General features: G+C 32.7%; 54 protein-coding genes and 1 tRNA gene (1 of these 55 cut by a window edge). 15 read left to right on the top strand and 40 right to left on the bottom strand.

Annotated elements, in window-relative coordinates:
* From ACUXZJ_RS01615 to ACUXZJ_RS01665, 11 genes are all read right to left on the bottom strand, one after another.
* Positions 1 to 4,150: the 5' portion of a CusA/CzcA family heavy metal efflux RND transporter gene (locus ACUXZJ_RS01615; protein ID WP_060383794.1), read on the bottom strand. The gene continues 164 nt to the left of window position 1, outside the view; 4,150 of the gene's 4,314 nt are visible here — the first part of the coding sequence; it begins with the start codon at positions 4,148 to 4,150; its stop codon lies off the left edge, out of view.
* 93 nt (positions 4,151 to 4,243) lie between these two features.
* Positions 4,244 to 4,576: a DUF6660 family protein gene (locus ACUXZJ_RS01620; RefSeq protein ID WP_063743268.1), complete on the bottom strand. Its 333-nt coding sequence runs from the start codon at positions 4,574 to 4,576 to the stop codon at positions 4,244 to 4,246.
* A gap of 969 nt (positions 4,577 to 5,545) precedes the next feature.
* Positions 5,546 to 6,229 carry a porin family protein gene (locus tag ACUXZJ_RS01625; RefSeq protein ID WP_063743270.1) on the bottom strand — a complete coding sequence of 228 codons (684 nt, stop codon included), beginning with the start codon at positions 6,227 to 6,229 and terminating at the stop codon, positions 5,546 to 5,548.
* Between the two features lie 97 nt (positions 6,230 to 6,326).
* Positions 6,327 to 8,129 (bottom strand): cytochrome c oxidase subunit I, encoded by a 1,803-nt coding sequence (locus ACUXZJ_RS01630; protein ID WP_060381577.1) that lies wholly within the window; start codon positions 8,127 to 8,129, stop codon positions 6,327 to 6,329.
* A gap of 33 nt (positions 8,130 to 8,162) precedes the next feature.
* Complete coding sequence (locus ACUXZJ_RS01635) at positions 8,163 to 9,341, bottom strand: cytochrome c oxidase subunit II (protein WP_063743272.1); 1,179 nt, start codon at positions 9,339 to 9,341, stop codon at positions 8,163 to 8,165.
* A gap of 19 nt (positions 9,342 to 9,360) precedes the next feature.
* Positions 9,361 to 10,854, bottom strand: coding sequence for a hypothetical protein (locus tag ACUXZJ_RS01640; RefSeq protein ID WP_060381575.1), 1,494 nt, complete (start codon positions 10,852 to 10,854; stop codon positions 9,361 to 9,363).
* Between the two features lie 19 nt (positions 10,855 to 10,873).
* A complete protein-coding gene (locus ACUXZJ_RS01645; protein WP_060381574.1) occupies positions 10,874 to 11,422 on the bottom strand; it encodes a c-type cytochrome in 549 nt (182 codons plus the stop codon).
* Positions 11,423 to 11,428: 6 nt separating this feature from the next.
* Entirely contained in the window at positions 11,429 to 11,953 is a 525-nt protein-coding gene (locus tag ACUXZJ_RS01650; RefSeq protein WP_060381573.1) for a DUF3341 domain-containing protein, read from the bottom strand.
* A gap of 6 nt (positions 11,954 to 11,959) precedes the next feature.
* Complete coding sequence (gene nrfD, locus ACUXZJ_RS01655; protein WP_060381572.1) at positions 11,960 to 13,366, bottom strand: NrfD/PsrC family molybdoenzyme membrane anchor subunit; 1,407 nt, start codon at positions 13,364 to 13,366, stop codon at positions 11,960 to 11,962.
* A gap of 26 nt (positions 13,367 to 13,392) precedes the next feature.
* Positions 13,393 to 16,419 (bottom strand): TAT-variant-translocated molybdopterin oxidoreductase, encoded by a 3,027-nt coding sequence (locus tag ACUXZJ_RS01660; protein WP_060381571.1) that lies wholly within the window; start codon positions 16,417 to 16,419, stop codon positions 13,393 to 13,395.
* Positions 16,420 to 16,452: 33 nt separating this feature from the next.
* Positions 16,453 to 17,766, bottom strand: coding sequence for a c-type cytochrome (locus tag ACUXZJ_RS01665; protein ID WP_063743274.1), 1,314 nt, complete (start codon positions 17,764 to 17,766; stop codon positions 16,453 to 16,455).
* 216 nt (positions 17,767 to 17,982) lie between these two features.
* Here ACUXZJ_RS01665 and ACUXZJ_RS01670 point away from each other — a divergent pair, with 216 nt between their 5' ends.
* Positions 17,983 to 18,375 carry an SPOR domain-containing protein gene (locus ACUXZJ_RS01670; protein ID WP_060381569.1) on the top strand — a complete coding sequence of 131 codons (393 nt, stop codon included), beginning with the start codon at positions 17,983 to 17,985 and terminating at the stop codon, positions 18,373 to 18,375.
* 537 nt (positions 18,376 to 18,912) lie between these two features.
* On the opposite strand, the gene ACUXZJ_RS01675 is transcribed toward ACUXZJ_RS01670, so the two are convergent.
* The 17 genes from ACUXZJ_RS01675 to ACUXZJ_RS01755 form a co-directional block, all read right to left on the bottom strand.
* Positions 18,913 to 20,292, bottom strand: coding sequence for an NADH-quinone oxidoreductase subunit N (locus ACUXZJ_RS01675; RefSeq protein WP_063743278.1), 1,380 nt, complete (start codon positions 20,290 to 20,292; stop codon positions 18,913 to 18,915).
* A 60-nt stretch (positions 20,293 to 20,352) separates the two neighbouring features.
* Positions 20,353 to 21,795, bottom strand: coding sequence for a complex I subunit 4 family protein (locus ACUXZJ_RS01680; protein WP_060381567.1), 1,443 nt, complete (start codon positions 21,793 to 21,795; stop codon positions 20,353 to 20,355).
* 12 nt (positions 21,796 to 21,807) lie between these two features.
* Entirely contained in the window at positions 21,808 to 23,691 is a 1,884-nt protein-coding gene (gene nuoL, locus ACUXZJ_RS01685) for an NADH-quinone oxidoreductase subunit L (protein ID WP_063743279.1), read from the bottom strand.
* 6 nt (positions 23,692 to 23,697) lie between these two features.
* Entirely contained in the window at positions 23,698 to 24,018 is a 321-nt protein-coding gene (gene nuoK, locus ACUXZJ_RS01690) for an NADH-quinone oxidoreductase subunit NuoK (protein ID WP_060381565.1), read from the bottom strand.
* A 1-nt stretch (position 24,019) separates the two neighbouring features.
* Positions 24,020 to 24,529: an NADH-quinone oxidoreductase subunit J family protein gene (locus tag ACUXZJ_RS01695; protein ID WP_060381564.1), complete on the bottom strand. Its 510-nt coding sequence runs from the start codon at positions 24,527 to 24,529 to the stop codon at positions 24,020 to 24,022.
* A gap of 1 nt (position 24,530) precedes the next feature.
* Positions 24,531 to 25,067, bottom strand: a complete 537-nt coding sequence (gene nuoI / locus ACUXZJ_RS01700) for an NADH-quinone oxidoreductase subunit NuoI (protein WP_014164161.1) — start codon at positions 25,065 to 25,067, stop codon at positions 24,531 to 24,533.
* 4 nt (positions 25,068 to 25,071) lie between these two features.
* Positions 25,072 to 25,596 carry an ORF6N domain-containing protein gene (locus ACUXZJ_RS01705; protein ID WP_060381563.1) on the bottom strand — a complete coding sequence of 175 codons (525 nt, stop codon included), beginning with the start codon at positions 25,594 to 25,596 and terminating at the stop codon, positions 25,072 to 25,074.
* A gap of 67 nt (positions 25,597 to 25,663) precedes the next feature.
* Positions 25,664 to 26,701, bottom strand: a complete 1,038-nt coding sequence (nuoH, locus tag ACUXZJ_RS01710; RefSeq protein ID WP_060381562.1) for an NADH-quinone oxidoreductase subunit NuoH — start codon at positions 26,699 to 26,701, stop codon at positions 25,664 to 25,666.
* A gap of 3 nt (positions 26,702 to 26,704) precedes the next feature.
* On the bottom strand, positions 26,705 to 27,733 hold the full coding sequence (locus ACUXZJ_RS01715; RefSeq protein ID WP_060381561.1) for a 2Fe-2S iron-sulfur cluster-binding protein: 1,029 nt from the start codon (positions 27,731 to 27,733) through the stop codon (positions 26,705 to 26,707).
* Positions 27,734 to 27,832: 99 nt separating this feature from the next.
* Entirely contained in the window at positions 27,833 to 29,200 is a 1,368-nt protein-coding gene (nuoF, locus tag ACUXZJ_RS01720) for an NADH-quinone oxidoreductase subunit NuoF (protein ID WP_063743281.1), read from the bottom strand.
* A 4-nt stretch (positions 29,201 to 29,204) separates the two neighbouring features.
* Positions 29,205 to 29,744 carry an NADH-quinone oxidoreductase subunit NuoE family protein gene (locus ACUXZJ_RS01725; RefSeq protein ID WP_063743283.1) on the bottom strand — a complete coding sequence of 180 codons (540 nt, stop codon included), beginning with the start codon at positions 29,742 to 29,744 and terminating at the stop codon, positions 29,205 to 29,207.
* A gap of 4 nt (positions 29,745 to 29,748) precedes the next feature.
* Positions 29,749 to 30,984 (bottom strand): NADH-quinone oxidoreductase subunit D, encoded by a 1,236-nt coding sequence (locus ACUXZJ_RS01730; protein WP_014164156.1) that lies wholly within the window; start codon positions 30,982 to 30,984, stop codon positions 29,749 to 29,751.
* Between the two features lie 15 nt (positions 30,985 to 30,999).
* A complete protein-coding gene (locus ACUXZJ_RS01735; RefSeq protein ID WP_063743285.1) occupies positions 31,000 to 31,521 on the bottom strand; it encodes an NADH-quinone oxidoreductase subunit C in 522 nt (173 codons plus the stop codon).
* Between the two features lies 1 nt (position 31,522).
* Entirely contained in the window at positions 31,523 to 32,074 is a 552-nt protein-coding gene (locus tag ACUXZJ_RS01740) for an NADH-quinone oxidoreductase subunit B (protein WP_063743286.1), read from the bottom strand.
* An 87-nt stretch (positions 32,075 to 32,161) separates the two neighbouring features.
* Positions 32,162 to 32,527, bottom strand: coding sequence for an NADH-quinone oxidoreductase subunit A (locus ACUXZJ_RS01745; RefSeq protein ID WP_060381555.1), 366 nt, complete (start codon positions 32,525 to 32,527; stop codon positions 32,162 to 32,164).
* Positions 32,528 to 32,679: 152 nt separating this feature from the next.
* Positions 32,680 to 34,227, bottom strand: a complete 1,548-nt coding sequence (locus tag ACUXZJ_RS01750; protein ID WP_060381554.1) for an Rne/Rng family ribonuclease — start codon at positions 34,225 to 34,227, stop codon at positions 32,680 to 32,682.
* A 340-nt stretch (positions 34,228 to 34,567) separates the two neighbouring features.
* On the bottom strand, positions 34,568 to 34,876 hold the full coding sequence (locus ACUXZJ_RS01755; RefSeq protein WP_060381553.1) for an HU family DNA-binding protein: 309 nt from the start codon (positions 34,874 to 34,876) through the stop codon (positions 34,568 to 34,570).
* 131 nt (positions 34,877 to 35,007) lie between these two features.
* Between ACUXZJ_RS01755 and mutY the strand changes: the two genes are divergently transcribed.
* The 7 genes from mutY (at position 35,008) to ACUXZJ_RS01790 (ending at position 42,078) form a co-directional block, all read left to right on the top strand.
* Positions 35,008 to 36,039, top strand: a complete 1,032-nt coding sequence (gene mutY, locus ACUXZJ_RS01760; RefSeq protein ID WP_060381552.1) for an A/G-specific adenine glycosylase — start codon at positions 35,008 to 35,010, stop codon at positions 36,037 to 36,039.
* A 39-nt stretch (positions 36,040 to 36,078) separates the two neighbouring features.
* A complete protein-coding gene (locus ACUXZJ_RS01765) occupies positions 36,079 to 36,501 on the top strand; it encodes a single-stranded DNA-binding protein (protein ID WP_063743288.1) in 423 nt (140 codons plus the stop codon).
* A gap of 114 nt (positions 36,502 to 36,615) precedes the next feature.
* Positions 36,616 to 37,179, top strand: coding sequence for a gliding motility lipoprotein GldD (gene gldD, locus ACUXZJ_RS01770; RefSeq protein WP_060381550.1), 564 nt, complete (start codon positions 36,616 to 36,618; stop codon positions 37,177 to 37,179).
* A 664-nt stretch (positions 37,180 to 37,843) separates the two neighbouring features.
* Positions 37,844 to 39,253, top strand: coding sequence for a TolC family protein (locus tag ACUXZJ_RS01775; RefSeq protein WP_060383793.1), 1,410 nt, complete (start codon positions 37,844 to 37,846; stop codon positions 39,251 to 39,253).
* A gap of 16 nt (positions 39,254 to 39,269) precedes the next feature.
* Positions 39,270 to 40,229, top strand: a complete 960-nt coding sequence (locus ACUXZJ_RS01780; protein ID WP_060381549.1) for an HlyD family secretion protein — start codon at positions 39,270 to 39,272, stop codon at positions 40,227 to 40,229.
* Between the two features lie 16 nt (positions 40,230 to 40,245).
* A complete protein-coding gene (locus ACUXZJ_RS01785) occupies positions 40,246 to 41,415 on the top strand; it encodes an ABC transporter permease (RefSeq protein WP_088466312.1) in 1,170 nt (389 codons plus the stop codon).
* A 102-nt stretch (positions 41,416 to 41,517) separates the two neighbouring features.
* Positions 41,518 to 42,078: a Crp/Fnr family transcriptional regulator gene (locus ACUXZJ_RS01790; protein WP_060381547.1), complete on the top strand. Its 561-nt coding sequence runs from the start codon at positions 41,518 to 41,520 to the stop codon at positions 42,076 to 42,078.
* An 89-nt stretch (positions 42,079 to 42,167) separates the two neighbouring features.
* Here ACUXZJ_RS01790 and ACUXZJ_RS01795 read toward each other — a convergent pair whose 3' ends face one another.
* The 3 genes from ACUXZJ_RS01795 to rplU form a co-directional block, all read right to left on the bottom strand.
* Positions 42,168 to 42,620, bottom strand: coding sequence for a 6-pyruvoyl trahydropterin synthase family protein (locus ACUXZJ_RS01795; RefSeq protein WP_060381546.1), 453 nt, complete (start codon positions 42,618 to 42,620; stop codon positions 42,168 to 42,170).
* Positions 42,621 to 42,697: 77 nt separating this feature from the next.
* Complete coding sequence (gene rpmA / locus ACUXZJ_RS01800; RefSeq protein ID WP_060381545.1) at positions 42,698 to 42,958, bottom strand: 50S ribosomal protein L27; 261 nt, start codon at positions 42,956 to 42,958, stop codon at positions 42,698 to 42,700.
* Between the two features lie 25 nt (positions 42,959 to 42,983).
* Positions 42,984 to 43,415 carry a 50S ribosomal protein L21 gene (rplU, locus tag ACUXZJ_RS01805; RefSeq protein ID WP_060381544.1) on the bottom strand — a complete coding sequence of 144 codons (432 nt, stop codon included), beginning with the start codon at positions 43,413 to 43,415 and terminating at the stop codon, positions 42,984 to 42,986.
* Between the two features lie 187 nt (positions 43,416 to 43,602).
* On the opposite strand from rplU, the gene ACUXZJ_RS01810 reads away from it, so the two are divergent.
* The 6 genes from ACUXZJ_RS01810 to ACUXZJ_RS01835 all read left to right on the top strand — a co-directional run bounded on the left by ACUXZJ_RS01810 (position 43,603) and on the right by ACUXZJ_RS01835 (position 49,654).
* Entirely contained in the window at positions 43,603 to 44,904 is a 1,302-nt protein-coding gene (locus ACUXZJ_RS01810; protein ID WP_446195628.1) for a M16 family metallopeptidase, read from the top strand.
* Entirely contained in the window at positions 44,901 to 46,256 is a 1,356-nt protein-coding gene (locus ACUXZJ_RS01815) for a M16 family metallopeptidase (protein ID WP_060381542.1), read from the top strand. Before ACUXZJ_RS01810 ends, ACUXZJ_RS01815 begins: the two co-directional genes overlap by 4 nt.
* A 267-nt stretch (positions 46,257 to 46,523) precedes the next feature.
* Positions 46,524 to 47,294, top strand: coding sequence for a TatD family hydrolase (locus ACUXZJ_RS01820; protein WP_088466314.1), 771 nt, complete (start codon positions 46,524 to 46,526; stop codon positions 47,292 to 47,294).
* Positions 47,295 to 47,405: 111 nt separating this feature from the next.
* Positions 47,406 to 48,542, top strand: a complete 1,137-nt coding sequence (locus tag ACUXZJ_RS01825) for a 1-acyl-sn-glycerol-3-phosphate acyltransferase (RefSeq protein WP_063743296.1) — start codon at positions 47,406 to 47,408, stop codon at positions 48,540 to 48,542.
* Positions 48,526 to 49,560, top strand: a complete 1,035-nt coding sequence (locus tag ACUXZJ_RS01830; RefSeq protein WP_205729625.1) for an asparaginase — start codon at positions 48,526 to 48,528, stop codon at positions 49,558 to 49,560. Before ACUXZJ_RS01825 ends, ACUXZJ_RS01830 begins: the two co-directional genes overlap by 17 nt.
* A 7-nt stretch (positions 49,561 to 49,567) precedes the next feature.
* Positions 49,568 to 49,654: transfer RNA gene (locus tag ACUXZJ_RS01835), tRNA-Ser, on the top strand.
* Positions 49,655 to 50,196: 542 nt separating this feature from the next.
* Here the strand turns inward: ACUXZJ_RS01835 and ACUXZJ_RS01840 are convergent.
* The 9 genes from ACUXZJ_RS01840 to ACUXZJ_RS01880 form a co-directional block, all read right to left on the bottom strand.
* Complete coding sequence (locus ACUXZJ_RS01840) at positions 50,197 to 50,430, bottom strand: hypothetical protein (protein ID WP_446195632.1); 234 nt, start codon at positions 50,428 to 50,430, stop codon at positions 50,197 to 50,199.
* A 346-nt stretch (positions 50,431 to 50,776) separates the two neighbouring features.
* Positions 50,777 to 51,142 (bottom strand): helix-turn-helix domain-containing protein, encoded by a 366-nt coding sequence (locus ACUXZJ_RS01845; protein ID WP_446195634.1) that lies wholly within the window; start codon positions 51,140 to 51,142, stop codon positions 50,777 to 50,779.
* Positions 51,132 to 51,731, bottom strand: a complete 600-nt coding sequence (locus ACUXZJ_RS01850) for a hypothetical protein (protein ID WP_446195636.1) — start codon at positions 51,729 to 51,731, stop codon at positions 51,132 to 51,134. The genes ACUXZJ_RS01845 and ACUXZJ_RS01850 overlap by 11 nt, the downstream gene beginning before the upstream one ends.
* A 4-nt stretch (positions 51,732 to 51,735) precedes the next feature.
* Positions 51,736 to 51,960, bottom strand: a complete 225-nt coding sequence (locus ACUXZJ_RS01855; protein WP_446195637.1) for a hypothetical protein — start codon at positions 51,958 to 51,960, stop codon at positions 51,736 to 51,738.
* A 160-nt stretch (positions 51,961 to 52,120) separates the two neighbouring features.
* On the bottom strand, positions 52,121 to 53,620 hold the full coding sequence (locus ACUXZJ_RS01860; RefSeq protein WP_446195639.1) for a hypothetical protein: 1,500 nt from the start codon (positions 53,618 to 53,620) through the stop codon (positions 52,121 to 52,123).
* Positions 53,621 to 53,914: a hypothetical protein gene (locus ACUXZJ_RS01865; protein ID WP_446195641.1), complete on the bottom strand. Its 294-nt coding sequence runs from the start codon at positions 53,912 to 53,914 to the stop codon at positions 53,621 to 53,623.
* A 6-nt stretch (positions 53,915 to 53,920) separates the two neighbouring features.
* Positions 53,921 to 54,214 carry a helix-turn-helix domain-containing protein gene (locus ACUXZJ_RS01870; protein ID WP_446195643.1) on the bottom strand — a complete coding sequence of 98 codons (294 nt, stop codon included), beginning with the start codon at positions 54,212 to 54,214 and terminating at the stop codon, positions 53,921 to 53,923.
* A gap of 164 nt (positions 54,215 to 54,378) precedes the next feature.
* Positions 54,379 to 55,461 carry a hypothetical protein gene (locus ACUXZJ_RS01875; protein ID WP_446195645.1) on the bottom strand — a complete coding sequence of 361 codons (1,083 nt, stop codon included), beginning with the start codon at positions 55,459 to 55,461 and terminating at the stop codon, positions 54,379 to 54,381.
* A 17-nt stretch (positions 55,462 to 55,478) separates the two neighbouring features.
* Positions 55,479 to 56,819 carry a phage integrase SAM-like domain-containing protein gene (locus tag ACUXZJ_RS01880; RefSeq protein ID WP_446195647.1) on the bottom strand — a complete coding sequence of 447 codons (1,341 nt, stop codon included), beginning with the start codon at positions 56,817 to 56,819 and terminating at the stop codon, positions 55,479 to 55,481.
* Positions 56,820 to 57,172: 353 nt separating this feature from the next.
* On the opposite strand from ACUXZJ_RS01880, the gene ACUXZJ_RS01885 reads away from it, so the two are divergent.
* Positions 57,173 to 57,607 carry a hypothetical protein gene (locus tag ACUXZJ_RS01885; protein WP_060381539.1) on the top strand — a complete coding sequence of 145 codons (435 nt, stop codon included), beginning with the start codon at positions 57,173 to 57,175 and terminating at the stop codon, positions 57,605 to 57,607.
* Positions 57,608 to 57,671: the final 64 nt, after the last annotated feature.

Genomic DNA, 57,671 nt, shown 5'->3' on the forward strand with positions numbered 1-57,671 from the left:
TGATTTGCTCTGCGTATTGCAAACCTTCGTTTTGATAATATTCTAAGTTTTTTTTATATTTTTCGTAAGATTCTAGTAATTCTTGATTTTGCAGCTGAACTACTAATTTATTTTTATTTAGTAATAATGCTGTTTGAGCAGCATTAATTTCGGAAGCTTTTATTTTTGAATGGTTTACATTTCCAAATAAAGGGATTTGCAACCCTACAGTAAAACCTTGGAAGGGTGATTGTAATTGAATAGTCTGAAAAAAATATCCGATCCCTATTTTAGGTATTCTTAAAGCTTTATAAATAGCCGTTTCTTTTTGATTTACGGAAATTTGTTGTTTATAAAAATCTACGACTAGGTTTTCTGCTTTATTTTTATTTATTGATGTTATTTTATATTCTAAAGGAATCATAGCATTCGGTACAATAATTTCTTCTGTTTGTAAAAAAAATTGTAATTGTTTTTGATAGATTGATAAATCATGAATGATTTGTTTTTTTTGAGTTTCAATTTCTTTTACTTTGGCTTTAGCACTGATAACTTCTATACTTCCTGTTTCACCCGTTTTGTGTCTAAGTTCTGAGTTCTTTAAAAAATTAGCATAGATGATATTTAGGTCTTCATTTAATTTTTGAGTAGCAACTCCATATAAATATTGATAAAAAGTGAGTGTTACTGCTTTTTCTAATTCATATTCTGTAATTGCTTTCTTCTTTTCGGCTAATTTGGCCAGTTCATCTTGTAATTCTTTATTTGCTTTAGTAATACCTCCAATAGGGAAATACTGTTGAATTGTTATATTGTGGTCAAATTCTTTCGCATTAAATTGACCTCCTTGGTACTGAACTTGTAAAGGATCTGGCTGGAAAGCGGCTTTTCTTAAGCTTTTTTGTTTTTCAATTTCTTTATCTGCAATTTTTAATTCGTTATTATTTTTTTTGGCTAACTCAATTGCTTCTTGTAGTGTGATGTTTTTTACATTTTGTGCAAAACTTAGGGTACTAAAGAACAATAAGATAATAGGAATAAAGGAAGTGTTTCCTTTTTTACGATGGCTAATTCCTTTTTCGAATATTAAATAAAGAATAGGCAAAACGATTAGGGTTAATAAAGTGGCTGATATTAGACCTCCAATAACTACAGTTGCCAAAGGTTTTTGTACTTCTGCTCCTCCACTAGTAGAAAGAGCCATTGGCATAAACCCTAATGAAGCTACTGCTGCGGTCATTAGTACAGGACGTAACCTTGTTTTAGTACCTAGATATACACGTTTAACAGGATCCGTAATTCCTTCTTTTTTAAGTTGATTGAAATATGATATAAGTACTATTCCATTTAAAACAGCTATGCCAAATAATGCTATGAAACCAATTCCAGCAGAAATACTAAAAGGCATTCCTCGTAACCAAAGAGCAAAAACGCCTCCTATAGCTGAAAGAGGAATGGCTGTAAAAATCAACAAAGATTGTTTAATACTATTAAATGTAAAATACAACAATACCATAATTAAAGCAAGTGCTATAGGTAATGCTACTGATAATCGTTTGTTTGCTTCCACTAAATTTTCAAATTGTCCACCGTACGTTATAAAATAACCTGGTGGGAGTTTAAAATTCTTATCTAATTTTAACTGAATTTCTTCTACTACACTTTTTATATCACGTCCTCGAACATTTAATCCAACGGTTATTCTTCTTTTTCCATTTTCTCTGGAAACTTGTACTGGACCTTGTTCGTAGGTTATTGATGCCACTTGTGATAGAGGTACTTGTTGTCCGCTATTCAATGGAATAAATAAATTATTTACATCTGTTATATCAGTCCTAAAGTTTTTATCAAGTCGAACTACAACATCAAAACGTTTGCTATTTTCGTAGATTTTACCTGCGCTTTCACCAGCAAAAGAGGAACGTACAATTTTATTAATATCTGTTATATTCAAACCATATAATGCAATTTTGTTATAATCATATTTTATCGTTATTTGTGGTAAACCGCTGACTTTTTCTGCTTTTAAATCACCAATACCTTCTATTGTGTTTATTTTGGAGATTAATTCTTTTGCTTTAACATCTAATACTTCTAGATCATCACCAAAAATTTTAATCGCTATATCACTTCGACTTCCTGTCATTAATTCATTAAAGCGCATTTGAATTGGTTGAGAAATTTCAATATTAGCTCCTGGAATGGCTTCCATTTCTTCTTTCATCATATTGGCCAAATCTTCCCAATTATCGGCGGTTACCCATTCACTTTTATCTTTTAATACAATGATTAAATCTCCACTTTCAATAGGCATTGGATCTGTTGGAATTTCACCACTTCCTATTTTTGTTACAATAGTTTTAATTTCGGGAAATTTAGCTTTCAATATTTGTTCGTATTTTGTAGTAGTTTCTATTGTTTGAGATAAGGAACTTCCTGTCATAATAGTAGCGTTTATAGCTAAATCTCCTTCTTCAATGGTAGGTATAAATTCTCCTCCCATGTTTTGAAAAATCAGTAATGCTAAAGAAAATATTCCGACAGCTATACCTAAAATTATTTTTTTAAAAGCTAATGCTTTTTCTAATATAGGGGTATATTTTTTTTCTAACCATTGCATCATCTTATCGCTAAAATTTTCTTTATGTTCTGTATTTTTTGATAAAAATAATGCTGACATCATGGGTACGTATGTAAGTGATAATGTAAATGCTCCTATAATGGCAAATCCAACAGTCATAGCCATTGGTCTAAACATTTTTCCCTCAGTGCCTACCAAAGCAAGGATTGGTAAATAGACTATTAAGATAATTATCTCGCCAAAAGCAGCACTGCTTCTAATTTTTGAAGCAGACTGATATACTTCTTCATCCATTTCTGATTGAGTAAGAGGTTCTTTCCTTTTCACAAGGAGTAAATGATGCATTGTAGCTTCTACAATAATTACCGCTCCATCTACAATAATTCCAAAGTCTATTGCTCCTAAACTCATTAAATTACCGCTTATTCCGAAATAATTCATAAGAATTACGGCAAATAACATAGATAAAGGTATTACAGATGCTACAATAAGTCCTGCTCTTAAATTTCCTAAAAATAGTATTAATACAAAAATTACAATAAGTGCTCCTTCTATTAAATTCTTTGTAATTGTTCCAACAGCATTATCTACTAATTTACCTCTATCTATAAAGGCTTCCGCTATTACTCCTTCAGGGAGTGTTTTGTTAATTTGCTTCATTTTTTCTTTCACACGATTAACTACTGCACTTGAGTTTTCTCCTTTAAGCATGAGTGCTAATCCGCTCACGATTTCTCCTTTTCCATCTTTAGTAGAAGCTCCATAACGTAATGCAATACCTTCTCGAACAGTCGCTACATCACGAATTAAAACAGGCGCTCCATTACGATTTTTAACTACTACATTTTGTAAATCTTGAATACCTGTAGCCATTCCCACCCCGCGAATAAAATATGCGTATTGGTCTTTTTCTATATAAGCACCTCCTGTATTTTGGTTATTTTTTTCAAGGGCTTGAAAAATTTCTGAAATAGTAACCCCCAAACTGTTAAGGGTATTAGGATTAACTGCTATTTCATATTGTTTTAGTTTACCTCCCCAAGTACTTACTTCAGCTACACCTTCTATACCTTGTAATTGTGGTATAATTATCCAATCTTGAATTGTTCTTAATTGTATAGCATCATATTTATCTTCATATCCTTTTTTAGCATATACATCATATTGATAAATTTCACCAAGTCCTGTAGAAATAGGAGCTAAACTAGGAGAACCCGCATAATCTGGAATGTTTTCTTGTGCTTCTTTTAAACGTTGAAAAATCTGTTCACGAGCCCAATAAATATCTACATCATCTTTGAAAACAACTGTCACAACAGACAATCCAAATCGCGAAATACTACGTAATTCTACTATTTTTGGAATTGTCTTTACAGACTGTTCTAATGGATATGTAATCAATTGTTCTACTTCTTGACTCGCAAGAGTAGGTGCAGTAGTAATAATTTGTACCTGATTGTTCGTTACGTCTGGTAAAGCATCAAGAGGTAGTTGTTTTACTGAATAGCTTCCCCAAGCTAATAGTATAATAGTAAAAAGCAGTATAAAAAACTTATTTTTTATACTGAATTGTATGATTTTATCTAACATTGAAAATAATATAATAAGTTGATAATAAGCAAATAGATTATTTGCTATTAAAAAAATTTGCATAGTTAAAACTACGCATTGCAATAAAACTTATTATCCTATTTTAGGTGGTTGCCAAATATTATTATAAAAATTAGTATAAAAAACGGACTTGTAGAGTGATTCTTTATTTTCAGTTTTTATGATAGAAAAAGTCTCTAAATCGTATGAAATAATTGATTGGTAAACTAATACTTGAATACCACAACAATTACATACACAAAAAGGGGAACATAAATCATCATCTTCTTTATGAGAGTGATTTTTACTGTGCTGATCAGATTGAAGGTCTTTAGCCATAGATATATCATGTTCTATCATATCCAAGCAAGGTAGCCCCGACAATACCAGGAAATAAATAGATAATATAATATATAACAATCTCATCAGTACAAATAAATAAAAAAAAAAGCTAGAAACAAAAAATAAATATTAGTTTAAAAAGAATAAAAATAAAAAGGTTCTAATTTTTATTCTTTTTAAACTAATAAATCATCATAATATTATGCTATCTCCTTCTAGTCTAATATAAAATATGAATTAAATAAAAATCTACACTTTATTAGTATTTAAACTTTAGAATTAATATTTTATCTTGACCTTTTGCTATGCAGAAAAACAATAGTAATTTTAAAAAATAAAGAGTTTTATATCGTTTAATTTTTAATTTACTTTTATATTTAACTCTTTATTTTTTATCTTTTGACAAAATGAATCTGATATTTCCGTTTTTCTCTTATATTTTCCATCCTTTATTTATTTCCTTTTATAACATCCTATTTTACATATTTTTTATTAATAAAATTTTAAACAATTGTATACATTATATCTATAAAGCATTTTTCATTACCTTATTTATACCTATAATTGTATATTATTTTTTAATACAAACTAAAAAAATAGAAGATAGTATGATCCGTAATGTACAAGAGCGGAAGATTCCTCTTATTCTTCAATTAATTTTATATCTTATTATCATACTTACTCTAACAAGTCCCAATAATTACTTAAAATTATCAGATTATTTTTGGGCCAGTAGTGTTAGTACTATTATAGCTTTTTATTTTGTTTTAATAAATAAAAAAATTAGTCTCCACATGATTAGTATGTTAGGTACAAGTTCATGGATAATTCTTAATTATACAAATTTAGATTTAATTCACTATATGATACTATTTGTTATTCTCATGGTACTTAGCAGTTGTGTTGCTTTATCTAGATGGATCATGAAAGCTCATTCTATATCAGAATTAGTATTAGGCTCTATCATTGGAGCTATTCCACAATTTGTTATATTTATGTTTCAATGAAATATTTTTCAACAGTACTAATAATATGTATCAAAAGGATTAATTCTTACAAAATATAAAACATTAGACCCAAATTTAATGAACGAATTTTTTGAGAACTTTCAGTAAAAAGAGATTTCTTAAAAAAATCATTTAAACCATACGACACATAAAAATTACCACTATTATATCCTGCTGTAAGATAAACAGAATAAAGAAATTTATTAAAATCAGGGTTATTTACCACTTTGTACTCATATTTAGAATTAATAAACTGAGACTGATTATAGAGTACATAACTTGCTTTTATTCCTCCATAAATTCTCCAAAAACGATGACTTTGAGGAGTAGAGTTACGCCAACGAAGTTCTAACGGAATATCAAGTGTTACGAGCGAAAAACGATTTTTATCATATATTTCATCTTTGGGAATAATTGAATAATCAATAGTAAGTCCAATATTTTTAATAAGTAAGTTTTGTTTAAAATTAGAATACGTAAAACCTATTCCTGGAGCCAAAGCAAAAGTTCTTAGTTTATTAATAGGTATATCTCTTAAAGCACCCAAAAAAATACTTCCTGAAGTTGAATTTTGAGAAACTCCTTGCGGTCTATTATTAAGTATATTATAAGTAATTCCTAAATAGAATTGATCCTCTCTATATAAGGAATCTAATACTTTTATTTCGGGAGAATTTTGAGAAAAGCTACAAAACGAAACAAAAAAGACAAGTAAAAAGAAGTGTTTCATAAATACTAAAATAATTTTAAAACCAATTATAAAGGAAAGGATAAAAATAAAAAAAATGCCTCTCAATTGAGAGGCATTTAAAAGAAAGTTTTTATAATTAAGCGTGATGTAATTCTTGTTCTCCTTCTTTCATTGGAACAGTTTGAGGCACAAAATCATCCTCATGTCCTGGTTTAGAATAATCATAAGCCCAACGATGTACAGTTGGTAATTCACCTGGCCAATTTCCATGAACATGCTCTACTGGAGCGGTCCATTCTAATGTGTTTGATTTCCATGGATTTTGTTCTGCTTTTTTACCAAAGAAAATACTATAGAAGAAATTCCACATAAATATTAATTGAAAAGCTGCACCTATTAATGCAAAAGCAGTAATCAATACATTTACATCTGCCAAGTCATCAAATAACGGGAAGTTAGAATTTGTATAATAACGACGAGGTAAACCAGCCATACCAATAAAGTGCATCGGATAGAAAACACCGTAAGCGCAAACAGCTGTAATCCAGAAGTGAATATATCCTAAAGTTTTATTCATCATTCTACCAAACATTCTTGGAAACCAATGGTAAACACCAGCAAAGAATCCATATAATGCAGAAATACCCATTACTAAGTGAAAGTGAGCAACCACAAAGTATGTATCATGAACATTAATATCTAAAGTTGAGTCACCTAAGATAATACCTGTCAAACCTCCTGAAATAAACGTAGAAACTAAACCTATAGAAAATAACATTCCTGGATTCATTTGTAAATTACCTTTCCATAATGTAGTTATATAGTTGAAGGCTTTTACAGCAGAAGGAATTGCAATCAACAATGTTGTAAAGGTAAATACTGATCCTAAAAAAGGATTCATTCCTGACAAGAACATGTGGTGTCCCCAAACAATAGTTGATAAGAATGCAATAGCCAACATTGAAGCAATCATAGCACGGTAACCAAAAATTGGTTTACGAGCATTGGTAGCAATAATTTCTGAAGTGATTCCTAAAGCTGGTAATAATACGATGTATACCTCTGGGTGTCCTAAGAACCAAAATAAATGCTCAAATAATACAGGTGATCCTCCTTGATAATGTAACACTTCTCCCGAAATAAATATATCCGATAAGAAGAAAGAAGTACCTAAGCTTCTATCCATTATTAACATTAAAGCTGCTGATAACAATACAGGGAAAGAAACAATACCAATAATTGCCGTAATAAAGAAAGCCCAAACTGTTAATGGTAAACGAGTCATAGACATCCCTTTAGTTCTTAAATTAATAACTGTAACCACGTAGTTCAAAGATCCCATTAAAGAGGAAGCAATAAATATAGCCATAGAAACTAACCATAACGTCATACCTGTACCTGAGCCTGGAATAGCTTGTGGTAAAGCGGATAATGGCGGATAAATTGTCCAACCCGCAGATGCTGGTCCTGACTCAACAAATAAAGAACAAATCATTATTACAGCAGACAGGAAAAACAACCAATAAGAAACCATGTTCATAAATCCTGAAGCCATATCTCTAGCTCCAATTTGTAATGGAATAAGTAAATTACTAAAAGTACCACTTAATCCAGCTGTCAATACAAAGAATACCATAATAGTACCATGTATTGTAACTAACGCTAAATAAATATCGTTACGCATTACCCCTCCTGGAGCCATTTTTTCACCTAAAAGCATTTTGAAAATCCCAAAAGACTCTTCAGGCCATGCAATCTGCATACGGAATAATAAAGACATTACTACCCCAATGATTCCCATTATAATACCCGTAATAAGGTATTGTTTAGCAATCATCTTATGATCTATACTAAAAATATATTTAGTAATGAACGTATCTTTATGGTGGTGTGCGTGATCGTGATCGTGTGCGTGATCGTGTTCATGTGCTGCTGCCATATATTTCTATTTAAATTTCTTGATTAGGTTATATTATTTTTTAACAGCTGTTGAATCAGCTACTTCAGCTACAACTGTAGTATCCGCCTTTTTAGGAGCTTCTACTTCTTTTTTAGCACCCGCAACTTCAGCCGCTTTTGCAGCTTGCTCTTCTTTCACAGCTTTAACGATAGTACCTTTATCTTTTAACCATGATTGAAATTGATCTGGTGTATCCACCACTATTTTCATCTGCATATTATAGTGAGATGCTCCACAAATCTTGTTACATAAAACTAAATAATCAAAAGTATAAGGATCTAAAGCTGTTTTTCCTTGCGCTAACAATTCAGCACTTTTCTTTGCTCTTATTTTATTAATTTCAGCTACTTTTTCTACAATTGCAGGATCTTGACGCATTTCATCTGTTGTCATAGTAGGAGTAAAAGCAAATTCAGTTACCATCCCTGGAACACAGTTCATTTGCGCTCTAAAATGAGGCATATAGGCAGAGTGAATAATATCTTGTGAACGTAATTTGAATAATACTTTTTTACCTTTAGGAATATGTAATTCTTGAACCGCAATATCATCTTGTGAATTAGGATCATTTAAATCAACTCCTAAAGTATTAACTCCTTCAATTAAACGTACATTTGCTTTACCTAACACATTATCCTTACCTGCATAACGAGCCTCCCAACTAAATTGTTTAGCATATAACTCCACAACTATTACATCTTCATTCTCATCAACAAACATGATATTTGTCCACGTATAAAGACCGTAAAGGATCAAACCTGCTAAAGTTATTACAGGAATAATGGTCCAAATAAACTCTAATTTGTCATTATCTGCATAATACAAAGCTTTTCTACCTTCTTCACCTCTGTATTTGAAGGCAAAATAATGTAATAATACTTGTGTAATTGCTTGCACTAAAAATATAATCCCTAATGAAATACTCATTAAATGATCATAATCAGGTCCATGTTCAGATGCTGGCGTACCTAAAGCTAAATGTCCCCATTTTAACAATCCATAGATCATAAAAATGTAAAGGAATCCAAGAAAACCAATCATTAAATATCCATGAACTTTATTATCATTATCGGTAGCAATTTGTGAATCATCATCCTTTCTACCCACTTGAGTCAAGTCGAAAATTTTAGTCATTTGCCATATAGCAATCGATAATAAGACTAAAACTGTTAGAACCAACAAAGTTGTCATCTGTTTTCTTGTTTAATTATTAATAATGAAAATGTTTACTTTCTTCGATATAAGGGTTACCTTTTGCTAATAAAGGAGCTTTAGTTAAAGCAGTAAATACAACGTAAATAAATAAACCTGCAAAGAAAGCTACCGATCCGATTTCTGCTGCACCGATAAACCATTGATCACCTACAGTTGCAGGAAAAATCATATTATGGAAATCTAAATAGTGACCACATAAGATTACAACACCAGCCATAGTTATTATCCAAGGTACTCGTTTAAAATCAGAATTAATTAAAATTAACAATGGAAAAATAAAGTTCATAACAACCATACCAAAGAATGGTAAATTGTAGTTTTCAATTCTAAATTTAAAATAAGTCACCTCTTCTGGAATATTAGAATACCACATTAACATGAACTGTGAAAACCATAAATAAGTCCAAAATACAGAAACACCAAACATAAATTTAGCTAAATCATGAAAATGGCTATTATTGATAAACTCTAAATATCCGTTTGTTTTTAAATATAAAGTAATTAAAGCAATCACAGTAATACCACTTACAAAGAAAGAGGCAAATACATACCATCCAAATAAGGTAGAGAACCAATGTGGATCTACTGACATAATCCAATCCCAAGACATCATAGACTCAGAAACTAAGAAAAATGCTAAGAATGCCGCAGATGCTTTAAAATTCTTTTTATAGTAAGATAAATCTTTTGTTTCATCTAAAGTTAGCGAATTTTTACGAGTGTAATAACGATAAAAAATCCATCCTCCTAAAAATATAGCTGCTCTTATTAAGAAAAATGGTACATTTAAGTATCCTGATTTCCCTTGAATCAAATGATCATGAGCTACTACTTCTGGATCCATCCATATAAATAAATGATTGATATGAACTCCTGCCAATACTAAAATTACAAATACTATTATACCACCAGGTGCGATATAAGATGTAATTGCTTCCATTATTCTAAATAAAGCTGGAGACCAACCTACTTGAGCTGCCCATTGAATAGCATAAAATGCTAATACGCCCAGCGAGATCAAGAATACAAATAATGCTCCCACATACAATGCTGCCCATGGTTTATTTTGCAATTGATGAAACACATGTTCAATATGTTCTTTGTGATCATCGTGTAAAACTGCTTCAGTACCTTCTACAGCTTTTTCTTGATGTTTTACTTCTTCGTGAGAAGCTGCCTCTGTGTGCATTGTTGCTTTTACACCTTTAGCCGCAGCTATAGTATCTAATTCTTCCATAGTAGCTACAGCAGAATCAGTTGCAACTGTTTTATCTGCATGAGTTTCTTCTTTATGTTCAGAAGTCATTTCATGCTTAGCGTCAGCATGTGCTGGTGCAACATGGTGTTCACCATGTGCATCAGCTGCTAATATTTTTTCTACGTCCTCAGTAGTCTTAGGCGCATTGAAAAAACCATACCCTATTCCTAAGAGACCAAGTGCCATTAGAACAAATGATAAGGTTCTTAATTTGCTTGAAAATGTATACATAACTTAATCGCGTATTTTATTATTTTAATTCAGACTTAAGTTTCATTACGTACTCAGCCACTTGCCATCTTTCTTTTTTATTTAATTGATTAGCATGTGAACCCATTGCATTTAAACCATACGTTTCTACGTGAAAAACACTACCTACAGTAATTGCACGATCTTTATAACTAGGTACTCCTAAGAACTTTTCTCTTTGAACTAATTTACCTTTACCATCTCCTTTTTCACCATGACAAGAAATACAGTAAATATCAAATAATTCTTTACCTTTCTCCATGTTTACAGCAGAAGAATCTAAAGGAGATTTCATTGCTTTTGATGCTTCATATCCAGCTGGAGTATTAGGTAATTCATAAGGAACAAAACCTCTCTTGATAGAACCTTGAGCAGGTAATTGTCCTTCTTTACCATTTTTGAAAGCATTTGATTCAGAATAAGTCTCATAAGCCACTGACTCATACATATTTGGAAAAAACTGATAGTTTGGCTTATCATCACTTTTACATGAAAACAGTAATGAAGATAACCCCATTATTGCTGTTAAGGAATATACTACTCTTCTCATAATCTATTAATGCTTTTCTACCACTTTCACTTCCACAGCACCCGTGCTTTGTAAGAAAGAAGTTAATTCGTCTTCATTATTATTAACAGCTACCTCCATTAAAAAATGGTCGTCTGTTGTACGTACATCTGGATTTTCAGCTTCTTTAAACGGCCATAGCTTACTTCTCATATAAAAAGTAATTACCATTAAGTGAGCGGCAAAAAATACAGTTTCTTCAAACATTACCGGCACAAAAGCGGGCATATTTTGATAAAATGCAAAACTTGGTTTACCTCCAATATCTTGAGGCCAATCATTAATCATGATATTATTTAATAACCAAGTAGCAAATGATAAACCTGTACATCCATATAAGAATGCTGCAATAGCAATTCTTGTAGGTGCTAAACCCATTGCTTTATCTAAACCGTGAACCGGGAATGGAGTATAGACTTCTTCGATATGGTGGTGTGCTTTACGGGTCGCTTTTACAGCATCCATTAACACATCATCATCATTATATAGTGCATGTATAACTTTATGACTCATGACTTATTAGTGATTATCGTGATTATGACCATTTTTTTCTCTATCTGCTTTGTAGTTATCACCTGATGTTTTCAAGATCGTTTTAACCTCTGCTTGAGCAACTACAGGGAATGTTCTAGAATATAATAAGAACAATACAAAGAAGAAACCAATTGTACCTACAAAGATACCTATATCAACAAATGTTGGAGAGAACATTGTCCATGAAGATGGTAAGTAATCACGGTGTAATGAAGTTACGATGATTACGAAACGCTCAAACCACATACCAATGTTTACAACAATAGAGATGATGAAAGAGAACATGATGCTCGTTCTTAATTTCTTGAACCACATGAACTGTGGAGAGAATACGTTACAAGTCATCATTGCCCAGTATGACCACCAGTAAGGACCTGTAGCACGGTTTAAGAAAGCATATTGCTCATACTCTACTCCTGAATACCAAGCAACGAATAACTCAGTGATGTACGCACAACCTACGATTGAACCCGTAATCATGATAACGATATTCATTAACTCAATATGTTGGATCGTGATATAATCTTCTAAGTTAGAAACTTTTCTCATGATAATCAACAACGTATTTACCATCGCGAATCCAGAGAAAATCGCACCTGCAACGAAGTACGGAGGTAAGATCGTTGTATGCCATCCTGGGATAACCGAAGTAGCAAAGTCAAATGATACAATCGTGTGTACCGAAAGTACTAATGGAGTAGCTAAACCAGCTAATACAAGAGAAACCTCTTCAAAACGTTGCCAGTCTTTAGCTCTACCTGACCATCCAAAAGATAATATAGAGTAAATGTGTTTTGTAAATGGAGTTACCGCACGGTCGCGTAACATAGCAAAGTCAGGTAATAAACCAGTCCACCAGAAAACTAATGAAACTGATAAGTATGTTGAAATTGCAAATACGTCCCATAATAATGGCGAGTTGAAGTTCACCCATAACGAACCGAATTGATTTGGTATAGGTAACACCCAATAACCCAACCACGGACGTCCCATGTGAATAATAGGAAATAGACCAGCCTGAACTACTGAAAATATAGTCATTGCTTCGGCTGAACGGTTAATAGCCATTCTCCATTTTTGACGGAATAATAATAATACGGCAGAAATTAATGTACCTGCGTGACCGATACCTACCCACCATACGAAGTTGGTAATATCCCATGCCCAACCTACTGTTTTATTTAACCCCCAGGTACCAATACCTTCGGTTATAGTGTATAGCATACAGCTAGCTCCCCAAAGAAACATAGCTAATGCGATATAAAATACTGTCCACCATTGTTTGTTCGCTTTTCCTTCTACAGGACGAGCTACGTCTACCGTTACATCATGGTAGCTTTTGCTACCAAGTACTAAAGGCTTTCTGATAGGTGCTTCGTAATGAGACGACATAATCCTTTATCTTATTTCAATTAATATTAATTTCTAACTTTAACTTGGTAAACCACATTTGGCTGAGTACCAATATGTTCTAACAAATGGTAAGAGCGTTCTCCTGCTGCTAATTTAGCCACCTGAGATTCTTTATCATTTACATCACCAAATATCATTGCTCCTGACGTACAAGCATTAGAACACGCTGTTTGGAACTCTCCATCTTGAATTACACGACCTTCATTTTTCGCTTTTAAGATAGTAGCTTGTGTCATTTGGATACACATTGAACATTTTTCCATAACCCCACGAGAACGTAAGTTTACGTCTGGATTTAATGCCATACGACCTAAATCATCATTCATGTGGTAGTTAAACTCTTCATTCTTATTGTATAAGAACCAGTTGAAACGACGCACTTTGTAAGGACAGTTGTTTGCACAGTAACGAGTACCTACACAACGGTTGTACGCCATGTGGTTTTGACCTTGACGACCATGTGAAGTTGCTGCAACTGGACATACTGTTTCACAAGGAGCGTGGTTACAGTGCTGACACATTACGGGTTGGAATACTACTTGAGGATTCTCAGAAGCAGATTCTAACTCGATGTATTTGTTTCTTGAATCTAATAAACCAGAAGCTGAATGTTTTTTCTCGTTATCACCTTCGAAAGTAGTTTCAGAAGAATAGTATCTGTCGATACGTAACCAGTGCATATCACGGCTTCTTCTTACTTCTGACTTACCTACCACTGGAACGTTGTTTTCAGCGTGACACGCAATAACACATGCTCCACAACCTGTACAAGCATTCAAGTCGATTGATAAATTGAAGTGGTGACCGATAGTTCTATCGAAAGATTCCCACAAATCTACTGAAGTTGAAGGAACTTCTTTATGATCTAGAGATACCATTGGCATCACATTCCATTCAGCAGCGTCTTTTGTATTAAAAATTTCTAAAGTAGTTTCTTTAATGATATCGTTACGACCCATTAAGGTTTTTTGCAGCTGTACACAAGCAAATTCATGTTCGCCATTTCCTTTTTCAACCGAAATATTTTGTACGGTATTAAAATTTGTATAAACAGGATAAGCGTTAACACCCACTTGCATTTCTTCTTTTAAAGAAGCTTTACGACCATAACCTAAAGCTAAACCGATAGTTCCTTTAGCTTGACCTGGTTGAATCATAACAGGTACATTTTCTAACTTCACTTTATTGACAGTGATGTTAGCGGTGTGACCATTCAAACCACCATTTGCAACATTCCAGTTTTCAATCCCTAAACCTTCAGCATCAGCTTTAGACATAGTAATGTAGTTATCCCAAGAAGCGCGTGTAATTGGGTCTGGGAATTCTTGTAACCAAGGGTTGTTTGCTTGTTGCCCATCACCCATACCTGTTTTAGTGTATAACACTAATTCCATACCTGCTGATTTAGCATTTGCTAAAACTGCTGCTGCTGCATTGAAATCAGTACTTGCACCAGAAGTAGATGGTAAAACTGTAAATTCAATACCATCATGTACTAATTGGTTCCAAGTTTTAGCACCAGTATAAGCACCACGGATATAATCATAGTATGACTGACCATTTCCAGTCCAAGACAATAAAGCATCTTGGAATTGAACTGTATCAAATAATGGACGGATAGTAGGCTGTGTGATAGCATAGCTACCTTTTACGATGCTTACATCACCCCAAGATTCTAAATAATGAGGAGTAGGTACAGCAATAGTAGAACTTAAAGCTGTTTCATCTTCTTTCATTGTAAAAGTAACTACTAATTTTACTTTTTTCAATGCCTCTGTAAACTCTTTAGTATTGTGTAAAGTATAAACAGGATTAACACCATTCATAATTAAGGTATGAACAGCACCTGAATTCATATCTGCAATTAATTGTTTAACATCTGCGTTATTTCCTTTACGGATTTGGCGTGTATTTCCTGTATTGAAAGCTTCACTTGACAACGCACGGTTAATTGCTAATACTAACAATTGTGCATTTTTATCATCGATGCCACAAACCAATACCCCTTTACTTCCAGCTGCTTTTAATTGTTGAGCTGCTTTTGCAACTTCAGAATTATTTGAAGTTCCTATAGAGGCACCTGTGATTATGTTATAAATTTGAACTAATGCTTGTTTTTGGGCAGCAACTGTCATTGGAACGCGCTTATCAGCAGCAGCACCAGATAATGTCATATTTGCTTCAAATTGGTAATGTTTAGACATTTTACCATTTTGAGGAATACGTCCTTGGGCATAAGCTGCATCAAAACTACCACCTTGCCAATCTCCTAAGAAATCAGCACCAATTGACACAATTACATTTGCTTTAGAGAAATCATAATCTGCTAAAGCTCTTTCACCATAAACCATTTGAAAAGCATCTAATGCTTCTGATGAAGATACTGCATCATATACTATATGCTTTGCATTAGGGTTAGCTGTTAGGAACTGACCGATTAAACGATCTGTAGATGGTGAAGCAGAAGTATTAGTTAATAGAACCACTTTACCTCCTTTCGTTTTTGCTTCAGCAATACTAGCTTTAATCATAGCATTTGCTTCAGTCCAAGAAGATTCTTTTCCAGCTATTTTCGAAGTTTTTAGACGTAAGCTATCGTACAACGATAACACAGACGCATGAACACGAGCATTAGCATGGAAGTTTGCACCTTCTATTTTGTTATTTTCAATCTTAATAGGGCGCCCTTCACGGGTCTTTACCAAGATATTAGCAAAATCAAAACCATCCGAGAATGAAGTAGCATAATAATCTGCAATTCCAGGAATGATTTCCTCAGGTTGAACTACATAAGGGATAGACTTATGCACTGGACCTTCACAAGCCGCTAAAGTTGCAGCAGCTGTACTGAATCCTACATACTTAAGAAAATCACGACGTGTTGTATTAGACGATGCAAGTGTAGCAGCATCACCTAAAAACTCATCTGTTGGAATTTCTTCAACAAACTCGTTATTTCTAAGCGTCTCAACAATAGAGCTATTTTCGTTTAGCTCCTCAACACTTTTCCAGTATTTTTTGTTTGATGACATATTATATATAAAAATTAGCTTCTTAATAAATTATTAGTAGTGACATTTACCACATTCTAAACCTCCCATTTGCGCTGCAGTCAACTTGTCTACACCGTATTTTTTAGAAAGTTCAGCATGGATTTTCTCGTAGTAAGCATTTCCTTCTACTTTAACTGCTGTTTCACGGTGACAGTTCACACACCATCCCATAGTTAATGGAGAATGCTGCTTCATGATTTCAAAAGTCTCTACAGGACCATGGCATTTTTGACATTCAATTCCAGCAACTGAAACGTGTTGAGAGTGATTAAAATATACAAAATCTTGTAAATTGTGAATTCTAACCCATTTAACTGGTTTTTGTTTTCCTGTATATTTTTGAGCTGTTTTATCCCATCCTACTGCATCGTATAATTTTTGGATTTCAGCAGTATAGAATTCTTTAGTATACTCTACATAAGTAGAATCTTTATCTCCTTGGAATTCAGAAATGTTTTTATGACAGTTCATACAAACATTCAATGAAGGAATACCCGCATTTTTACTTGTACGAGCTGCAGAGTGGCAGTATTTACAATCGATACCATTATCACCTGCGTGAATTTTATGAGAATAGTGGATAGGCTGAATTGGCGCATAATCCTGATCTACACCCACTTGCATCAAATAACCATAAGCGAAATAAGCACTCACTAAAATCAACAAAATGGTAGACACCAACACTAAGAATTGGTTTCTAGCAAATGATTTCCATAAAGGCAACAGACTCAACTTACGATCTTTTACTTCTACTCCATTAGCAGCTGAAATTTTACGTAAGGTATTGTAAACCATATATAACATTCCTACTAAAACCGCTAACACTACTGCTAACAATCCTAGCACTACGTTATTAGAAACACCAGAAGAATCTGTAGCTCCAGCATTTACAGCTGAACCAGCAGCTGGTGCTTTAACTTCCTCTTTAGGTTCTGAAGTATAGGCTATAATGTTATCAATATCAGCATCTGACAACTGAGGAAAGGCTGTCATTGGAACCTTATTAAACTCCTCAAAAACTTTCACAGCATCAGCATCTCCTGATGCAATTAAACCTTTTGAATTTCTAATCCACTGCCCTAACCAAGCTCTATCACGACGTTCTGCAACACCACGAAGCGCTGGGCCTGTCATTTTAGCATCTAACTTGTGACATGCTGCACAATTTGCGTTAAACAAAGCCTTCCCCGCAGCAGCATCTCCGGCAGCAGCTGGAGCCGCAGCAGCAGGTTCTTGAGCAAAAGAACTTAAAGAAACAGATAATAGAAACGCTAGATTTAACGCTACTACTCTTAAAAACGATTTATGGTTTCCCACCTTTTTCATAAATTAAATGGTTATCATCTAAATTTGGCATATTTTCTACAGTACAAATTGCACCGAATACAATACACCATTTAAAAAACTCTGACAAAAATACGACTTATGAAGTATTCTCAAAACCTTAAATATATCTTAAATATTAATTTATAATTGTTCTAAATAATTTAAAAGGTATTATTTTTTAATTATATCTTACATTTGCTTAAAAAATGACTTATTATGAATATTTTAACATTTTGTAAATCTGCACTTTACATCAGTATTTCTTCTTTTTTTAGTCTATCTATAAATGCACAAAATCCACAAAAAAACATTCAACAAGATCCAAGATTTGAACAACTTTTGAATGAAAAAAGAAAAATAAACAACAATATTCCTCTTTATGATTATTTTAAAATTCAAATTTTTACAGGGGAAAACGAAGAAGCTAAAAAAACATTAATTGAATTTCGAAAAAACAACAAAAATTTAGACGGAACCATTGTATTTCATACTCCTATTTATAAAGTTTGGGTTGGCAATTTTAAAACACGAATAGAAGCTGAAAAAAAATTATCAGATTTAAAGAAAAAATACCCTAATGCCTTTTTAATTAAACCTAATAAACAATAATACTTGTTTCAAATTACCACGTAAAAATCAAGTATTCTTAAATCTTTTTGGTTTTATGAAGCTCATTATATATGTAAATATTTTTCTATGACTTTTATACCATTTAAACTTAAAATATACTGGATTAAAAAGTAAAATTCTGGATAGTTTTTTTTATTTCAAAACAACTCGAACAGATGGTTCAGTATATAATTGAAATCATCGTTAGTTCGATTCCAAAGCACATCGAGAACCAACACTAATTTTTATTGCTTTTGGTAGGATGGTGTCTAGATCAACATGTAGTTTGTCACTCCATAAGGAGGAGTCTCATAATCAAAATTACGTGATTTCTCTCTTTGGTCGAAATAACAAGATTGCGAATTTTTTGGACCGTCTCAAGGATAAAAAAATAGTATTATGAGAAAATTTCAAAGTTTAAATGGTAGTATGCTCTTTTATCTCTAGTACAAAGCCCAAAATATGATCTGAATTTATTATATAAAAAAGGGAAATATCTGAATTTAAGATATTTCCCTTTTTAATTTTAATTTTCCTTTACCTAATTAAATTTAGTAATATATTTGGAAAGAAACCGATTATTAAATTTGCAATTAAACCAATAATTCCTAAAAAAAGATAAACAAAAGGTATCTCATTTTTTTGATCATTCGTATTATTTGATGATTTGGTATACATTGCTAAAATTAATTTAAAATAATACCCAACACTAATAATAGATGCAATAACAGCTATAATAACCAAAATAATCCAACCTGAATTTACAACCTGATTAAATAGAAAGAATTTAGCAAAAAAACCTGAAAAAATAGGAATACCCGCCATAGAGAGTAATGAAGTTGTTACAATTAAAGCTGCAACAGGGTGTGTCTTTCCTAAACCATTAAAAAGATCAATAGTTTCATTTTCTTTTCTTTTTGTTACATATAAAATTATAGCAAAAATAGCTAATCCTGAAATAGTATAAGCTGTGGCATAATAAAATAGTATATTGGCAGCAAAATTAGGCACAATTAAAGTCATTAACATAAAACCTGCATGAGATATACCTGAAAAAGCCAACATACGTTTTACATTGTTTTGACGTAATGCCATAATATTTCCAATCATCATAGAGGCTATTGAAACAACCACTACTAACATCTGAAAATGATAGGTTTGAAAAGGGACTAATAAAGTAATTAATTTAAATAGAGCTGCCATAGAAACCACTTTTCCTAAAGTACTCATGGTGGCTGTCGTAAGTGCAGGAGAGCCTTCATAAACATCAGGCGACCAAAAATGAAAAGGAGCTGCTGCTACTTTAAAAAGCATTCCTATCAAAACAAATATCAAACCAATATTATACCATTGAGGGTAAGTAGTAGTATGTATAATCTGATAAATTGTTTGCAAATCAAAACTTCCTGTAGCACCATAGATCAAGGCAATTCCAAAAAGTATAATTCCAGAAGCAAAGGCTCCCATTAAAAAGTATTTCATTCCTGCTTCATTGCTACGTAAATTTGTACGGTTACTTGCTGCTAAAACGTACAATGAAATAGAAAGAATCTCAATTCCTAGAAAAAACATTGCTAAATTACCAAAAGACACCATGGTTACACCACCTGCCAAAAGAAAAACTTTTATGGATACAAAGTCAGAAATTCTAGTCATTTTTTCTTTATAAAACTCACCTCCCATAGCAATAAGAAAGATCGTAATTATGATAAACAAACTAGAAAAAGCGACAGAAAAACGGTCTACAAACATCATGTTGTTTAAATAGGTACCTAATAGGTTGTACTCAGAAATGTTAAAACCTAAAATAACCAATAGCCCTACAATGGTTAAAGGCACAATAGCTTTTCTTGCATTTAGCATTTCAGCTAACATAACAATTATTCCTAATCCTGATATAGCAATTAATGTATTCATCTATAATAATGATTTAAGATATATGTTTTTAATTTTTAAAAACTAAAACAAAACCTCAATTTAATTTATATTATTAATTTTTAAAACTATCTCTTTTAATGCTGGAGTAATTAAATCATTAATTGGTTTCGGATATAAACCAAAAAATAATAAAACAACAATCAATATAACGAAAACAGTAATTTCCTGCGTAGTTACAGCGGCAAAAGATTTGGTATTTGCTTCACCTAACATTACATTTTGGAACATTTTAAGCATATAAAAAGCACCTAATATAATAGTTGTACCAGCTGTCACTGCAAATACAATATTTACATTATAAATACTGTATAAAGCAGTAAATTCACCAATGAAATTAAAGGTTGATGGCAATGCAACCGATGCTAACATAACAATCATAAATAGAGAAGCAAATTTTGTATCTTGTATACGAATACCTCCCATTTCTGCAATTTCTTGTGTATTAAAACGTCTTTCAATAACTTCCGCTGCAAAAAACAAACCTACTACTACAAAACCGTGTGCAATCATTTGCAGAACAGCCCCTCTTAATCCATCTAACGAAAGTGTATACGCTGATGCAGCGATTAAGCCAACGTGTGCTAGCGAAGAATAAGCTAATAATTTCTTCAAATTACGTTGTTTTAAAGCAACAATAGAGCCATACACTACACCAATAATACTTAAGACTAATAATATATTGATCATTCCTTTTGCCGCTATTGGTGTTAATGGCAATTGCCAACGGATAACACTATACAATCCCATTTTTAACATGATACCTGACAATAACATCGTACCTACAGCAGGTGCTTTTTGATACGTATTTGCTTGCCAAGTATGAAAAGGGAAAATTGGAATTTTAATAGCATAAGCTAAGAAGAATCCTAAAAAAATCCAAAATTGCTCATTTTCAGTCAATCGAATTGCATATAAATCAGCTAATAATAAAGATCCTGCTTTTTGAAATAGATATACAAAAGCTGCTAACATAAACAGAGAGCCCGCTAAAGTAAATACAAAAAATTTCATAATGGCACGCTTACGCTCTTCTAAATCTCCATTACCCCATAACAAAGCAATGAAATAAATAGGCAATAATGCTAATTCCCAAAAGATATAATATAATAAACCATCTGCACTTAAAAAAGTACCTACCATTGCAAAATTCATAAAAACGACTAAAGAATAAAATACTTTGCTATTTTCAAATGAATTTCCAAAAGACGAGTACACAATTACTGAGGTAAGTGTAGTTGACAATAGAATCATAGCTAGTGACAAACCATCTACTTCAAATGCAACATATACATTAGGATATTGAATCCATTGTTCTATAAAACTAGGATTTGCACCACTTTGAAAAATATTTAATGTATAAAAAGAAAATACGGTGGCAACTAAACTAAAAGTAAGAGCTACCCTTTTTGCTAACTTATTTCCTGATAAATAAGTTGCAACTGATCCGAATAATAATAAAACAAGTAAAAATGATACGTTCATTGTACTATTGTATTAAACTAAAAATATATAAATCAAAATGGAAGATAGTCCTATTACAAAGGCTAGTAAATACACTCCTATATTTCCATTTTGAATTAATTTTCCTTGATTGGCTAATAATTCTGCTATTTTAGCAAAACTGAATATAATTTCTGAAATAAATACTTCTGTATATTTTCTAAAGAAATGAGATAATTTATAGATAGGTTTAACAATAACCGCTTCATAGATTTCATCTACATAGAATTTATGGTAAGCAACCTTAGCAAAACCTTGTAACTGCTCGTCTTGAACAGGTACTTCTTTTTTGGCAATATATTTTGAATACGCTAAATAAATTCCAACTAAAGCTCCTACTGTAGCAATTGCCATTAACATATAAGCAGTACCATCTAAATGATGCGCTTCATGTGCTTTGTGGAATAATGGAGCTAAATAATGCGATAACCAAGTGCTACCAGGTAAGTTAATAGCACCACCCACTACAGCTAAAGCCGCTAAAATCATCAGAGGAATAGTGATTAACTTTGGACTTTCGTGTAAATGTTTCTTTTGTTCTTTTGTTCCTCTAAATTCGCCAAAGAAAGTCAAATACATCAATCGGAACATATAGAAAGCGGTCATTATTGAAGCGACTGAACCCACTACCCATAAAGCTTTACTACCATGGAAAGCAGTCATCAAGATTTCGTCTTTTGACCAGAAACCAGCAAAAGGGAAAATACCTGAAATGGCTAAGGTAGAAATCATCATGGTCATATATGTAATAGGCATCACTTTTTTCAAACCACCCATGTTGCGCATATCTTGCTCACCATGTAAAGCATGAATAACTGAACCAGAACCTAAGAACAAACAAGCCTTAAAGAAAGCATGTGTAATTACATGGAAAACGGCTACTTCATAAGCTCCTAATCCTAAAGCTAAGAACATTAATCCCAATTGAGAAACGGTAGAATAAGCCAATACTTTTTTGATATCGTTTTGTACTAACCCAATAGCTGCTGCTAAAACTGCTGTTGCAGCACCTATAATAGCAATGATTTGTTGTACCGATGGTGCTAAATCAAAGACAAAGTTTAAACGCGTTACCATAAAAATACCTGCGGTAACCATGGTTGCAGCGTGAATTAAGGCTGAAACAGGCGTTGGTCCCGCCATCGCATCAGGTAACCATGTATATAAAGGCACCTGCGCTGATTTACCCGTTGCTCCAATGAACAAACATAAAGCGGCAACCGATAGTAATCCTGCATTTTTAACAGCCAATCCTTTTTCAAAAATACCTTTAGCGATTTCTGAATATTCTAAACTTCCAAAAACATAAGCTAAGATGAAGATACCGATTAATAAACCTAAATCTCCAACACGGTTCATGATGAATGCTTTTTTAGCAGCATCATTATACTCTTGGTTTTTATACCAAAATCCGATAAGTAAATAAGAACATAAACCTACACCTTCCCATCCAATGAAAAGAATCAATAAGTTGCTACCCATTACTAACGTAATCATAAAGAATACGAATAGATTTAAGTAAGCAAAAAACTTATACATATTCTCATCGTCATGCATATAGCTAGCGGAATACATGTGGATAAGTGTACCAATACCGGTTACGAATAGTAACCATAAAACAGATAATTGGTCTAACAAGAACGAAAAGTTAATGTTGAATTTTTCCAAAGAAATCCATTGGAATAAGTCAATTTGTACTCCTTTTCCAGTCGATTGTATTAACGTGAAAAAATACGTGGTAGCAAAGAAGGAAATTAAAATAGATAATGTTCCTAATAGTCCTACAAATCCTTTACCTGCTTTTTTACCCCAAAATATATTGGCTAAAAATCCAAATAAAGGTGCTAACAATAATACTAAAGCTAAATTTTTTTCCATTAGTATTTACCCTTTTAAATTCTTTAAATTATCTATATCAATCGAACCTGTATTTCTAAAGATAGAAACCAAGATAGCCAATCCTACGGCCACTTCTGCAGCAGCAACGGCCATGGAGAAAAATACAAAAACTTGTCCTTGTGCATCTTGATGATAGGTTGAAAAAGCAACTAACAATAAGTTAACCGCATTCAACATAATTTCAACCGACATAAACATAATAATGGCATTACGACGGTACAACACACCAAAAGCTCCAATACTGAACAGTAATACTGCTAAGTATATGTAATTTTCAATTCCTATTTGTGATAAAATACTCTCCATCTTATTGAATTGATTTATCTTTTTTAGACAATAATACAGCACCAATCATAGCGACTAATAACAATACAGAAGCAAATTCAAAAGGTACCATATATTCATTTAACAATACTTTACCCAAAACTTTGATAGATTGGAAATCCGCTCCTGTGTTTTTATACTCCTGAATTTTAGGCATAGCCTTTACAAAAGTAGCTAACAACACAAAGCATAATAATCCAAAAGCAAGGGTAGCGGATATTTTAGATAACATATCCTTATTGGGTTCATTTTCTTTGTTCAAGTTCATCAACATGATGGTAAACAATATCAAAACCATAATAGCTCCCGCATATACAATGATGTGCACTAAGGCTAAGAATTGTGCATTGAACAACAAGTAATGCCCACCAATGCTAAAAAAACACAATACCAAATAAATGGCACTATGGATAGGATTCTTGCTCACTACAGTCATGAAACCCGTAGCAAGAGTAATCGCCGCTAAAATATAGAAAAGTGTAATTATCGACATTTTAGTTTGTTTTTGAGTTCTTAATAGCCATATCTAATGGCATTACCAATTTATCTTTCCCGTAAATAAAGTCTTCACGGTTTGATGCTGATTTTACAATCACTTTTGATTCTGTCAAATAAATCGCATCTTTAGGACAAGCTTCCTCGCATAACCCACAGAAAATACAACGCAACATATTAATTTCATACGTTGAAGCATATTTTTCTTCTCTATACAAATGCTCTTCTCCTTTTTTACGTTCGGCTGCTGTCATGGTAATTGCTTCTGCTGGACAAGCTACGGCACACATACCACATGCCGTACAATTTTCACGACCTTGCTCATCGCGTTTCAACATGTGTTGTCCACGATAAACTGGACTGAACGGACGTACTTGTTCTGGATACTTAATGGTAACCTTTCTTTTGAACAAGTGACGAATCGTTGTAAACAATCCTTTCACAATCGCAACCAGATACAAGCTTTCCCAGAAAGTCATCTTCTTATTAGAGACCTCCTTTTTTCTTCCTGATAATGAAATGGTTTCTATTGACATTTTATCACTTTTTATAACCTATTTGGGTTCTTTCTTTTGTATTATCTTTCTTTTCAATCAACTCATCTAGATAGTTAAATACTAGCTCGATGTTTTTACTATGATTTGAAAGTTTCTTTTTAATCTCTTCTATTTCTAATTTAATGTTCAAATTATCTGATAAGGCTTCACGAATTTTAGTGAACACTCTAATAATTTGAATATTCATCTTAATAGCTATTGGACTATTAAGCACACTAGACAACATCGCAACGCCATTTTCAGTGAAAGCAATCGGTCTATATCTTGTACCTCCCCAACTTGAGGTGCCAATTTGGCACCTCAAGATTTCAAATTCTTCCTCACTAAGTTCGAACATGAAATCCTCAGGAAAACGTTCAATATTTCTTTTTACTTGGCGTTTTAAATTTTTAGTCTCAACCTGATAAAGTTCTGCTAAATCTTTATCTAACATAACTTTTTGACCTCTTATGAAATATATTTTGTTAGAAATAATTTCATCTGGAATTGTAATCTCATTTTGGCTCATACTATTATATTTGGCGTTATTAAATATTTCTTTTAAAATTTAAGAAGCCAAATAGAAGCCTCAAAAATTACATATTATCAGCTATGACAATCACAATTCCTGTTATTGCCACATTAGCAATCGCTAAAGGAATTAACATTTTCCAACCTAAATTCATCAACTGGTCATAACGGAAACGAGGAATAGTCCAACGAACCCAGATATAGAAGAAGATGAAGAATAATATTTTAGCAAACAAAGCCATGATTCCAATGATGTTCGCAGCATTTTGCCCTAAAGCTTCAGCAACCATATCCATGAAAGGATAATTGTATCCTCCAAAATATAAGATAGAAATAATAGCTGAAGAAACAAACATAGCCGCATATTCACCAAATAAATAGAATCCCATTTTCATAGATGAATATTCTGTATGGTGACCACCAATAAGTTCAGCTTCACATTCTGCTAAGTCGAAAGGAGTTCTGTTCGTTTCGGCAAAAGAACATACTAAGAAAATGATGAAGCCTAAAGGTTGGTAAAAAACATTCCAGTTCATACCGTGTTGCTGATTGGCAATTTCTCTCAAACTTAAGTTTCCATTCATCATAATTACTGCAATAATGGATAACCCCATTGCAACTTCATAAGAAATCATTTGCGATGATGCACGTAAAGCAGACATTAAAGAATACTTGTTGTTTGATGCCCATCCTCCTATCATAATTCCGTAAACACTGATAGATAACACAGCAAATACGTATAAAATGGACACATCTAATTCAGCTGCTTGAAGCACTACAGTTCTTCCAAAAATTTGGATAGAATCCCCCCAAGGTAACACAGCACTAGTAATTAATGCCATACTCATAGAGATTGCAGGACCTAATATGAATAAAAATTTATTAGGTGTATCAGGCATAAACTCTTCTTTGGCAAATAGTTTTAAACCATCGGCTAAGGGTTGTAAAATACCTCCTTTACCCGCACGGTTAGGACCGATACGGTCTTGTAACCAAGCTGCAATTTTACGTTCTGCTAACGTAGTGTACATAGCTGCCAACATAGTGATGGCAAAAACAGCTACGATGATAATTCCTTTTTCTATAATTAATGCTTGTTCCATTGCTTATTGATTTGAATTATCGTTGTTCTCTAAAGGAACATTGGTCATACTAATTTTCTTACGGTCTTGCTCACGTCCAAATAAAATGTGGTCTTCCGTTTGGATTTCCACTTTTGGAGCATTAAGCGCATATTTGTTACGGTTGATAACCGAGAACTTCTCGAATTTACGAGGGCCTTCAATTGTCCAATCTTTAACTTCTTTTTTGTCAAAACGACATGTATTGCAGATAAATTCTTCTACCTCATGGAATTCATCTTTACGACCCGTTACACGTTGGATTTCATTACCAAACATCCAAACCGTTGTTTTTCCACAACATTTGTCACAATCTCTGTGCGCATCATAAGGTTTACTAAACCAAACACGTGATTTGAAACGGAATGTTTTATCAGTTAAAGCACCTACGGGACAAACATCAATCATATTTCCTGACATTTCATTGTCGATAGCTTTAGAAATACAAGTAGAGATATTTGCATGGTCACCTCTGTCCATTACCCCATGTACACGGTGGTCTGTTAATTGGTCAGCAACTGCCACACATCGTTGACATAAAATACAACGATTCATGTGCAATTGAATGTTTGGCCCAATATCTTCTGGTTCAAACGTACGTTTTTCTTCAATAAAACGCGTTTCCGATTTACCGTGTTGGAAACTTAAATTTTGTAAATCACACTCACCCGCCTGGTCACAAACAGGACAGTCTAATGGGTGGTTGATTAACAAAAATTCCGTTACCGATTTACGTGCTTCTTCCACACGAGTCGAATTTTTACTGTTCACTTCCATACCATCCATAACACCTGTTACACAAGAGGCAACAAGTTTAGGCATAGGAGTTGGGTTTGCATCACTACCTTTGGTCACTTCCACCAAACAACAGCGACATTTACCACCAGTTTTTTCTAACTTCGAATAATAACACATCGCAGGGGGCACACTCTCGCCTCCTATCATACGAGCCGCTTGCAGGATGGTTGTTCCTGGTTCGACTTCTATCGATTGTCCGTCTATGGTTACTTTCATATTATCAGCCCCCTAACCCCCAAAGGGGGAATCGGGAAATTAAAATTAATATTATCTATTCTCCTTCTCCTCCCCTTTGGGGAGGTTGGGAGGGGCTCTTTATACAGTTTGCTTCGCTACTAAATGTCTTACTTTTTCGAAAGGCTCATTTACGTAGTGGTCTCTATTTTTAATTTTTTCAGGGAATCGAACGTGATACTCAAATTCTTCTCTAAAGTGACGAATCGCCGCAGCCACCGGCCACGATGCCGCATCACCTAATGGACAAATCGTGTTTCCTTCAATTTTAGATTGGATACTCCACAACAATTCGATATCTTCTTCGCGTCCTTGTCCGTTTTCAATTCTCCAAAGGATTTTTTCTAACCATCCTGTTCCTTCACGACATGGGGTACATTGCCCACAAGATTCGTGGTGGTAGAATCGAGAGAAATTCCAAGTGTTGCGAACAATACAAGTTGTATCATTATACACTATAAATCCTCCTGAACCTAACATGGAACCTGTTGCAAATCCTCCATCTGATAATGATTCGTAAGTCATTAAACGGTCGTCACCATTGGCAGTTTTGTAAATTAAATGCTGTGGTAAAATTGGCACCGATGAACCTCCAGGTACTAACGCTTTTAAAGGTCGGTCATCCATCATTCCGCCTAGATATTCGTCAGAATTCATGAATTCTTCTACCGAAAGACCTAATTCAATTTCGTAAACCCCAGGATTTTTAATATGACCAGAAGCCGAAATCAATTTAGTTCCTGTAGAACGTCCAATACCAATTTTAGCGTATTCTTCACCTTTATTTAGAACAATCCAAGGCACCGCAGCAATAGATTCTACGTTATTAACTACCGTCGGATTTTGCCACAAACCACTTACCGCTGGAAACGGTGGTTTGATACGAGGGTTTCCTCTTTTACCTTCTAACGATTCGATTAATGCAGTTTCCTCACCACAAATGTAAGCTCCTGCACCACAATGCACGTGTAAATCTAAATCGTATCCAGTTCCTAATATATTTTTTCCTAACCATCCCGCAGCGTAAGCTTCCTTAATCGCTCTTTCAAGCGTTTTGAAAACCCACATATATTCTCCACGGATGTAGATATAAGATAAGTTAGCGCCTAAAGCATACGAAGAGGTAATCATCCCTTCGATTAATAAGTGCGGAATGTATTCCATTAAGAAACGGTCTTTGAACGTTCCTGGTTCCGACTCGTCCGCATTACAAACTAAATGACGTGGTTTACCTGATTTTTTATCAATGAAGCTCCATTTCATCCCCACTGGGAAACCAGCTCCTCCACGACCACGAAGTCCAGAAGTTTTTACTTCCTCAGTAACTTCATCAGGGGTCATTTGCTTTAACGCTTTTTCCACCGAAGCATATCCACCATTCTGACGGTATACTTCGTAGGTTTTAATACCTGGAATATTTATTTTTTCTAATAATATTTTTCTTCCCATAGTATTATTTATCTAACATTTGTACTTTACCAGCTTTACAATCGTCGATAAGCTGGTCAATTTTTTCTTTCGTTAAATGTTCGTGATAAAAATCTCCTAACTGTAACATAGGAGCATATCCACAAGCACCTAAACATTCTACACCACGAACTTCAAATAATCCGTCGTCAGTAGTTTCACCTAATTTTACACCTAATTTATCGCAAGTGTAATCCATTAAATTTTCTACACCACGAGTCGCGCAACAAGAGGTTTGACAAAATTCAAACATGTATTTACCAATAGGTCTTCTGTTGAACATGGTATAGAAAGAAACCACTTCGTAAACTTCCACGGGTTTGATTCCTAAAATCTCCGCTACTTTGTCTTGCAACGCATAGCTCAACCAATGGTCGTGTGCATCTTGTACTTCATGTAGTACAGGAATTAATGCAGATTTGCGTTTGTCCTCAGGATAATGACTGATTAACTCATTAATGCGAGTCATTAGCTCAGGCGTAATATTTATTTCTTGTTTATAATGGGTATAATCGTGTTTTTCCATAGCATTAAGCGTCTAATTCTCCAGCAATAACATTCAAACTTGATAAAGTAGCAATAGCATCTGATAGATTTTGCCCTCTTACCATATCGATATATGCTTGGTAATATATAAAACAAGGTCTTCTAAAGTGTAAACGATATGGGGTACGGCTTCCATCAGTAACTAAATAAAAACCTAACTCACCATTTCCTCCTTCAACCGCTTGGTATACTTCTGTTAATGGAACAGGTACTTCGCCCATAACAATTTTGAAATGCCAAATTAGCGATTCCATTGTAGTATATACATCTTCTTTAGGAGGTAAATAATATTCAGGAACATCTGCATGGAAAGGTCCTTCAGGCATTTTTGCTAATGCTTGCTTGATGATGCTGATACTTTCCCAAACTTCTGCGTTACGCACACAAAAACGGTCGTAGGTATCTCCTGATTTTCCAACTGGAATATTAAATTCGAAATCTTCGTAAGACGAATAAGGTTGTGCTACACGCACGTCATAATCGATACCTGCGGCACGTAAATTTGGTCCAGTAAATCCGTAGCTCATGGCTTTTTCAGCAGAGATAGGTCCCACATTGATGGTTCTATCCATAAAGATACGGTTACGGTTTAAAAGACTTTCAAACTCTGCCCAAACGGCTGGAAAATCCGCTAAGAAAGCGTCAATTTTTTTCCAAACTTCCGCAGACCAATCTCTTTCAAAACCACCAATGCGTCCCATATTGGTTGTTAAACGAGCACCACAAATTTCTTCATAGATTTCGTAGATTCTTTCACGATATTCAAATACGTAGAAGAAACCTGTCATGGCACCAGTATCTACTCCTAAAATCGAGTTACAAATAATGTGGTCTGCAATACGAGCTAACTCCATTACAATCACACGCATGTATTGTACTCTTTTAGGAACATCTATCCCTAAAGCTTTTTCAACCGTCATCCACCATCCCATATTATTGATAGGCGACGAACAATAGTTCATACGGTCAGTCAATACATTAATTTGGTAAAACGGACGGTTTTCTGCAATTTTTTCAAAAGCTCTATGAATGTATCCTACAGTACCTTCCCCATCAATAATTCTTTCTCCATCCATCAATAAGATGTTTTGGAAAATACCGTGGGTAGCAGGGTGAGTAGGACCAAGGTTTAATATGGCTAGTTCACTACCATCTTCGTTTCTTCTTTGTTCGATGATGCTAGCGTAACGCTCTTCTGGTTTTAATAATAACTCTGACATTGATTTTCAGTTTTATTAACAATTATGAGTAGTTCTTCCAAAGAAACGGTCGTCTTTATCCGTACGTCCACCATCTTCAAGCGGGAATTCCTTACGCATTGGGAATACGGTCATTTCGTCCATATTCAATATACGTTTTAATTGAGGATGTCCTTTGAAAGTGATTCCGTAGAAATCGAAGGTTTCGCGCTCTTGCCAGTTAGCTCCTAAGAATAAAGAAGTAACCGAGTCAATTTCTGGATTATCGATAGGAAGAAAACATTTGATGCGGATACGAACACCATCAATCCAGTTGTGCATGTGATACACAATACCTAGTTGACGATTAGCTTCATATTCTGGGTAATGCACCCCACACACATCAGTTAAAAAGTTGAAACGCAAGGTAGCGTCTTCTTTTAAGAATTTCATAACTTCTACTATAGCATCAGAAGCTACTTCGAAAGTCAAAATATCATGAAGCTGAACAAATTCAGATACTTTTAATCCAAATTGGTCAATTAATTTTTGTTGAATAACAGCGTTCTCTAATGCCATATTATTTGATGTTATAAGAACCTAATAATTCTTTGTATTCGTCAGAACTACGACGGCGAACCGATTCATTTTTTACAATTTCTTGCAAACGCATAATTCCGTCTAAAATTTGTTCTGGTCTTGGCGGGCATCCTGGTACATACACATCTACAGGAATTACTTTGTCGATACCTTGTAAAACAGAATACGTATCAAAAACACCACCCGAAGAGGCACAAGCACCTACGGCAATAACCCATTTTGGTTCTGACATTTGCTCATATACTTGACGTAAAATAGGTGCCATTTTTTTAGAAATAGTTCCCATTACTAAAAGCATATCCGCCTGACGAGGTGAGAAACTCATACGCTCCATACCGAAACGTGCCACGTCATAATGTGCTCCTGCTGTTGCCATGAATTCGATACCACAACAAGAAGTCGCAAAGGGTAAAGGCCACATCGAATTTGCACGAGCTAAACCTACCACATCGCTCAATTTGGTAGCAAAAAAACCTTCCCCAGCATAACCATCTGGAGGAGCTACTGTTTTATATTTTGAAGAATCACTCATTTCAAATTATTTTGAATTTTGAATTTTGAATTTTGAATTTTGAATTATTCATTTATAATTTAAAATTCATCATTTAAAATAAATTTTTTATTCCCACTCCAATCCTTTTTTCTTAATTACGTAGTAAAAACCTACGACTAAAAGAAACATGAAAATTCCCATTTTCAATAATCCTTCCATGCCCATTTCGCGGAAATTTACCGCCCAAGGATACATAAAAATAACCTCGACATCAAATAAAACGAAGAGAATAGCTACTAAGAAATATTTTACAGAAAAGGGAATACGGGCATTACCTATTGATTCAATACCACATTCGAAATTTTTATCTTTATTGGCTGAATGACGCTTAGGACCTAATAAACTAGAGATAAAGATTGTAGCTCCTACAAATCCAACAGCTAGTCCTACTTGCATTAGAATAGGTATAAAATCCAGTTGATTCGATTGCATAATTATGATAATTAATCCAAGCTACAAAGATAATGGCATAGGACGAAATATCAATTTTTGTAGAAGAAAATCGACTAAATAATCGTTATTTTTATTCATTCTAAACAATTATTAAAGGCAAAAAAAACGCCTAGAAATCTAAGCGTTTTTTATTAATCTTCTACAGGATTTCCAGTATCATCTAAAAACCTATATTCTAAGTACGTGTATGCGTCACGCGGTATAATTTTAACCCATTTTTTATGTTCAAAAAACCATTTTGAACGTATTGATGGAAAACCTTTTGTAAGGTAAGCAGCAATAAACGGGTGCACGTGCAAACGCACCTTTTTATACTTCTTAATAATTCTTTCCAACTCAGAAGTTATTTTATCTATAATAACAATAGGAGCTTCAATTTCTCCTTTTTCATTATTTGGATCTTCTTCTCGAGTTTTAATATTCACCTCTGGTCGAACACGCTGTCGCGTTATCTGCACGAGACCAAATTTACTTGGAGGTAAGATTTTATGTTTCGCTTTATCGTCACTCATTTCTTCTTTTAAGAAATCAAACAATACTTTTCGATTGTCTGGATTTTGCATATCAATAAAATCGACTACAATAATCCCCCCCATATCTCTCAAACGCAATTGTCGCGCAACTTCTGCTGCTGCTATAAGATTGACTTCAAGAGCGGTATCTTCTTGAGAGGTTGCTTTATTTGAACGATTTCCACTATTTACATCAATAACGTGCATAGCTTCTGTATGTTCAATAATCAGATAAGCCCCTTTACTCATGGAAACTGTTTTACCAAAAGAAGTTTTAATTTGACGTTCGATCCCATATTTTTCAAAAAGAGGAATTTCTTTTGAATTATAGAGTTTAACGATTGATTCTTTTCCTGGAGCTATTTCTTGTAAATACTCCTTAGTTTCCTGCAACAACTGTTCATCATCTGTTAATATTGAGGTAAAAGTATCATTAAATACATCTCTTAAAATAGAGGAAGCTCTATTTAATTCACCTAATACTCTAGAAGGATGGTGAGCCGTTGGGATTCGTTTACACATTGCAGACCATTTGTCTAGCAAATTTTGTAAATCTTTGTCAATTTCGGCTACTTTTTTGCCCTCGGCTACTGTACGAACAATAACCCCAAAGCCTTTTGGCTTGATGGATAGAACCAAACGTTTTAATCGTTCTTTTTCTTCTTTTGAGTGTATTTTTTGCGAAACAGATACTCTTTCGGAAAAAGGCACTAAAACAATATACCTACCTGCTAAGGATAACTCAGAACTAATTCGTGGTCCTTTGGTAGATATTGGTTCTTTTACAACTTGAACTAAAATTGATTGATTAGCATTTAACACATCTGTTATAATACCATTTTTATCTATTTCAGGTTCAAACTGAAACGTTTTTAGGAAAAAATCGTTGAATTTACCTGTGCATACTTGTTTAATAAATTTCAATTGAGAAGATAAATTAGGCCCTAAATCGTGATAATGTAGAAAAGCATCTTTATCAAAACCTAAATTAACAAACGCAGCATTTAGACCTGCCACTGGTTTTCTAATTTTTGCAATATAGATATCCCCTACCTGAAATGCACCTGAACTATCTTCATCTTTATGTAATTCTATTAGTTTTCCATCTTTTAATAAGGCAAAATCTACAGCACTTTCACTTGATCTAATAATTAGTTCTTTATTCACGGCGTAAATTTTTATCCCAACTTTTTGGCAATATATAATAGGAAAATCACCTATTATCTACCGCTAATTGTAAGGATGGATTAAACATTTCTTTTACAGGCAATGAACCCGCAGGATTTAAGATTTTTAAAATTCATGTATTCTTTTTAAGATGTTCCTAAATTTAAAAATCATAAATCTCATTTTCAATGAACGTTTAAAAAGAAAAAAGTAGTTTAAGAACTACTTTTTCTTTTTATGACGATTAGCTCTCGCTCTTTTTTTACGTTTGTGAGTCGCTACCTTATGTCTTTTTCTTTTCTTACCACTTGGCATAACTTTGTTGGTTTTATGTTAATAATTATTTCGATTCTTCTAATATTTCTACGTTAACTTTTTCTTTCACTCCTTCAACAAATACTTTTGCAGGTTTAAAAGCGGGTATATTATGAGCTGGAATTTTAATAGTTGTATTTTTTGAAATATTTCTACCTGTTTTTTCAGCTCTTGTTTTAATAATAAAACTTCCAAAACCTCTCAAATAAACATTATCACCTGTTTCTAACGAATTTTTAACTTCGTCCATAAAAGACTCTACTGTAGCCTGAACATCTCCTTTTTCTAAGCCTAATTTATCAGCAATTTTAGCTACGATATCTGCTTTTGTCATTTTATATAATAATTAAGTTTATTGCATTTTTTTGAGTGTGCAAATATAGGAATAAAAAAAAGAATAATTCAAGTATAATTGATTAAAATTTAATCACATAAAGAATTATTTTTGCGCACCAATTTAAGAGCATGAATTTTAGTGATACAATTATAGCTTGGTATCAATACCACAAGAGAGATCTTCCTTGGCGCAGAACAACAGACCCTTATTTGATTTGGTTATCTGAAATAATATTACAACAAACCCGTGTAATCCAAGGACTTCCCTACTACCAAGCCTTTATAAAACAGTACCCAAAAATCCAGGATTTAGCAAAAGCAGAAGAGCAGGAAGTACTTAAATTATGGCAAGGATTAGGTTATTATTCTAGGGCTCGAAATCTTCATACTACAGCTAAATTTTTAACGGAACATAAAAAGGGAATTTTCCCAAATAATTATAAGGATCTTCAAAAATTAAAAGGAATTGGAGAATATACAGCTGCCGCTATTGCTTCTTTTTCATTTAATGAATGTGTTCCTGTAATAGATGGCAATGTATATCGGGTTATAGCTCGTTATTTTGGATTAGATCTTGATATTAGTTTACCTAAAACTAAACAAGCGTTTTTTAATTTAGCTTCAGAGGTCATTAACCCCAACAAACCTGCTGAATTTAATCAAGCTATTATGGAGTTTGGTGCTTTACAATGTACGCCTCAAAATCCAAATTGTGCTATTTGTCCCTTGCAAAGTAGTTGCTACGCATTGGGTACGAATAATGTTGCTAATCTTCCTATTAAAACAAAGAAAAACAAAACAACTGATCGACATTTTCATTACTTATTGGTAATTGACAAGAATCAAAAGGCTTTATACCAACAAAGAATTAAAAAGGATATATGGCTAAATCTATATGAATTACCTTTAATTGAAGTTTCTAAAAAGGAAAAGACGAGTATTATACAAGACAAAATATTAGAGCAATATTCTAATATTAAAACAATTACTCTTTTAAAACATGAACAGATAAATCACAAGCTGTCTCATCAAAATTTAAATATTAATTTTTGGAAAATAGAACTCGATCAGGAGCATGAAATAGGCTTAATATATAATGAATTAAAAAAGCTACCTACTCCTATTGTTATTCATAATTTTTTAGAAAGAACTCTATATTGAAATTTTAACTATATTTGATACTATTAAATATAAGCCATTATGAACGGAACGTTAAATAAAGTAATGCTCATTGGGCATTTAGGAGATGAAGTAAAAATGCACTATTTTAATGGGGGAAACTGTATTGGTAGATTTCCTTTAGCTACAAACGATATATATATTAATAAAACTACTGGAGAAAAAATAACTTCTACAGAGTGGCATAATGTTGTCGTTCGAAATAAAGCTGCAGAAATTTGCGAAAAGTACTTAACAAAAGGTGATAAAATATACGTTGAAGGACGCATCAAATCAAGACAATGGCAAGCGGAAGATGGCTCCACAAAATATACTACTGAAATTCAAGTAACTGAATTTACTTTTTTAAATACGAAGAAGGATTCTGAATCATTTAAAAACCCATCAGAAACATCAAAAAGCACTAATTTTGGCCCTCCAACAGAAAACGATTTACCATTTTAAAACAAAATCAGTGTAAAATAATCGTTTGACTTTAGCAAACAATAACGAAAAACAAATCAAAAGGCCAAATCGGCTAAACACACCTCATTATCCCTGAAAACAAACTTTAAATACATGAATAAAAGCATAAAAAGTTTTTTACTAATACTAATCAGTTACTCAAGCATAATCAGTTGTAAAGATGACACTATGCCTAAACCCAAAGCTTATTTAAGTCTAGAATACCCTAATCCTCAATATACTGATTTTAAAAAAGCTTGTGGATATGATTTTAAGTACAATTCACTTAGTAATATAAAGGATCAAGGGCAATGTAATTTTCATATTAACTACCCTAAATTAAGAGCCACAGTCTACCTTAATTATCGTCCCGTACAAAACAACATAGAATCTCTTTTACGAGATGCTCAAAAGTTAACTTATGAGCATGTTGTAAAAGCAGATAATATTACAGAACAACCTTACATTGACTCAGAACATAAAAAATTTGGAATGTTTTATGAAGTAGGAGGAAATGCCGCTTCTCAATCTCAATTTTATGTAACGGATAGCACAAAACATTTTTTAATGGGATCTATCTATTTCTATGCAAAACCTAATTTTGATTCTGTTTTACCAGCTGCTCATTACATCAAAAATGATCTTAAAATATTAATGGAAAGTCTAAAATGGAAGTAAACTAATCAGACCTTTTTTCAACAAACCAAACTTTAAAGCTAAACTTTTTTATAATAATCTATTTTACCCAAATTACATATTATAAATTTATTCTATAAACACGAATAACTTTGAATCTAAAAAACACTCCTTTTTTGTCCTCAATGTAGCAAAATTACATCTGCGGAAAATTTTTCTTGCATTCTGACTTCTTCATCCTTTAGATCTTCATTTCATAGCCCAACGAATAATCTTATACCATTTAAACTTAAAATATACTGGATTAAAAAATAAAGTTCTCGATACGTTTTTTTTTCATTTTAAAAACAACTCGAACGGATGGTTGAGTATATAATTGAAATCATCGTTAGTTCGAGCGTGAAGCGCATCGAGAACCAACGATGATTTTTATTGCTTTTGTAAAATAGTGCCTAAATCAACATACGGTTTGTCACTCTGATGTAAGCAGGAGACTCATAATCAGCATTATGCAATTTCTCCCTTTGGTCGAAATAAAAGATTACGAACTTTTTGAACAGTCTCAAGGTTAAAAAAAATAGTATTATAAGGAAATTTCAAAATTTAAATGGTATTAATTTAAACGCTTAGCTTTATTTTTTTGATATATATCAAAAGATTTCATTTTTTTTAGTCAAACCTTTGTAACGTAAATCAAATGAAAAAAATGAAACATCAGAAAAAAATCATTTCTGCGTTGCTTTTAGTAATTCCTCTCATGCTTAGTGCTCAAACAGCTCCAAGTCTTGAGACTTTAATTAACGAAGCTTTAAAAAGAGACGCATCAATAAAAAATCAACTTTTAGAATCCAAAACAATCACTTTAAACCAGCAAAAGCTTAAAGATTTATTCTTACCTAAAGTTGATATATCGGGAAAAGCTGGATATCTTGACATAACTAGCATATCACATTCTAAAGCAATTGAAATTGCACCTATAAACCCTATCTTTCCAGGAATAACAGTTCCTGAAGGAGCACTAGACAACAACTTTAATTTATCAGGAATTGAAGGAGCTGCAAAAATTGATGCAAAAGTTCTCGTTTATTCAGGTGGAAAAATAAAACATCTCAAACAAGCTCTTGAGGAAAAAAACAAAGCAACATTGGTTCTTAATGAAAAAAATAAAGATGAGATCGTTACTCAAATCATACAATCTTATGACCAATTTGCTTTACTAATAGAATCAAAAAAAGTTTTGAATGAAGGTTTAAAAAGATTAGCAGCTAATAAAAAGCTAGCAGAAAAAGCATTGGGCTATGGTCTTATAACTAGATATGATTATCAAAAAATAGATTTAGCAGAAGCAACACTCAACTCAAAAATAGTCGAATACGAAGGAAAAAAAGAATTATTGACAACACAATTACATATTTTAACTGGAATAGAAACTGAAAAAATTGCTTTAATAGAACCCTCTCTACAAAAAATAAATCATACAATTTCAGATAATAGCATTAATAATCGAGCTGAACTAAAAGCGTTAGATCACGGAATGAAAGCTTTAGATTATAAAATAAAAGCTGATAAAACTTGGTGGATTCCAAAAGTTCAAGCTGGAACATCTTTATCTTACCTAGGATTTTATAACGGTCATTTATCTTCATCAAAAAATTTGATTCCTAATATCCCTAACAGCAAGTTAAATTCAGACTTAACCAACAAACATCTTTTTCCTATATTTCGAATTGATTTAGGTTTTAAATGGGAAATTTTTGATGGTAATGAAAGTAGTCATGAAATAGAAAAAACTAAAATAGAGAAAGAAATTTTAGAGAATAAAAAATCAGATGCCGAGCGAAAATTATCATTAAATCTGGCTAATAACCAAACTCTTTACAACATAGCTAACGCACAAATAAATCTGAAGGCAAAGGCAAAAGAGATTGCTCAAAATGCTTTTGATCAAGCAGAAAAGGAGTTTAAATATGGATTAATAAAATCAAATCAATTAATTGAAGCTGAAAATGATCTACAAATGGCTGAACTAGAATATCAGACATCTATTTTTAATCAAAGAAGGGCTGCAATTGAACTGATGAAATCCACTCAAAGCTTAGACATTCAAAAACTTTAAATTCAAACTTATTATAATGAAAAACGATATTATAAAAACATTAGCTGTAATTAATCTTTTTACACTAGCAGCTTGTAACAATCAAATAAAAGAAAAAGAGGTAGAGGGAAAAACTAAAAAAGAAACGGTATCCTTTGCTCCTAAGGTTACGGGAAGAATCTTAAAAATATATGTTGAGGAAGGACAAATGATTCATGCAGGCGATACGCTAGCTCTCTTAGATGTCCCTGAAGTTTCTGCAAAAATTGCACAAGCAAAAGGAGCTACAGCGGCAGCGGTTGCGCAAGCTCAAATGGCTAAAAATGGCGCAACATCTGACCAACTAATTCAATTAAGATCTAAACAAAAAGGTCTTTCTGAACAATTTGAATATGCTAAAAAATCATATAATAGAGCACGAAATATGTTTAATGATAGTGTAATGGCTCAACAACAATACGATGAAGTATTTGCAAAATACCAAGGAGCCAAAGCGCAATTAGACGCTGTGAATGCCGAATTACATGATGTTGAAATTGGCACAAGAATTGAAAAAATTAATATGGCTGAAGGACAAGCGTCTCAAGCAAAGGGAGCTTTACAAGAAGCTAACGTGGTCTATTCTGAACGTTATATTATAGCCACTAATGATATGGAAATAGAAACTATTTCTCTTAATGTAGGAGAACTAGCAACTGCTGGATACCCTTTATTTAATGGTTATATTCCGAACTCTACTTTTTTCCGTTTTACCATACCAGAGAGTAAAATTTCTCAATATAAAAAAGGGATGAAAATAAACATAGCATCTACCTATAGTAACCAAGAATTTACAGGGAATATAGTAGCAATAAAGCAATTAGCTAAATATGCTGATATTACTACTGCTTATCCAGATTATGAACCAGGGGAAGCTGTATATGAAATAAAAGTTATACCTACAGATAGAGTAAAACTGAACAACTTATTGGTCAACTCAAGAGTTATTTTAAAATAATCTTAACATAAAAAACATGACACAGTTAAGATATTTATTAAAAAGAGAGTTTCGATTGTTTGTAACGAACCGAACAATACTTTCTGTATTTTTTATTGGACCCATTATTTACGCATTATTATTAGGTTTTACCTATCAAAAAGGAAAAATTACAGATATTCCTATAATAGTGATCAATCAGGATCAATCTCCTATGTCAAACCAAGTAATTGAAATGCTTGAAGACAACAAGACTGTTAAGGTTTTGAATTATGTAAATGAGCCTTTTAATTTAAAGGAGGAAATAATAAAAACACAAGCAAGTGCAGCTATCATTATACCTAAACGATTTGAGGCTAATATTCTTCAAAAAAAATACCCTGAAATAAATGTGTATTTTAACAATTCTAATGTTCTAACGTCTAATTTTGCTTCAAAAGCCATTCAGTTAACACTAGGAACATTCTCTGCTGGCGCAGAAATCAAGTCATTTCAAAAAAAAGGAATGAATTTAAACCAAGCTAAGGAAAATATAGAGTCTTTTAAAACTAATTATATCTCATTATTTAATACCACAGGAAATTACCTTCTTTTTATGTGGCCTGCTATAATGGCTGTTGTATTACAACAAGTAATTCTTTTAGCCATGGCAGTTACTTTTTCGGAAGAATTTAAAAGAGAATCCTTTATAAGAGATTTTACAGGGAAACATAAATATCCTATTTTGATAATGTTTATTAAGTGCTTACCTGTTTGGTTATTTTCATATTTAAATATTTTTGTTTTTTATTTATGTGCTTTATATTTTAGAATACCTATTCCTGATAGCTTTATAAATTTCTTTTTACTAACAAGCGCATTTATAATTGCTACAACTAATTTAGGTGTTTTTTTCAGTATCTTAATACCAGATGCTCTTAAGGCAACTCAAGTTTTAATGGTAATTGCATCTCCTGCTTTCATCATTAGTGGTTTTACTTGGCCTAGTAATGCTATGCCTGTATTTATAGAAAATTTTAGCAAAATAATTCCTTTAACTCCTTACCTAGAAGCAATGAAAATTATGGTGATAGAAAAAGGACCTAATTATTTAACTTTAAAATTTTTCTGGCATTTATTTATTTTGGGTTTAGTATTTTTTCTTTTGGGGTGGGTTGTTTTAAGAATAAAAATCAAAAAAGTTTTCAAAGACCTCAACATTTCGTAAGATTTTCTCCTCTTAACACAAATTCTATCAAAATTAAACAGTAAAGGCGTTTCAAAGTATCGGAACGTCTTTTTTTTATATTTTTGTAAAAACGCTGTAAATATGGATTTGATTGAAGAGCTAAAGAAACATATAAAATTTGACAATGAGATTGAACGTATTTTAAGAGAGGAATGCAAGACTAAAACCTTTAAAAAAGGAGATATATTGAGTCAGCACAATCAATTCAATCATACCGTTTTTTTTGTTAACGAAGGCTTAATAAGAATGTTCTATTTTGAAAACGGCAAAGACATTACTACAAACTTTTATGCGGAAGGAAAAATAACAGCTAATATTGATACTCTTTTTGAAAATAAACCTACTCGTTATAATATAGAGGCTTTAGAGAATTCCGTTATCACGACTTGCAATTATGAAAAATTAGAAGAATTATGTATGAACTCTCTAACAGCTGCTAATTTTAGTCGATATATTTTAGGTAAATTTATGCTTCAAATGTCCAAAAGAATTTCTTCTTTACAATATATGAGTGCTAAAGAAAAATACATACAACTTTTAGACGAAAATAAAGATATTATTCAGAGGGTTCCTCTAGGTATGATTGCTTCTTTTTTAGGCATATCACAAGAAACTTTAAGTCGAATAAGAAGCAATATTTAATTTATTCAAGCTTCTGAATTATTTATTTCCTAGCTTAAAATTAAATCATTTTGTTTTTCTTCTAGCCTTAAAGTTTCCGTGATTTTTTTTTACACATTATCACTTGCGTACCATTCTGCAAAAGAGCTTTCCGTTTCTTGTAATCGCAACGAATGTAACTTTATTTGATCAGGTAAATGTTTTGAAATTTTAGCAGCAAAATCAATCACCATATTTTCACTGGTGGGCTGATAATCCACCAATATAACATGATGTCCTCTTTGTTTTAATTCATTTGCTAACTCTATATGTGGTGTAGTCGCATTAAAAACTGTGGCATGATCAAAAAGATCTACAATTTCTTCTTTTACAATTTTCTTTAAATCCGAAAAATCAATAACCATTCCATATTTTACGTTTCCTTTATCTGTTATAGGGCTTCCTATAACGGTTACTGAAAGTTTATAACTATGGCCATGTACATTTTTACACTTACCGTCATACCCGTAAAGAGCATGTCCTGTTTCAAAATTAAACTGTTTAGTAATTCTAATTTTACTCATAATAAAAATAAAAAACAAAGGTATAAAAAAAGCGTTCGCTATACGAACGCTTTGATTTTTTTATTGTTCTATTAAGACTATGCTTCAAAAGGAACTACAGAAACATAAGACTTGTTGTCTTTCTTTTTCTGGAATGCTACAACACCGTCAACTTTAGCGTGTAAAGTATGATCTTTACCCATATAAACGTTTTCACCAGCATTGTGTTTTGAACCTCTTTGTCTTACAATGATGTTACCTGCAATAGCAGCTTGACCACCAAAAATCTTAACGCCTAAACGTTTCGATTCTGATTCTCTACCATTCTTAGAACTACCGACACCTTTCTTGTGAGCCATGATGTAATGGTTTTAAAAGTTAATATTATTCGTTAGTATCTTCTTTTTTAGCTTTAGTAGCTCTTTTTTTAGGAGCTGCTGCCTCTTCAGTAGCTACTTCTGCTTTAGGAGCTGCTTCTTTTTTAGGAGTTGCTTTTTTTGCACCACTAGCAGATATACCTTCTACTAAAATTTGAGTAAGATACTGTCTGTGACCATTTCTTTTTTTGTAACCTTTTCTTCTTTTCTTTTTGAAAACGATTACTTTGTCACCTTTTAAGTGTTGTAATACTTTTGCCTCTACTGAAGCTCCTTCTATAGCTGGGGCGCCTAGAGTTACGTTTCCGTTATCATCTAATAAAAGAACTTTGTCAAAAGTAACTTTTGAACCTTCTTCATTAGCTAGACGGTGTACGAATACTTTTTGGTCTTTGCTTACTTTAAATTGTTGCCCTGCTATCTCTACGATTGCGTACATAACAATAATGTTTATTAATTTTTCAAGGTTGCAAATATACAATTTCTTTCGAAATCAACAACTTATCATTTAAAAAAATATTAATATCTACAAAAAATATTAATCCCTTTTATCACAATGATTTAAAATGTATTTTTGGTATCAATTACAAACTATTCTATAGTATTACCTTATTTAAAACGTCCTTATGTGCACACCTGATATATCACCTCTAGGAGGATCGCTTCAGAACACTCCATTAAAATTTACAGTCTATACTTTAGAAAACGGATTAGAGGTTGTTTTATATCCTGACCACAATATACCTGTAGCAGTAACCTCTATCATGTATCATGTAGGCTCAAAAGATGATCCAGAAAACAGGAGAGGATTTGCTCATTTCTTTGAGCACCTTCTTTTTGAGGGCACTCAAAACATACCAAGAGGAGAATGGTTTAAGCTAGTTTCAACTAATGGAGGCACTAATAATGCTAACACTAGTGATGATAGAACTTATTATTACGAAGTTTTTCCTTCACATCAGCTAGAACTTGCAATATGGATGGAAGCTGAACGTTTGAGACACGCTATAATTAACCAAATAGGTATTGACACACAAAAAGAAGTAGTAAAAGAAGAAAAAAAAATGCGCTATGACAATCGTCCTTATGGTCATTTATTAGCTGAAGTTAAAAAACATCTTTTCCCTTCACATCCTTATAGAAATACCACCATTGGAGAAGTCGAAGATATTGATGCTTCCACTCTAATCGAATTTAAAAATTTTTACAAAAAATTTTACATCCCTAATAATGCTGTTCTAGTAATAGCAGGTAATTTTGAAATCGAGCAAACAAAAAATTGGATTCAAAAATATTTTGGATCTATTTCCTCTGGTTCTAAAATTGAACGAAAAAAAATATTAGAACTTCCCATTAGCGATACAATTATTGCAGAATATGAAGATCCTAACGTACAAATACCTATGTTAGTTCTTGCCTATCGCACACCTTCTATGAAAGACAAAGATTCAAGAATATTAGACTTTATTTCTAGTTATTTCAGCGATGGACAAAGTTCTAAACTTTATAAAAAATTAGTCGATGAAAAAAAAATGGCTCTTCAAGTTGGTGCTTTTAATATTTCCTTAGAAGATTATGGTTTATACATTATTTATGCACTTCCTATGACTGGAATTGATTTAAATGATTTAAAGAAAGAAATTGATGAAGAAATTCTACAATTACAAAAAGCCCCTATTTCTAATCATGACTTTTTAAAATTAAAAAATAAATATCAGAATCATTTGATTGATAACAAAACGAGTTTAGAAACTATTGCACATGATTTAGCTACTTTCCATCTATTGTACAAGGATATTCATTTAATTAATACCGAATTTGATTTACTAAATAGCATTAATCAAAATGAAATTCAATTAGTTAGTCAATTTTATCTAAATCCTCATCAACGTTTAGAATTAGTATACAAGCCTAAAAATATATTATGAATTTAAATCTAAATACTCCCCCTACTACAGGTAAACTTCCTGAATTATATTTTCAAGAACCTAACCGTTTTGAACTTTCTAATGGTCTAAAAGTATTAGTCGTTAAAAATCATAAACTCCCTCGTGTTTCAATACATTTACAGATTGACAGACCTCTTTTTATTGAAGGAAACAAAAAAGGAGTAGATGCACTTACCTCCTCTTTATTAGGAAAAGGATCTACTAAAATATCAAAAGAAGATTTTTATGAAGAAACAGACTTATTAGGGCTGGAATTTTATTTACATTCTACTGGAGGTAAAGCCATTGGTTTATCAAAATATGCTGGTCGAATGATAGAACTCTTTGCACAAGGTGTTTTATTTCCTAATTTCACGCAAGATGAATTAGAAAAAGAACGTTTGAAAATGATAGAGGCATTAAGATCAAACGAAAAAAATGTTCAAAACATACTAAATAGAATTGAGAACGCACTAATCTTTGGATCTTCTCATCCAAAAGGTGAATTTATTACAGAAAACACATTAAAAAACATAACACTTAATGACATACAAAACAATTATAGTAACTATTTTACTCCTCAAAATGCCTATTTAGTGATTATAGGTGATATACAATTTGAACTTGTAAAAGAAAAGGTTATATCTGAATTTTCTACATGGTCTAAAAACAATTTCCCTATACACAACATACCCTCTCCCCCAACAATTGACAGAACAGAAATTAATTGGGTTGATCTACCAAATGCTGTTCAAACCGAAATTAGCATAGTAAATACGGTTCATTTGCCCATGAATAGTGCCGATTATTTTCCTACCTTAATGGCTAATCAAATTTTAGGAGGTGGTGCTGACGGTCGTTTGTTTTTAAATTTAAGAGAAGATAAAGGATGGACTTATGGAGCCTATTCCTCTATATCAGGAAGTAAAACTGTTACAAAATTCAAAATTTCAACACAAGTTCGTAATGAAATTGTAATTAATGCTATTGATGAAATAGTAAAAGAAATTCAAAAATTACGCAATGAATTAGTTAATGAAATGGAGTTAGCATTGGTTAAATCTAAATATATTGGTCATTTCATTATGCAATCTCAAAAGCCAGAATCTGTGGCTCGTTACGCTCTTAATCGCGAAATTCAAAATCTTTCTAATGATTTTTATCAAAATTATATCCAGCAAATTGATGCTGTACAACCAGAAGATATTATGCGAGTAGCTCAAAAATATTTCCAAGCGGACCATTGCTTGATTATCATTGTAGGCAATGGAAATCATATAGAGAAACAACTTCTTCAAAGTAAATATAGTGTAAAAAAATTCGACATTGACTGCAACTTTCTAAATCCTTAATATGACCATTAGAGTTTGTCTTCTTTTATAATCAAAAAACATCTAAAAATATATTGTAAAGTAAAATTATGTGATAGAAATTTATTCTAATAAAACGCACCCTTTTATCTAAATACAACACATTGTATATAGGAAAAAAATTTCGTACATTCTCAGTTTAATACCTAATAGGATTCAAATATGGTTTTTCTTTTATTAATTCTTTAAGATGACCATTTTCATTTTATCACAGAAAAAGTAACTTTGTCTGATTGAAAAAACAAAATCATGATTCTTACTGATACACACACTCATTTATATTCATCTCAATTTTCTGAAGACCGTTCTGAAAGCATTCAAAGAGCCATAAACCTTGGTATTAATCGTTTTTTTATTCCTGCCATTGATTCTAGCTATTTACAAAAAATGTATGATCTAGAAAAAGAATACCCTAAAAATGTTTTTCTAATGATAGGATTACATCCTTGCTATGTAAAACCCGAAAGTTACGAACAAGAATTAGCCTTAATAGAAGAAGAATTAAGCAAAAGAAAATTTTACGCAATAGGCGAAATTGGAATTGATTTATACTGGGATAAATCAACTTTAGAAATTCAAAAAAAAGCCTTTAGACATCAAATTCGATTAGCAAAAAAACACAAACTTCCTATTAACATTCATTGTCGTGATGCGTTTGATGAAGTATTTGAAATATTAGATTTAGAAAAAGGAGAAGGTCTTTCAGGGATTTTCCATTGTTTTACAGGAACTTACGAACAGGCATTAAAAACGATCGGTTATGGTTTAAAATTGGGTATTGGAGGAGTAGCTACCTTTAAAAATGGGCAAATTGATCAGTTTTTAAATCAAATTGATCTTCAACATATAGTATTAGAAACCGATGCACCTTATCTGGCTCCTACACCTTATAGAGGAAAAAGAAATGAAAGTGCTTATATTTCATTAATTGCTCAAAAATTAAGTTCAATTTACAATTGCACTCTTGAAGAAATAGCCTCTATAACAACTCAAAACTCCAAGGAAGTATTTGGTATTTAACATTTTAATAAATAACGAAATATAAAACTGATAATCTATCAGTATTTTAAAATTTCTTTATAGTAAATTGTTTATTTTTTTGTTCATTTGTATTTGAAAATTGTATTTGCAATGCCAAAATTTGATGCAATAAGACCGTATTATGATGCTGAAGTAAATCAAGCATTACGAAATGCGGCAAATCACCCTATAATCAAAGAAATCATGAATTTTGCTTTTCCAAATATCACAGATAGTGTTTGGAAAGAACAATTATTGCGCACACATTCTATTCGTGATTTTCAATGTAACTTTTTATACCAAGCCATTCAAAAAGTAATCGAAAAAAGCTCCGATGGTTTAAGTACTTCTGGATTTGAAAAGTTAGAACCTAACACTTCTTATCTTTTCATATCTAACCATCGTGATATCATACTTGATACTTCTTTACTTAATATTTCCTTGTTTGATCATGGTCTTGTTATGACAGCCTCAGCAATAGGAGATAATTTAGTTAAAAAAGACTTTTTACGTTCTTTATCTCGATTAAATCGTAATTTTATTGTCCAGAGAGGTTTATCTCCTAGAGAACTTTTACAAAGCTCACAGTTATTATCTGAATATATAGAACAATTACTATTACGCGAAAATAGATCTGTTTGGATAGCTCAACGAGAAGGAAGAACTAAAGATGGGCATGACGCGACCCATAGTGGTGTTTTAAAAATGCTGGCAATGGCAGCTGGCGAACGAAACATTTTAGATTATTTCAAACAGATTAAGATCGTTCCTGTTTCTATTTCTTACGAATATGATCCTACTGATGCGCTAAAGATGCCACAACTAATGGCAGAAGCTAATAACGAAATATATCAAAAAAGTTCTAATGAAGATTTTAATAATATCCTAAGAGGAATCATAGGGCAAAAAAAACGCATTCATATTCACATAGGTAAAATACTGGATTCTGAATTAGATCGTATTCAATTTGAAAATTCAAACAGTAATAAACAAATTCAAGAAGTAGTCAAAGCTATAGATGACTCTATTCTCCAATCATATCATTTATGGCCTACAAATTATATTGCTTATGATTTACTTTTTAAATCAAAACAATTTGAATCTAAATATACCCAGCAGGAAAAATCTCTTTTCGAAAGAAGATTAGAAATGCGAATTGATAGTAAAAATCAAAAAATAATGGAAAGCTTTTTGGCTATGTATGCTAATCCTGTTGTTAACAAATTAAAGTATGGGTATAATATCTAAATCTAACATATTACTAATCTACACTGGAGGCACTATTGGTATGGTAAAAGATACCGAAACGGGTGCTTTAAAAGCCTTTAACTTCAATAAATTACTAAAAAATATACCTGAGTTAAAATTATTAGATTGTAATATAGCTACTATTTCTTTTGAAGAGCCAATAGATTCTTCAAATATGAATGTAGAAGGATGGGTAAAAATAGCTCAAATAATAGAAACCCATTATAATCAGTATGAGGGTTTTGTAGTTTTACATGGCTCAGATACTATGTCCTATTCTGCATCTGCTTTAAGTTTTATGCTAGAAAACTTAGAGAAACCTGTAATTTTTACAGGCTCACAATTACCTATAGGTGATTTAAGAACCGATGCAAAGGAAAATTTAATAACCGCCATTCAAATTGCCTCTTTACAAGAAAAGGGAAGACCTGTTATATCTGAGGTTTGCTTGTATTTTGAATACAAACTCTACAGAGGCAATCGTACTACAAAGATAAGCGCAGAACACTTTAATGCCTTTATTTCACCAAACTTTCCTTTTTTGGCTGAATCTGGAGTTCACTTAAAAGTTAATGAAGAATACCTTCTAAAAAAAAACACAAGCAACAAACTACACGTTAACACTCAATTTGATACTCATGTTGCCATCGTAAAGATGTTTCCTGGTATATCAGAATCCGTTATTAATGCTATTTTGTCAATCCCTCACCTCAAAGGTATTGTATTAGAAACCTACGGTTCAGGCAATGCACCTACTTTGGATTGGTTTATTAACTTATTGGATCAAGCTATACAAAAAGGAATTCATATTGTTAATGTAACCCAATGTTCGGGTGGTAGTGTTAGTATGGGACATTATGAAGTAAGTTCACAATTAAAACAAATAGGCGTAATTTCTGGAAAAGATATAACTACAGAAGCTGCCATAACAAAATTAATGTTTTTATTAGGTCAAAATATTGGATTTTCCATTTTTAAGACTATCTTTGAGACCTCTATTCGAGGTGAAATGGAATAGTAAAACTAGAGAGGTGTCCGAGTGGTTGAAGGAGCAAGCCTGGAAAGTTTGTATGCGGGTAACTGCATCGAGGGTTCGAATCCCTTTCTCTCTGCAATGATTTTTTTAACTCATTGGTTTTTAAGGGATTGTTTGCAGGTTTTTAAAAGTTGTACCGTCATTTGTACCGAATCCGTGAAAACAAAGCGTTTTTTTAATTGAAATTAACGATTATCTTTGTACCGCTAACGAGGTTAAAAACTTTGAAAGTATTGAGCAACTAAAAAGAGGGTTTAAAGCCCTCTTTTTTATTTTTAGGTAATCAAAAACGACTTTTAAATTAAACTTATAACCGCCCTAAATGAAACCTAACTACCCCCTAACTCTGTTTTAGTTTCATTTAGTAGGGGAATTTATGAAACGTGAATTAAACCAAATGTAAGTTTTTAGTGCTTAAACTCAGTAAAACCGTTCGGTTTTGCTTTTCATTTAAAAGAGGGTTTAAATGTTGGCTTAGAATTTTAGCATTTTCAAACACAGGTTAAAACCTTGTTTTAGGTGTGTTTTGTTAGTTTTAAAGCGTTGTTTTGTATTTCTGTTGGTTAGTGTGGTAAATAAAAAAACCGACGTTTTAAAGTCGGTTTTTTAGGTTTTTGCTTATTTTGTTAGTGAGGGGTCTAGTATTTCGGCTAGCTCCGTAATGTGATAATAGGCGTTATCAAGCCATCTAGGCTCTGTAATTGCTTCAATATCGTTTGAAGTTATTGCGGTTCTCGCTATTATGTACGCCCCTTGTCTTAGGTATTTGGCTAATTCTTCCGCTCCTACATCTTTGTTGATGAATTCTAAAAGATTGTCAGTTAGTTTGTTTGGGGTGTTTGTTGCACTCATTTTTTACGATTTAGGAAATATATAAACCCGTGTAGGTTAGGTGTCCTACGCCGTAAATAGCGTTGCGGTTGTTTCCAATACCGCCACCATACCACACGGGCAAAAGTTCTTTAAAAATCATAATATTTACGTTTAGGAGGTGCAAAACTATTAAAATAAAATAGCTTTGCAAATCTGTAAGACTATTTTGTTGTAAGATTTATTTTATTACTTTCGTTTTAGAGAAAAAAGGGTAAGTTTTAACGATTCTTTCCTATTGCAAGCAGACTTTTTTTAAAATCGGTCTGCTTGTTTCATATTGCACGCCTCCAAGATTGATTTTTTGAAAGGCTTATTTTAAGGCGTTTTAAAGCGTTGTTTTTGTTGTCAAGGATTGAGAGTTTAAAAAGTCTAAAACTTTGCTTGTAGCTTCAAAATTCAAGGCTATTCGGTTCGCTTCGTTGTATTCTTTGATTGCTTTTAAAATTCTTTCAGTTTCTCCAAAATTTATATTTTCCTGCGTTATTAGTTTTTTTAGCCTCCAATGTAACGCCTCTAAGTTTTGTTTTGTTAGTTCTTGGCAAATGTCCAGCGGTTTACGGTTGTAGTTTTTTAGCCATTTACTTACGGTTTGTTCCGAAACCCCTACTTTTTGGCTTATTTCCTTGTTTGTGAACCCTAGGCGGTGCATCGCTATAAATTGCAGATAATCGTCTGTTTTATTAATTTTCATATTCGGGAAAGTTTAAGGTTAATTGTTTTAATACGGGTTTGATAACTTGGGGCGGTGTTTCTATAAACTGCCTTAACTGCTTGATTTCTTTGTTTAGTTGTATCCTTATTTGTTTTATCTGCTCTATGCGTTCGTAAAAGGATATTCTTTGTTTTAAGGCTTCTATTACGCTGTTATCTTGGTTTATGGCTATCTTTTCGCATTCTAAAAAGTATCTTCTTACCTTTTCGCCTTGTTCGGTTCTGCACATCATAGCTAAACGTTTAGCAAAGTCGAGGGTTAATACAAAGTCTATCCCTTTTTGTTTGTTTCGGGTGCGAGTATTCGGCTTTATACCAAATTCACTTTTTAAAATATTGCTTATCTCGTAATTTTTAATAGATAACGCATTTCTTTTGTTTCTTAACTTACCCTTAGGGCTAGATAATAAAATATAATCCTCTCCCTCTATTGCGAAAGGGTTGTTTATAATATTCTTTTTTATCCAATATCCATAATTTGAGGCATCGAGTTCTAACCCTCTAAATAACTGGCTACACTGTACGGCTTGTTTACCGTTTTCATTTTGAATAATCTCTAAGTTTTTCATAATTTTAAATTTTATTTGTTAGTGGTTTTAAATTTTCTAGTATTCTCAGTTCACTTGCTAAGTGTTTCATTAGTCGCCTGTTTTCGTTATTTCTTAGTGCGTTTTCCATTGTCTGCAGATACCGCTCTAAGTCGTGAACTATTGCCCCTTTGTTTAGTATTACGGGGTTTTGTAATCCTTTGGCTCGGATTCTTGCAAACGTGCGTTTTATATATTGTTCTTTTGTCATTGGTTAGGCTGTAATTATTTGGTTTTGTTGTTCTTTTTGCTCTAAATCTTTTAGTAGTTTTTTTGCGTTTATAGATAGCCAAGTACTAAATGTTCTTTCACAAATCAAGTATTTTGGCTGTATAATTGTCCAGTAAATCTCTTTTTGGAGTTTTCCGTTTTTAAATTTTTCCTTTTTGACTATTTCTTGTATTTCTATGATTCTTTTGTAATAGTTTTTTTTGTTGTATGCCATTTTTTAAATTATTTTGAGATATTGTTTTTATTAGCTTTTTCGCCCTCCAACTGGTTAATACAAGATTTTTAGGCTTTTGTAATATTGTAACCCTCGTTACTTTTAAACTCCACTCTTTCGGTGCGTTTATTTCTTTTTGTTCTAACTGGTCGGAATACGCTCCCGTTTCGGTGTTGTATTCAATTAGCAAATCCAAATTTGAAAAGCTGAGGTTTTGTGTTGCAGTTCTTAAAATCTCATTTTCTAAGGTTTTTATATTTTCTCTTTTCATCTTTCTTTTTTCTGCTTGAATACTGTTATTACATTTCTTAGAACAGTATTTAGAATTGCTATTTTTATGCTTCAAAACCGCCCCACATTTGAGGCATTTTTTAGGGGGTACTTTTTGTAAATTATTTTCTAATTCTTGACCCTCTTTTTTTGTTGTGTTTTTAAACTCTTTTTGGATACGATTTTCAACTTCATCTAAAGTTGAAAATCGTATCTTTTTTGGGTTGTTGTTTTGGCTTCCAAATCCACTATAAAAGTTTTGAAAATCGTATCCTTTTTTGGCTTCCAATTCCTTCAATTTTTTACTTAATAAATTCCCTATTTGAATCTGAGTTTTTGAACTGCAGAACGCATCGTATAACGCTCTAAATTTTAACTTTGCTTTTTGTCTTTGACTTGTATTAAATCGCTCCCAGTTGTTCGCATCCAAGTAGTAAAGCATCTTCTCTTTTTGCTTGGTATTCATTTCACGCCAGCGCATACCGTCGTCGTGAAAAATGGTGTTTCGCCAAACTTCCAATAAATAAGGCTTAAGGTTGTTTAGCTTTTCTAGGTTTAAGAAGTCCGCTAATACGTTAAATCCGTGCTGTACGGCTGTTTGATGGTATTTAACTGCATATTCGATACGCATTAGGTTAGTGTCTTTTAAACTGGCTTGTTTGGCTTTGTCGTAAAACTTAACCGCTGTTTTGCTTCTGTTTAATTGTAACCCGTTGGGTTTACCCTCTATTTTCAACATCGTAAAGCGGTCGGACTGGTAGGCTCGCAAACCGTTAACGATTGTTTTTACTGGCTTTTCTGTAACTATGTTAGCACCATATTCAAACGACTGTATTACTGCTGTTTGTGGGTTTATTTTAAATTGTTCTTGTAGTTCTGCCAATACTTCTATTAACATTTCACGGGTGAAGTCGTAGGCATTGTGTTTGCCTTGGTTATAGTAAGTAGCCAAAGAACCACGGATAAATAAATGATTCTTATCTGCTATGGTCGATGGGGTAATATGAAAGGATAAACCACGGTAAAAAGCAACTCTATTTTTTGCTAAAATTTCGCCCGTGGTAGTATCTACCTTGGTGCAGAATTTTAGCAAAGGAGAGTTCTCCCAGTCGCTTGTTTCCGTGCCTATGCACTTTATTTTAACCCCGTCAATCATTTATGATAATAGCGTTAAAGCGTTTTCAAGATTAGATGAAGCTATTTTATAAGCTGTGAGCGTATCAATAAAACCCATAGCCCCTAAACGGCACGCATTACGGGCGTTACTTACGTGTAAGTATGCGCCTATTAAATAATTTGCGGTTGTAATTGTACTTCCTTTTTTGGTAGGTTTAGGGTATCCACAAACCACATCAACAACGGTTAAAAGGGTTTGGATTCTTTCGGGTGTTTCTTGTAATTCGTAGCCTGCTAGTACATCAATAGCATCAATGATAAAATATTTTTGCATTGTCTATTAGCGTTTTAAGTTGATTGCTTTTAACGCTTCTAGTACTTCCGTTTGACGATAACGGACTTTATTACCTACTCGGTAGGCTTTTACAACTCCATCACGTGTCCAGTTGTAAAGTGTAACTAAGGAAACCCCAAAGAAATCCGCCGTTTCGTGTCTTGTTAGTAGTTTGTCTTTTTCGATAGGCTGGGGCGTGCCTATTTGACTGACGATGTTTTTTAATTCTTCGAACTGTTGTAGTAGTTGTTCGACTGTAATCCCTTGTACTTGTACTGCTGTAAATTCTGCGTTTGTCATTGCTCGTAATTGTTTAAATCCGAGGCAAAGCAAAGACGAAAATTTGGATTATTTTTTTTAAGTTGTACCCCAAAATTGATGGGGTACTAAAAATGGGGTACTAAAAAAACCATTGGTTTACAATGGTTTAAGTGTGTTTTTTTATTGATTTGTAGACTTTTTTTCTACCCTTGTTTTGGGGTACAACTTTTCAGAAATGTTACCCATTTACTCATCAATTCCTCCGTTTCTGTGTCGTATTTGGGTTTATAGTTTTCCTTATCTTCTTTTAATCCTATGTTATCAATTAATGTACTTTCGGATAAATTACCGAACATATTGGCAAGCTCCCTTGCTAAATCGGCTTTACTGCCTTGTATTATCCCCTCTTGGTGAAGAACTCCAAAGAGTGTACCTATAGCTGATTTTTTTGAGTTCCATTTTAAAAGATTCTTTTTTTCGTATTTCCTTTGGGGTATTAGCTCTTTTGTTTTTTCAGTTGCTTCACTATCTATATTGTTTAAGTAAATTTCTATTGCTTCAAATATTATATAGTTTATATGTGCTCTTAAAAAAATATCCTCAATAGTTCCGCAAACCACGTTCTTATGTATTTTGTATTGCTCGTCAATTAAATAGCAAATAGCCTTGTATTTATCGCAGTTACTTATGCTTTTTGCTGTTTGTATTATTTTTTCGATGTATAGCTCCAGTACCCAAATGCGTCTTATTTCTTCTCTTTTTTCTATATTTCTAAATAACTCAACCCCTAAGTATGAAATATTATTAAAATCGTTTATTATTTCGTCTATTTGCTCCCACTCTAAGGGTTCGCCATAATCTAAACAAGAGAACGTTATAAAAAACCCACAATCCGCTCCAAATCTTCTTACATAACTTAAATATTGCTCTAACTGAAACCTATTGTCTAATTTTTCAAAATCAACATTCCCCCCCTCTTCAAAATTTTTTGTTTCTTCTTCTCCTATATCTTCTATTATTGAACATATTATATATACATCTTGGGTTAATGTGTTTTTCTCTATTTCTAATATTCTATTTTCGTAGTTTAGTTGTTCTATTTTTTTTACTTTTTTTTCTTTATCTTTAATAAAGAAAAGTTTTTTTAGTTCCTTTTCTTCTTCTATACACGTTCCCAGTTTATAGTCTGTAAACTTGCGAGTTAGATAGTCGATAGAATAATCTCTATTACTTACTTGTACCCCATAAACTTCTATTATTCTTTCTTCTTCTTGGTAAAAACTCATTTTAAAACTTCTTTAAACTATTTCGCTACTTTTAAACTCGGTTCAACTCCATTTATAGCATTCTCCCTGCTTGATTCCCTTTGTGCTAATATATCCCAATAGACCGCCATTTGTTCGGCAAAGTCTATCGGTGTTTTCCCTATGTAGTTTAAGAACTCTCTTTCAGTTGCGTGTGCGGTAATATTCATAAGTAAGGGGGTAGGTATATCGCCGTAGTAATTTGTAGCAAACGAACGCCTACAAATATGCGAGGTAACTAATTCGTATTTATGAAATTCCCCCGATTCTTTCCTGTTTGTTTTAGGGTTGTTTTTTGCACCCTCAATAATATTAGTAAATCCAATTTGCTTACAAACTTCTTTTATATAGCGGTTAAACATTGTCTTGCTACTGCTTATTTTTGGGGCAAATGTGGGCGGAAAATCCCCATTTCGTTTATCTAAAATTCTTTTTACTGCTGGCATTACAACTATAGAAACTTTCTTTTTTGTCTTTTCCTGCACTAGCTCTATAAAGTCCAGCCCTCTTGTACTGGTTATATTCTTTTTAGTAAGTTGTAGTAAGTCGCCCGCCCTTTGTCCTATATAGCACCCAATTAGTAACCAGTCTTTTGTAGCTTCTAATTTTTCACATTGAAAGGTTTTGTTTTCTATTGCTTCAAGTTCTGTTTTAGTTAGATAAATCTTTTTTGTATCTACTTTAAAGCCTTTAATTTGTTCCAGTTCGTTGTGCATTGTGTAGCCTGACCGCTTAGCATCTAAACAAATTGTTTTTAAAAACTTTAAATACCTGCCTGCGGTGTTACGCCCTAGGTTTTCAACTTCTAGTAAGTATTTTAGAAAATAATCCCTAAATTTTAAATTTACATCTGTAAGGCGGTAGGTTTTTCGTGTGTGTCTTTGGTAACCCTCTATTTTCTTTTTAATTACGGTATATTTTTGTATAGTTCTTTCAGAAGAACCAAGCCCACCCGTTTTGTCGTTTGTCTTTAATCTTAGTTTTTCGGTGTAGTGAGTGCAAAAGTTTACTAATAAAGTTAAATCCGTAACCGCTACTAAATTAAAATGAGCGTTTACTACATCTTCTAGCCAACTTGAAGAAATAAACCCGCCTTTTGTTACTGTGTTGTTATATTCCTTTATTACTTTTTGTTGTAAGTCGGTGAGTGTATTTATAATCGTATCCTTTTCGGTGAATTTTGCTAACCTCTTGACTTTTCCTGTAGAATTATCAAAATAAGACGGATTAACTAGCACGGGGATAGTTTTTCTGTAGTCGGTTGTTTTGTCAACAATTAACCGCAAAGTAATTTTTGAGGGATTCCGTTTCCCTCTAACTAAGAATTTTATCGAAGCCATTTTAAAAAAGTTTGAGCAAAGCAAAAATAAGCAAAGTTTAGACTAAAAAAAAGTTGTACCGTCATTTGTACCGAAACCATTTTAATTTATCTTAATCTTGCTTAATCTTGTTTAACCTCTTGAAAGCCCCGTAAAGCCTGTGTTTGTTAAAGCTAACAAGTGTTTTTGTTGTTTTTTCAACAGGTGCAAAAAACGGCAAAATTAAGGCATTCGAATCCCTTTCTCTCTACTAAACATGCAAAAATCCCTTATTTTACTAGGCTTTAGAAGAGAAAACAATAAAGCCTTGTGTCAAATTTGAGTCAACAGTTTTACGGTGTTAAAAAATTATTTTTAGTGCTGTAAAAAAAAAAATGGAAAAATTTGAAAACTCAATAAATCAAGTAAAGGTTACGGCTTTTATAGACTACAAACCTGCCGAACTAAAAGCAAACAAAGAATGGATTATTGTTTATTACTCTAAAAATCCCACTAATAAGAAACTTGAACGTCAAAGAGTAAGAGTACCTATTTTAAAAAACAAAAACGAACGCTTACGTCATGCTAAAAAAATAGTACTCGAAATAAATAAAAAACTAGTCAATGGATGGTCTCCCTATTTAGAAGAAACAGGAAAGAATTATAAAAGTTTTGGGCAAGCTATTCTTGAATTTTTAAAGGGAATTGACAAACAAGTTGCAGACTCGGTTTTAAGACCCGATACAAAAAACTATTTCTCTCTGCTAATTAATTTTCAATATTTTAATTGGTTTACTAAAATTGTATTACCATTTGTAGCAAATCCCTAAAACAAAGTATTTTTAAATTAATCTTTGTACCACTTACCAGGAAAAACTTTAAAAGTATTAAATA

It is taken from the genome of Flavobacterium sp. TN-1, from assembly GCF_052828645.1.

Bases quoted from the DNA above. Each gene is read 5' to 3' on its own strand.
- ACUXZJ_RS01620 (WP_063743268.1), bottom strand. From the start codon at position 4,576: ATGAGATTGTTATATATTATATTATCTATTTATTTCCTGGTATTGTCG.
- ACUXZJ_RS01625 (WP_063743270.1), bottom strand. From the start codon at position 6,229: ATGAAACACTTCTTTTTACTTGTCTTTTTTGTTTCGTTTTGTAGCTTT.
- ACUXZJ_RS01630 (WP_060381577.1), bottom strand. From the start codon at position 8,129: ATGGCAGCAGCACATGAACACGATCACGCACACGATCACGATCACGCA.
- ACUXZJ_RS01635 (WP_063743272.1), bottom strand. From the start codon at position 9,341: ATGACAACTTTGTTGGTTCTAACAGTTTTAGTCTTATTATCGATTGCT.
- ACUXZJ_RS01640 (WP_060381575.1), bottom strand. From the start codon at position 10,854: ATGTATACATTTTCAAGCAAATTAAGAACCTTATCATTTGTTCTAATG.
- ACUXZJ_RS01645 (WP_060381574.1), bottom strand. From the start codon at position 11,422: ATGAGAAGAGTAGTATATTCCTTAACAGCAATAATGGGGTTATCTTCA.
- ACUXZJ_RS01650 (WP_060381573.1), bottom strand. From the start codon at position 11,953: ATGAGTCATAAAGTTATACATGCACTATATAATGATGATGATGTGTTA.
- nrfD (WP_060381572.1), bottom strand. From the start codon at position 13,366: ATGTCGTCTCATTACGAAGCACCTATCAGAAAGCCTTTAGTACTTGGT.
- ACUXZJ_RS01660 (WP_060381571.1), bottom strand. From the start codon at position 16,419: ATGTCATCAAACAAAAAATACTGGAAAAGTGTTGAGGAGCTAAACGAA.
- ACUXZJ_RS01665 (WP_063743274.1), bottom strand. From the start codon at position 17,766: ATGAAAAAGGTGGGAAACCATAAATCGTTTTTAAGAGTAGTAGCGTTA.
- ACUXZJ_RS01670 (WP_060381569.1), top strand. From the start codon at position 17,983: ATGAATATTTTAACATTTTGTAAATCTGCACTTTACATCAGTATTTCT.
- ACUXZJ_RS01675 (WP_063743278.1), bottom strand. From the start codon at position 20,292: ATGAATACATTAATTGCTATATCAGGATTAGGAATAATTGTTATGTTA.
- ACUXZJ_RS01680 (WP_060381567.1), bottom strand. From the start codon at position 21,795: ATGAACGTATCATTTTTACTTGTTTTATTATTATTCGGATCAGTTGCA.
- nuoL (WP_063743279.1), bottom strand. From the start codon at position 23,691: ATGGAAAAAAATTTAGCTTTAGTATTATTGTTAGCACCTTTATTTGGA.
- nuoK (WP_060381565.1), bottom strand. From the start codon at position 24,018: ATGGAGAGTATTTTATCACAAATAGGAATTGAAAATTACATATACTTA.
- ACUXZJ_RS01695 (WP_060381564.1), bottom strand. From the start codon at position 24,529: ATGTCGATAATTACACTTTTCTATATTTTAGCGGCGATTACTCTTGCT.
- nuoI (WP_014164161.1), bottom strand. From the start codon at position 25,067: ATGTCAATAGAAACCATTTCATTATCAGGAAGAAAAAAGGAGGTCTCT.
- ACUXZJ_RS01705 (WP_060381563.1), bottom strand. From the start codon at position 25,596: ATGAGCCAAAATGAGATTACAATTCCAGATGAAATTATTTCTAACAAA.
- nuoH (WP_060381562.1), bottom strand. From the start codon at position 26,701: ATGGAACAAGCATTAATTATAGAAAAAGGAATTATCATCGTAGCTGTT.
- ACUXZJ_RS01715 (WP_060381561.1), bottom strand. From the start codon at position 27,733: ATGAAAGTAACCATAGACGGACAATCGATAGAAGTCGAACCAGGAACA.
- nuoF (WP_063743281.1), bottom strand. From the start codon at position 29,200: ATGGGAAGAAAAATATTATTAGAAAAAATAAATATTCCAGGTATTAAA.
- ACUXZJ_RS01725 (WP_063743283.1), bottom strand. From the start codon at position 29,744: ATGGAAAAACACGATTATACCCATTATAAACAAGAAATAAATATTACG.
- ACUXZJ_RS01730 (WP_014164156.1), bottom strand. From the start codon at position 30,984: ATGTCAGAGTTATTATTAAAACCAGAAGAGCGTTACGCTAGCATCATC.
- ACUXZJ_RS01735 (WP_063743285.1), bottom strand. From the start codon at position 31,521: ATGGCATTAGAGAACGCTGTTATTCAACAAAAATTAATTGACCAATTT.
- ACUXZJ_RS01740 (WP_063743286.1), bottom strand. From the start codon at position 32,074: ATGAGTGATTCTTCAAAATATAAAACAGTAGCTCCTCCAGATGGTTAT.
- ACUXZJ_RS01745 (WP_060381555.1), bottom strand. From the start codon at position 32,527: ATGCAATCGAATCAACTGGATTTTATACCTATTCTAATGCAAGTAGGA.
- ACUXZJ_RS01755 (WP_060381553.1), bottom strand. From the start codon at position 34,876: ATGACAAAAGCAGATATCGTAGCTAAAATTGCTGATAAATTAGGCTTA.
- mutY (WP_060381552.1), top strand. From the start codon at position 35,008: ATGAATTTTAGTGATACAATTATAGCTTGGTATCAATACCACAAGAGA.
- ACUXZJ_RS01765 (WP_063743288.1), top strand. From the start codon at position 36,079: ATGAACGGAACGTTAAATAAAGTAATGCTCATTGGGCATTTAGGAGAT.
- gldD (WP_060381550.1), top strand. From the start codon at position 36,616: ATGAATAAAAGCATAAAAAGTTTTTTACTAATACTAATCAGTTACTCA.
- ACUXZJ_RS01775 (WP_060383793.1), top strand. From the start codon at position 37,844: ATGAAACATCAGAAAAAAATCATTTCTGCGTTGCTTTTAGTAATTCCT.
- ACUXZJ_RS01780 (WP_060381549.1), top strand. From the start codon at position 39,270: ATGAAAAACGATATTATAAAAACATTAGCTGTAATTAATCTTTTTACA.
- ACUXZJ_RS01785 (WP_088466312.1), top strand. From the start codon at position 40,246: ATGACACAGTTAAGATATTTATTAAAAAGAGAGTTTCGATTGTTTGTA.
- ACUXZJ_RS01790 (WP_060381547.1), top strand. From the start codon at position 41,518: ATGGATTTGATTGAAGAGCTAAAGAAACATATAAAATTTGACAATGAG.
- ACUXZJ_RS01795 (WP_060381546.1), bottom strand. From the start codon at position 42,620: ATGAGTAAAATTAGAATTACTAAACAGTTTAATTTTGAAACAGGACAT.
- rpmA (WP_060381545.1), bottom strand. From the start codon at position 42,958: ATGGCTCACAAGAAAGGTGTCGGTAGTTCTAAGAATGGTAGAGAATCA.
- rplU (WP_060381544.1), bottom strand. From the start codon at position 43,415: ATGTACGCAATCGTAGAGATAGCAGGGCAACAATTTAAAGTAAGCAAA.
- ACUXZJ_RS01810 (WP_446195628.1), top strand. From the start codon at position 43,603: ATGTGCACACCTGATATATCACCTCTAGGAGGATCGCTTCAGAACACT.
- ACUXZJ_RS01815 (WP_060381542.1), top strand. From the start codon at position 44,901: ATGAATTTAAATCTAAATACTCCCCCTACTACAGGTAAACTTCCTGAA.
- ACUXZJ_RS01820 (WP_088466314.1), top strand. From the start codon at position 46,524: ATGATTCTTACTGATACACACACTCATTTATATTCATCTCAATTTTCT.
- ACUXZJ_RS01825 (WP_063743296.1), top strand. From the start codon at position 47,406: ATGCCAAAATTTGATGCAATAAGACCGTATTATGATGCTGAAGTAAAT.
- ACUXZJ_RS01830 (WP_205729625.1), top strand. From the start codon at position 48,526: ATGGGTATAATATCTAAATCTAACATATTACTAATCTACACTGGAGGC.
- ACUXZJ_RS01840 (WP_446195632.1), bottom strand. From the start codon at position 50,430: ATGAGTGCAACAAACACCCCAAACAAACTAACTGACAATCTTTTAGAA.
- ACUXZJ_RS01845 (WP_446195634.1), bottom strand. From the start codon at position 51,142: ATGAAAATTAATAAAACAGACGATTATCTGCAATTTATAGCGATGCAC.
- ACUXZJ_RS01850 (WP_446195636.1), bottom strand. From the start codon at position 51,731: ATGAAAAACTTAGAGATTATTCAAAATGAAAACGGTAAACAAGCCGTA.
- ACUXZJ_RS01855 (WP_446195637.1), bottom strand. From the start codon at position 51,960: ATGACAAAAGAACAATATATAAAACGCACGTTTGCAAGAATCCGAGCC.
- ACUXZJ_RS01860 (WP_446195639.1), bottom strand. From the start codon at position 53,620: ATGATTGACGGGGTTAAAATAAAGTGCATAGGCACGGAAACAAGCGAC.
- ACUXZJ_RS01865 (WP_446195641.1), bottom strand. From the start codon at position 53,914: ATGCAAAAATATTTTATCATTGATGCTATTGATGTACTAGCAGGCTAC.
- ACUXZJ_RS01870 (WP_446195643.1), bottom strand. From the start codon at position 54,214: ATGACAAACGCAGAATTTACAGCAGTACAAGTACAAGGGATTACAGTC.
- ACUXZJ_RS01875 (WP_446195645.1), bottom strand. From the start codon at position 55,461: ATGAGTTTTTACCAAGAAGAAGAAAGAATAATAGAAGTTTATGGGGTA.
- ACUXZJ_RS01880 (WP_446195647.1), bottom strand. From the start codon at position 56,819: ATGGCTTCGATAAAATTCTTAGTTAGAGGGAAACGGAATCCCTCAAAA.
- ACUXZJ_RS01885 (WP_060381539.1), top strand. From the start codon at position 57,173: ATGGAAAAATTTGAAAACTCAATAAATCAAGTAAAGGTTACGGCTTTT.